Source organism: Agrobacterium bohemicum, from assembly GCF_002896715.1.
Classification (GTDB): Bacteria; Pseudomonadota; Alphaproteobacteria; order Rhizobiales; family Rhizobiaceae; genus Agrobacterium; species Agrobacterium bohemicum.
The window spans coordinates 115,344-173,014 of sequence record NZ_PGEL01000016.1 but is presented as its reverse complement, the minus strand read 5'-3'; the positions used below and the strand labels follow the sequence as shown (position 1 = coordinate 173,014).

Sequence of the window (57,671 nt, the reverse complement as noted above, 5' to 3'; positions counted from 1 at the left end):
GGTCGTCGTGACCAGAAAGCCCTTATCCGCGAGTTCGTCGTTGATCTCGGTAAANTAGGCGTCATCGCTGCCAACCGGCTTGCCGGTGGACGGATCGACGATGCCCTTGGGCTTCGGTGCGACCAGCGTCGTGTCGTTATGAACTACGCCCATTCCAGTGCCCCCTTCTTCCATTCGTAGATAAAGCCGATGGTGAGAACGCCGAGGAACACCATCATCGACCAGAAGCCGAACCAGCCTATTTCACCGAAGGACACAGCCCATGGGAAAAGGAACGCGACTTCGAGATCGAAGATGATGAACAGAATCGACACCAGATAGAAGCGAATGTCGAACTTCATGCGCGCGTCGTCGAACGCATTGAAGCCGCACTCGAAGGCGGACAGCTTTTCAGGGTCGGGATTCTTGTAGGCAACGGCAAAAGGCGCAATCAACAGCGCCAGACCGATGACAAGCGCGATACCAATGAAGATTGCGATCGGAATGTAGGAACTGAGGAGTTCAGTCATTGTCTCTTCCTTACTCGACCGAGCGTCGAGCATACCCCTTTGGAAACGAGAATCCGCAGGGTCGAAAATTATGTTGCAACGCCGCAGTGGTTATCCCAGCCAAGCGCGCTCTGCAAGAGATTAAGTGTCATTTCGATCCAAACGTGACTTGGAGCAGCCACTATTATATGCACACAACTTCGCAAACACCAGGATTCATCACACTAAGTCATTAAAAANTATAAGCAATCAGACCGGATCAGCCGCTACCAAATTGTCGCATATTTTCGCGCTTCAAAACGGCTTGAAGCCGACCAAAACGACTCGAAAAACATGACTCAAACACGCAAGAAATCAACCGGCTGAAACGATGCCAAAGAGGTGCTTGGCAGCCATAGTTTACTGCAGAGCGCGGCGACAAGTCGCGCAGAAAACACGACATATTGACTTGTGAAANCTAGACTTTGGGGATTTTTACGCAATGAGCGCGATTTGAAAGGAGAACATTTGCTTCTGCAATGAGAAGAAAATGGCGCGAGTGACGGGGCTCGAACCCGCGACCTCCGGCGTGACAGGCCGGCACTCTAACCAACTGAGCTACACCCGCGCATTATTTCGGATCATGCGATCCGTCGTTTTCGAGGAAGGAATGGCGCGAGTGACGGGGCTCGAACCCGCGACCTCCGGCGTGACAGGCCGGCACTCTAACCAACTGAGCTACACCCGCACATTCCTACTAAAGACTGGCCTAGACCCGCCTTACGAACTCGCCTCGGCTGTTCGTTGAGCGGCTAACTAAGACGTTCGTGTTGGGGTGTCAAGCAGCTTTCACGACAAAAGAATAAGCTTGAGCATTTTGGTTTCGCAAAGACGCAAGAAGCGCCGGTTTCCCGGCACTTTCTTATTTGGACTTTTTTCTGCTCGGTGAAGCTGGAATTTATCCACAGCGCTTGCGACGAAAAGAAAACACGAATTTACGCTAAATGTCAGAACGATAGAGCGAGAGATTTACAGAATCGGCTTCGCATTGGTCTGCAATCGAGCGGTGCGATCTCATAAAAGGGCACTCTGTCACAGCGAACCTGCCCTCCCCGGCTGTCGCCTGTGGAAAAGACCAATCGCCACAAATTAAAACCGCCAGCACTGACAAAAAACGAAAAAANCAAAAAAACTTCACAAAAGCTCTTGCGGTTTTTTNCCGATACCAATACATCACGGCCACCGACGCGGCGGACATGTTCCGCAGGACGCGAAGGGCGATTAGCTCAGTTGGTAGAGCGCCTCGTTTACACCGAGGATGTCGGCGGTTCGAGTCCGTCATCGCCCACCATTCCTACAAAATCCCATAAAACAGCACTGCACTCCCGGATGTGGCAATAAAAATTATTGCAGCTTGCTTTTATCCGTCACAAATAGCGAGGCAGTTCCTCTTCCACGATGACATCATCGCCCAGTTTAGCGATGGCTTCGAGGGTGCCTTTGATTCTGGCGTGACGGCCGGTGGCGGAGATGAGGGTTAGGCCAGGTATACGCGACAGGGTTTTCTGCCAGTCCTGCGGCTGGCGGGCATTGTGGCGGAATGTAGCGGTGTAGGTTTTTTCCGGTTCAGTCATGTGGTTCTCCCATACGCACTTCAGTATGACATGAACCGGCTCATTCGACTCGTTATAAATCGAATGAGCCGTTGCGTTCGTTGGGGTCGGCACCCCTCACACGGCGCGGCTGAGACCATCTCCCTGATAGGACTGCGCAAGGCCTATGGAGAGGGCCGCACCTTCCAGCTTTGCTCTTGCGTATTTGGCACGCGCAGATGTTCGTTGCAGACTTTNATAGATGGTATCACGCGACAACATCACGGCGAGAGCGCCGGTGGTAACCGGGGTTGCCATCGATGTACCCGACATATCGGCATAAGGAGCAGGCTCGCCCTCATCTGCCGGAATGGTGGAAATAACGGCCGATCCCGCCGCCGTGACCGCGACCTGTTTTCCAAAGTTAGAATAGGTCGGCAGGAAAAGCCCTCCGCTGCCGTAGCGGTCTGTCGATTGCGGTCGGGTGAAGTTGGCGAGATTGCTGACAGGATAGGTTCCGGGCCTGGTGACCGCCGAAACCGCGACAGACAGCGGATAGCTTGCCGGTGCCAGCACGGGTTGGCCGAAATTGTTGCCCGCAGCGCAGATACATAGCGAACCTCGGCTGTAGGCCGAGAGTACGGCATCATATTCGATTGCCGACGGGTCGCCGCCGAGACTGAGATTGATAAGATCCACCTCATGGGCATTGGCCATGGCATCGATTGCAGCTGCGATATCACCCTGGTTGGCACCTCGGCCCGGCGCAAACACACGCGCGGTGAAAACATCCGCACCAGGTGCGAGCCCGGCGAAATCCCTGCCATCGACTGGCGGGCGGGCTGCGATGAGGCCTGACACGTGCGTACCGTGCCACAGAATGTCGGCTGTCGCCTGTGGGCCGGACTGAAAGCCGCCATCGACAAAGGCACCGGCAGCAACGACATGGCTGAGATAAGGGTGCGGCCCCAATCCCGAATCAATAACGCCGACACGAATGCCCGCCCCNGCAAGCGGATCAAACACGCTGATACCGGCAAGCTGATGCCACCAGCCTAAAGGTCCTGATGTCGGAAGACTGTCGAGATCGATACCCCCGCCCGATGAGGGGTGAACAAGCATGCCCGACCAAGCGCTTCCATGTGGTGAAATCTGCGCCGTGACGGGATACCATTGAGCCTGGTCGAACGGCAGGGTGGCAACACCCCGTGCATCGGTCGTCGCACTCGCGCTACTACCAGCCGGTTGGCCCGGCTGCGGCGACAGCGGGATGAGGCTGAGTTCCACCAGAGTGTTGGCGAGCGGCGATCCAGCCGAGGTTATCGTGAGGGTAAAGACTGGCTGGCTCGTCGTCGCCGTACTGGCTGCATTCATCGCGGTGCAGATGGTTTCAGCCGGAGGACTGCCCCAAGGCGCCAGCCGCAGAGACGCCGGCCAACGCAAGGCCTCCCGCTCTACAATCGTGTCAGGAGAAAGATCGCGCGTTTTCGCCAGCAACTCCTCTTCATCCGCGTGAATGACGAGGACACGCCGAACGTCATCTCGCTCCATTCCATTGTCGCTGACGATATCCATCGCGCCACCCAGGGAGCGCAGTAAGCGCTCACTGAAATTGCCCTTTGCGGAGCGTCGCGCGCGGCCATCACGATAAGGGGCCATGCGATGCGAAATGATGAAGCGGCTTGAAGGCTGGCCTGGGCCACCAGAGTTCTCATCAGGATTTGCGGTTGTATCTGAGGTCATGGCTCTTTTCCTTGACGCAGTTGAGTGACTTAAAAGCCCGGATTTACGGCCAATTCAACAGATTGCTCATGCACGTAATCCGAATATGAATTTACTTTTAACCCGTTATGCATGTATTTTTNAATTGCACAACTTTAAAAAGTACAATAGGAATTTTCTCGTCAAAGGCGAGTTAGCCTTAGCTCAAGCAATTACCGGTGGTTGCTCGTAACTGGCCGTACTCTCCAGACAAGTCACAAAGCTCCCTTCAACTATGAATTCGGGAATTGATCGATGACCATCACTTCATTCTGGGGTTGCCAACCAGCCCCCCNGCAAAACACTGTAGGCCCAACGGCCTATTGGCATTGCCAGCCAACAAGCATGCTGGGTTGCCAGACAGCCGTGCAATATTGCCAGCCACCATCTGGCGCAGATCAGCAGCAAGGCACACCCGTAGGTCCAACGGCGTACTGGCATTGCGCCACACTCACTGTCATGCCGCCAGAGACGGCTGACCAGCAGCAGCAACAGAATGTGACGCTGACGCCAATTTGCCAGATCACCAACATCACCCCGGTTTGCTCGACAGGCATTCCAATTGTCTGCAATGGTGCGGCAGCAGCACCGCAGGGNCAGGCTCCTCAGCAGCAGCAGAACCTGACGCTGACGCCAGTTTGCCAGATCACAAACATCACGCCGATTTGCTCTACGGGCATTCCAATTGTCTGCAATGGTGCGGCAGCAGCACCGCAGGCGCAGGCACATCAGCAGCAGCAGAACCTGACGCTGACGCCAGTTTGCCAGATCACAAACATCACGCCGATTTGCTCGACGGGCATTCCAATCGTCTGCAACGGCGCGGCAGCGGCTCCGCAGGCGCAGGCTCCTCAGCAGCAGCAGAACCTGACGCTGACGCCAGTTTGCCAGATCACCAACATCACGCCGATTTGCTCGACAGGCATTCCAATCGTCTGCAATGGTGCGGCAGCAGCACCGCAGGCGCAGGCACATCAGCAGCAGCAGAACCTGACGCTGACGCCAGTTTGCCAGATCACAAACATCACGCCGATTTGCTCKACGGGCATTCCAATCGTCTGCAACGGCGCGGCAGCGGCTCCGCAGGCGCAGGCTCCTCAGCAGCAGCAGAACCTGACGCTGACGCCAGTTTGCCAGATCACCAACATCACGCCGATTTGCTCGACAGGCATTCCAATCGTCTGCAATGGTGCGGCAGCAGCACCGCAGGCGCAGGCACATCAGCAGCAGCAGAACCTGACGCTGACGCCAGTTTGCCAGATCACCAACATCACGCCGATTTGCTCGACAGGCATTCCAATCGTCTGCAATGGTGCGGCAGCAGCACCGCAGGCGCAGGCACATCAGCAGCAGCAGAACCTGACGCTGACGCCAGTTTGCCAGATCACAAACATCACGCCGATTTGCTCTACGGGCATTCCAATTGTCTGCAACGGCGCGGCGGCGGCCCCACAGGCAACAGTGACGCCTCCGACCTCAATCGGATGCGGAACTTTGGCGACCATCTGCAACCCGACCCATATGCATTGCACAGGTCCGCAGCCGAATAACAATCAGCAACAGCAGAACCTGACGCTGACGCCGATTTGCCAAATCACCAACATCACCCCGGTCTGCTCCACGGGCATTCCAATCGTCTGCAATGGCGCGGCAGCGGCCCCACAGGCAACGGTGACGCCTCCGACGTCCATCGGATGCGGAACGTTCGCGACTGTCTGCAACCCGACCCATATGCATTGCACTGGGCAGTAACGGGAACGCTTAGACTTCGTCACATTTCAAAGTGATGCAAGTTCTGCTCATCGGCCGCGTGCGGCCGGTGGGCTCGTTTTGAGCCGGGATTACGGTTCGATGCCCGCATGATTTCAAGCAACGCATTTATCCGGCCTTGGGGGACACAATGTATCTGACCAGCGGCACACTCGTGCCATATCTGATTGACCGAAGCGTATTGTCCGCAGCAGACCTTCTCGCCGATGACATCACGATCTTGGAAGCCGGGCGGCGTAACCGGAATTTCAAGGTTTTCCGCAAAGACGGTTCCGGCGTCTTCGTCAAACAAATCCCCCTCATGGCCGTTGAAACCACCCAGTCGGTGCAGCGAGAGGCGACCCTTTACGCGCTGGCTGAAAAAGACGCAGCGGCAGCGGGCCTCAAGACGCTGATGCCAAGGCTTCGTCACTATGATGGAAACCGGCATCTTCTGGCAGTCGAACTGGTACCGCATTCTCAAAGTCTCACATTTTACCAGATGCAGGCCGCCAGCATCCGTGGCGCTGTGGAAGACATAGCGGCACAGTTGGGAACACTTCTGGCCACCTGCCACGCCCAGTCGCCCGACATCCTCAAAGAGCCATCGAGACAGGGTACGTTTCCGGCACAGCCGCCCTGGATTCTCAATTTTTCCGAATTCGGCGAAGCGATGATTCCGAATATGAGCGGCGGTGCGCGCGGTGTTCTGGCAACTTTACGTCAAGAACCGGAATTGAAGGCGCATCTGATGTGTCTTCAGGCCGAATGGAGACGCACATGCCTGATCCACGGCGATCTGAAGTGGGAAAATTTCCTCGTTTCGCAAAAACCAAATGGCGATGGCCGCGCCACCGTTCAGCTGATCGACTGGGAACTGGCCGACTTAGGGGACGCAGCCTGGGATGTAGCCTGCGTTCTGGCAAGTTTCATCCAACCGGTCATCGTCGGGCGCTACTCCGCGCAAGGCCAGGCGATGGGGCCTGCAACCGCTGATGAGACCGCGCGAGCGCAGGCATGCTGTAAAGCCTTCTGGCGAGCCTACACAGCAGCCTTTTCCATGACGCGGGAACAACAGGCGCTTGCAAAGGAGCGCTGCGCAAGATTTGCAGCCGCCCGCCTCGTTCTCACCGCCTACGAGATCGCCCAATCGACGCCAGAAATCTCTGCATCGGCCCTTCTCGCCATCCGCGCGGCGGCAAGCATCTTCAACGATCCACGCAGCGCTATAGACCAGTTGTTTGCCCTTGACGAGATTGGAGCGTGACCATGAACGCAACTCAACACATGCTGCCCGCGCAAACCAGCCACGATACCCTGCCCGCCCCTTTGCAATCATCACTCTTGGGCATTCTCGATGCCGTAAAGATTATTGGCTTGTCTCAATTTCAGATCGGCAACCGGCCAGTCGCGACGCTGCCGCCTATCGCAGCCACTGCAACCGCACGTCCCGTAACTGCGCTCTTGTCGGAAGCTCTGTGGCCAGCGCTTTATGATGCCGCTTATGCCCGTCCTTTCCACCTCGACCCGCCCGGCCCGCTTCCGGCACCTGTAGACCTCGATCTTCTGTCGCAGCTACGCACCCTCTTTCCCGAGGGCTCCCGATGGTCAACGCAATGGCAGGTGTACAAAACCGATTCCAACGGTTCGGTGCATGTTCGCAAGGGGGAGTGTTGCCGCCACGTGTTTCCGGGCGCCTTTACACTGGCATATCAAGGGCCAGTGCAGGCAAACTCCATGGTCTCGGTTCTCCTGCCGCTGGCGTCATCACAACTGCAGTCAGGCTTCTACCATATCACCGGCCACGCACCGCATTCGGACCATGACGACGCCGCCTTGGCACGTCTCTACCTGAACACACGGGCAGCAACCGTGGCACCTCTGATGGCGCAGATTGCCGGGCTTCTCAACAATTATGCGATGCCGTTTCGGGCCAAAACGCTTCTGGAACCTGCCGCCTATGACCGCACGGATAGCACAGTCTTTTATCTCGCACGTCGGCATCTACCCTTNGCGCTGTCGTTGCTACGGGATTTCTTCAACGATGCGGCACCGGACCTCGAACCAGACGTGCCACTCTTCTCGAAGTCACTTGTCGGCGGCATCGGGGGTGCAGACGACCCCGGTTTCGGGATGAGTTTCGGCCAGGTGCGGGCGATGCTGATGGCAGACGCAATCGTCAGCGCTTGGGCTGCAGGCACCCAGAACGCACAGACAAGGCTTGAGCATCTAAAGCACCGCTTTTGCGAATCGGGCCTTTCGCTTTCCACGCCGCATCTCAGCGCTGGCAATAATGACATCTATGCCGTGTTGGCGTGAAAGGATTTTCCAAGATGAATTCGATGACATTCCCCTCGGCACACATCACGCAGAACAAGAGCCGTTTTCTTGAGGCGGCCACCCGCATCGGCGCACAATTGTGCCGCGATGCGCTGTGGGACGATGGCCGCTGCACGTGGATGGGCTGGGCAATGACGGTGGCGGACGGCAACGCGACGGCGGCTTACCGCACAGCTTCCGTCTCGCTCTACGATGGCGTCGCCGGTATTGCGCTTTTNCTGGGACGGCTTGCAGTGCATGCGCCCTCGCCCCGCCTTATCGCCACGATCGACGGCGCAGTGCGACAGGTGCAGGCCCGGTTGCCTGATCTCGACAGCCCTCCGCAGAGAGGTTTTTACACAGGCAGCCTTGGTGCGGCCTATATGCTGTGTGAAATCGGCGGCGCGCTGGATCGGCCGCAATGGGTGGAGCAAGGGTTGGCGTTGGCCGAACATCACGCTGGCCAAGCCTTCCCCGATGAAGCGACCGACGTGATTGCAGGATGTGCCAGTGCTATCCCCGCGCTCATCCATCTCGGCAAGCGCTACGCGCGGCCAGAACTGACGAATGCAGCGATACACCATGCCGAAAAATTGCTCGTGGCCGGTGTGCTTGATACCAACGGCCTTTCGTGGCCATCTCTCATGCCCAAGCATCGCAATCTCCTGGGCTACGCACATGGTGTCTCAGGCATGGCGACGGCACTTCTGGAAGCTCACGCCGTCAGTGGCAACGAAGCGCTTTTGCACGGCGCAGAGGAAGCGTTGCGTTACGAGCGAAGCTGGTTCGACGCCTCACAGGAGGGATGGCCGGATTTTCGCATCGACACCATAACATCAGGTGCCGCGGCACTTCCGCCGACCTGCAACTGCACATGGTGCAATGGCTCGGCGGGTATCGGCCTTTCACGACTGCGCCTGATGGAGCTTCTGCCAGCCGATGAAATAGCGCGGGACGAAGTCAACATCGCGCTTCAGGATGCATCCCGCCTGCTAACGACGCCCGCGGCACCGCAGACCATGGACCTTTGCTTGTGCCACGGCCTTGCTGGCACGGCAGATTTCGTTTTATCCGCTGGTGTGCAATTGAACCGTGAAGATGTCGCGGTACATGCCGATCAGGTCGGTCACTACATCATGGACACCTATCTCGACACTGAGCTTCCGCTTCCCTGCGGTGTTCATCAGCGGGGTGAAGCGCCCGGCTTGCTCCTGGGAACAGCGGGCATCGGTTACTTCTTTCTGCGACTGATGGAGCGGGAGACGTTGCCATCGATCCTGCTGTTAAAAACATGATGGCGCCGCTCAACCAGAGTAACGCTTTCTTAACGCTAGTCCCTATTTTGCGCCCTGATGCGCTACTTCGGGACAAAACACCCACTCGGAACCCATGAATTCACCCGTTAGATTCAATATTTCTCAATAAATTATCGCGCATAATCATCACGTCGGCTTCATGATGAAGTCGCGTTTTAATGGGATGAACCATGACTGCGAACTCGATCGTCACGCTGGCGCTGATCGCGCTGCCAATCTACTTCTTTTTNCGCTGGGTACAGTACGACTCGGAGAAGCAGGACAAGCAGAAGTAGACACGTACTCCGATCCCACCCCGCCTCAAACTGTTACATCATTCATCCGCCGGATGACCGAAGGTGGTGAACCCACCGCCTTGGTAGATGTGGGCTGGATCCTTTGGATCCTCTTTGCCCGCCTGAGCAAGTATCTCGNCGCGCCACTTCGCCGAGCTATCCTGTGGTTGCCAACCCAGGAAGGCCGTATTGCCATTGTCCCACCAGCGCTCCGGATTGTCGGATGCGCCATAAACAACGGCGTGGCCAAGACGCGGGGCTTCGAACCCGCGCACGCACAGAGAGACGAAATCACCTGCGCTTAACCACGTCGCCAGCATGCGTGTGGTCTGCGGTTTTTGCGTCAGTGAGCCTATCCGCACCGACAATGTCTCCTGGCCGAATTTATCGAAATAGAAGCTCGCCATATTTTCACCGAAGCATTTCGAAACGCCGTAGAGAGAATCCGGCCGGACCGGCGATGTGCTGTCGATTTTTTCGTCTCGGCGATAAAATCCGATCGTATGATTGGAGCTGGCGAAANTGATGCGCGGCTGGCCATTGTGACGCGCCGCCTCATAAAGATTGTAGACACCTTCGATATTGCCCTTGAGAATAAGTTCGAAAGGCCTCTCCACGGAGATACCACCCAAGTGGATGATACCATCGACACCAGCCACAGCCTCGTCCACTTCAGCGCGGTTCGACAGGTCGCACTTTACGAATGTTTCGTGTGAGGCCAAATCCGCCATATCCACCATATCGGATAGTACGACGTTTTCAGCGACATCCTTCAGCAAGGGACGAATAGCCTTGCCAACGCCACCGGCAGCGCCCGTCAACAACAAGGTTTTCAGCATGTGTCCTCCATCGCCACCCCGACGCGTAAAGGACGCGTGCTGCGTGGTCATACATAAAATCATCTGTTATCTTATCTCTACGTTAGGATGACGGTGGATTTCAAGGACATACCGTGACGTTAAGCAATTCGCTGCGACTGCGATTCAGAGCTCACTCGATGAGCTACGCGCTGCGCTTCCCTCCAGAATTCATCTCTAAATTGAGCCAACTTGTATTATAAGTTCTTGACGAAGATAATATCTCGAATATTATCGCCACAACGAACAATTGGAGATACAAAATTTATGGCTATGGACCCCCAGGAACTCAAGGTTGCACTTGGTGCGGGCCTTCTTTCTTTCCCCGTCACCCCCTTCAGCACCGATGGCGAATTTAACGAAAAGCCATATCTGGATCACGTCAACTGGCTGTCAGGCTTCGACGCAAGTGTCTTGTTTGCAGCTGGTGGCACGGGCGAATTTTTCTCTTTGGCGCCTGAGGAAGTCGCGACGGTGGTCAAGGCCGCGAAGTCTGCTGCTGGCTCTGTTCCGATTGTGTCCGGTTGCGGTTACGGCACCAAGATTGCTGTGCAGATTGCCCAAAGTGCTGAAAAAGCGGGTGCGGATGGTATTCTTCTTCTGCCGCATTACCTTATGGATGCGTCCCAGGCTGGTCTTTACGCCCATATCAAAGCGGTCTGCGATTCCATATCTATTGGTGTGATGGTCTACAACCGTGACAATTCCATTCTCACGGCTGAAACGCTGCAGAAGCTGTGCGACAATTGCCCCAACCTTGTCGGCTTCAAGGATGGCTCAGGCGACATCGGTCTGGTGCGGAAAATCACCGCAACGGTTGGCGAGCGCCTGACCTACCTCGGCGGCATGCCGACAGCTGAACTGTTTGCCGATGCCTATCTGGGTGCTGGCGTGACCACCTATTCGTCTGCCGTGTTCAACTTTGTGCCGGCGCTTGCTCAGGAGTTTTACAAGGCGCTACGCGCAGGCGACAGAGCAACGACGGACCGTATTCTGATCGACTTCTTCTATCCGTTCATGGATATTCGTAACCGCCAGAAGGGTTATGCCGTTTCCGCCATCAAGGCCGGGGTGCGTCTAGTCGGGTTCGATGCTGGCCCGGTTCGTGCGCCTCTTACCGACATCACAGAAGAGGAAGTGGGCATGCTGGACGCGTTGATTGGACCTTACAAGCCATGAAAATAGAAGCGGTCCGCACTCATCTGCTCGACTACAAGCTGGCTCATGCCTTTGAAAGCGCGTCCATGCGCTTCGACAGGCGTATCCATTGCCTTGTGGAGATCATATGCGACGACGGAACCGTGGGTTGGGGCGAATGCCTCGGCCCGGCAAAGCCGAACGCGGCCGTGGTGGCAGCCTATACGCCTCACCTCCTGGGTAAAGACCCGCTCGATATCGAGATCATCTGGCATCAGCTCTACAACGTCCTCAGAGATCAGGGCCAGCGCGGACTGACGATGACAGCGCTCAGCGGTATCGACATCGCGCTTTGGGATATCAAGGGCAAGCGTTTCGGCACGTCGATATCTCGGCTGCTGGGCGGTCGCTTCCGCGAAAGCGTCAAAGCCTACGCAACCGGCTCCTTTCGCAAGGACGGTGTGGACGCGGTCTCCGACGTCGCGGCAGAAGTTGCCGGTTATGCTGGCCAAGGCTTCCATGCCGTGAAGATCAAGATCGGTTTCGATGTGGCGGAAGACATCGCTGTCATAAAAGCCGCACGCGAAGCGGTCGGCCCGGACGTGCGGATCATGATCGACGCCAACCACGGCTATGATGCGCTGGAAGCGGTAGAAGTGGGCAACACGCTGGCACCACTCGGCATCGACTGGTTCGAAGAGCCTGTGGTGCCGGAGCAATTGGAGGCCTATCAGGCTGTTCGCGCCGGTCAGCCCATTCCCGTTGCCGGCGGCGAAACCTGGCACGGGCGTTACGGCATGCGCGCCCCGCTGGAAAGCCGTGCTGTGGACATTCTCCAGCCCGATCTTGCAGGCAGCGGCGGCTTTNCCGAAACCAAACGCATCACCGACCTCGCAACGCTCTATGGCGTTCGCGTCGTTCCGCATGTCTGGGGAACCGGCGTGGCCATTGCCGCCGCCTTGCAATTCATGGCCTACCTGCCGCCAGACCCAGCCCGGCGCGCTCCGCGTCCGCCGATACTGGAGTTCGACCGCACGGAAAACCCGTATCGCCAAGCCGTGCTGACCAGCCCGCTGGATCATGTCGATGGCGTGGTTCAAATACCGGATGGACCGGGGCTCGGCATTGAGATCAATCGGGACGCGCTGGAGCAATATGCTTTGAAGGACGTCTAGTCTTCGATTAAAGAGCTCGTGATGAAAAANGCCGGGCGTCAGTGATGACGCCCGGCTTTTGTTAGATGGCAGCTCCACGCTCCGTCACCCCGAAGTTCACTCGGCATGACGGAGAGAGAGCATAATCAGTTCGTACCCTTCAGATCGACCGGGAAGAACAGAGTCTCACCAGACGAGTCGTCAACACCGTCATTGTCGGTCACAGCAAAGGCCTTGCCGGACTTGTCGAAGGCAAAACCTTCAAGCTTGTCGACAACGTAACCGTTTGTCTGGGCCTTCAAGTCTGGCAGGAAATCGTGAACTTCGGTCTTCTTGACCAGCGGCAGCTCGCCACCGATTTTGCCTGGCTTCAGGTCCTCAATCGCGACGCTGTAAAGCTTCTTGATCTTTGCCTTGTCGCCAATCAGGTTGTCACGCTCTACAATGTAGACATTGTCGCCGTGGGCGGTGATTTCTGAAAGACCGACCCAACCATCCTTGGTCTTGTCCAGCGGGTAGTGCACGGCGCCCCACTCCTTGGACTTCAGATTGTAGGATACCAGCTTGACCATGCCTTTTTCGTTCTTGCCCCATTCGCGCTGAACGGCCATCCACAGCGTGGCGTCATCGCCCTTGCCGATCATGGTGACGCCTTCGAAGCCAAAGCGGGTTTCGCCTTCCAGCAGCTCTTTCGGAAGAGCGATTTCGGTCTTGATCTCGCCCTTGGCATTGACGTTGTAGAGCGCATGCGGGACTAGCTTTTCGCTGTTGCCCTCCGACGCGACCCAGAAGCCACCCTTACCATCCAGCGTAATGCCTTCCATATCCAGCTTCTGCGCTGGCTGACCATCACGCTTCACGCGCAGGACGCTTGTGATGAGTGCAGGCTTCTGGTTGGCGTCGATGGTGTAGATCGAAGGCTGGTTGCCATAGACCGAGTCGGAGATGGCATAGAGAATGCCTTCTTTTNCCGGATCTCCAACGAGGCCGGACAGTGCGCCCCAACCGATGGGTGCACCGTCGACAGTCGCGGACGTCAGCTGCGGGTAAGCCGCCTTCCCTTCCGAACGTTCATAGATCATGACGTGCGAGCGCGCTGCACCGTCTGCTACGAGATCAGCTTCGTTTGCCGTGACGAGGAGGTTGCGCGATGGAATGGCGACTGCTCCTTCAGGGGAAATGCCCGAAGGAAGAATCTGCATCAACTGCGGCTCGCCGCCTGTGTCCTTGTAAACACCCACAACAGAGGCGCGCTCGGCCAGAACAAAGACATACTTATCGCTGCCGAATGTCGCTACTTCCAGACCTTCAGGCTCGATGCCCTTGGCCTTGGAGCGTTTTTCAGGATAGTGGCCGATGGCCGCAACAGCATGCTCGAAGGATGAGCCTGCCTCGTAGACAAGCTTGCCGGTTTTGTCGAAAATTGTGAAGCCGCGTGAGCCGCCTTCCCAGTCGCCTTCGTTGGCGATGACAATGCGGTCATTGTCCAGCCATTTCACGGCATCCGGCTCGCGTTTGCGGGCATCCTGCTTATCGGTGAATTTNAGCTGACCATCTGTTTTGGTATCGATGCCCGTCAAATCAACCGTACCGGCGGAAAAATGGTTCGTTACCTTCCCGCTTTTACCATTGATGATGACGATATGGTTGTTTTCCTGAAGCGTCAGGGCAATCTCACCGTTGGCATTGATGGAAACGAATTCCGGCTCAGGATCTTCCGGCGCAATTTCGGCAAGCCCGGTCACGTCGATCTTCTTCAGCGTCGAGCAATCCGGTGCACCATCCTTCAGGCCGATGGTGACGAGGAAACCTGCTGGCATCTGTGGAATCGCACCGCCATTAACCTCTTCATCCCGCTCGTTTNCGATGGCAATTGCCATGAAGCTCTTGTCCGGCGAAACCGCAACGGAGTCCGGCTGTCCGCCCAATTCACAACTTGCCTCGATCTTTTTCGTGGCAATGTCCACAGTGACCAGCTTGCCGGACGGTTTCACGAAGCTTTCAGACGTGTTGACGCCCGCCAAAACTTTTCCTCCGGATACCGCAACCGAGGTTGGCTCGCCGTCCATCATCAATGCACCCAGCGCTTTCGGTGCCTTGGCATCGCTAATGTCGATGAAGCCGATGCCGCCGAGTGGGCTATCCGAATAAATCAGCGTGTTGCCGTCTTCACTGGCCGCGATAATCTCCGCAGACGTCACCGTCTTCTCTTCCTTGTCGGAAGGAAGGTTCAGGGCCACGGGAAAAGAAGCGATACGATTGAAGACCTGCTCTGCGGCGGCAGGAAAGGCTACGGAGGCGCAAAGCGCCGCAGTCAGCGCAGCACTCGAAAAACGAAATGTCATGGTGTCCCCTTCAGTGCATTGGAAAANTGCATATGAGGGCTTTTGCGACATGGACGTGACAGGCAAATGACAATGAGAACATGCTGATAAACAAAAAGCCCGGCTTGAAGCCGGGCCCTTTGCATTTCTTCGGCGTTATTTCGCAAAACTGCGCAAACAGCCGAATGTTTCCTCGTAGACCTCAAGACCGTTCGCCCGCCGCGGACAAACAGCCTTTTGAAACTTAGGAGTTAACAGCTTCCTTCAGGCCCTTGCCTGCGGAGAACTTTGGCACGTTGCGAGCCGGAATATCGACTTCTGCACCCGTGGAGGGGTTACGACCCTTGGAAGCTTCGCGACGGCTAACGGTAAAGCTGCCGAAGCCAGCGAGACGAATATCGCCACCGCTCTTCAGTTCGTTCTGTACAGTTTCGAAAACTGCGTCGACCGCAGATGCGGCATCAGCCTTCGTAAGACCAGCCTTTTCGGCAACTGCAGAAACGAGCTCATTCTTGTTCATGTTTCCACCCCTTTCAATGGTTTGAAACGACTCAAATTGGATCGGCGCAGAATACTTATCTATTCGCGCACCGCCACCCAAAAGCGCCGGAATGACCTGAAAAACAAGGGGTCTAGAGTTCTTTTCACAAAAAAGGCTGGCATTTCTGCCAGCCTTTCAACGATTTNGTGCTAATTTAGCATCACGATCAACGGTCGTTTATCAATGCGCGATTGTCTGACCGGTATCATCGACGCCTTCAACGGTTGCAATAACCGGCGTCTCAATGCTCCCATCCCATTCGATCGGCTCCGGCATACGCACCAGCGCATGTTTGAGAACTTCACCCATACGGGAGACCGGGATGATTTCCATACCGTTCTTTACGTTGTCAGGAATCTCGGCCAAGTCCTTGGCGTTCTCTTCCGGGATCAGCACCTTCTTGATGCCGCCGCGAAGAGCCGCCAACAGCTTTTCCTTCAGACCGCCGATGGGCAGAACGCGTCCGCGAAGGGTAATTTCGCCTGTCATCGCGACATTCTTATCCACCGGAATACCGGTCATGATCGAAACGATGGCGGTTGCCATGGCCACACCTGCGGAGGGACCATCCTTCGGAGTTGCACCTTCGGGAACGTGAACGTGGATGTCCGACTTGTCGAAACGAGGCGGTTCGATCCCGAAATCCACGGCGCGCGAGCGAACGTAAGACGCCGCTGCCGAAATGGATTCCTTCATCACTTCCTTCAGGTTACCGGTCACGGTCATACGACCCTTGCCCGGCATCATGACACCTTCGATTGTCAGCAATTCGCCGCCAACTTCCGTCCATGCCAGACCGGTGACGACACCAACCTGATCTTCGCCCTCGGCTTCGCCGTGACGATACCTTGGAACGCCCAGGTAATCGTTGATGTTTGCAGCGGTAACAGCAACGGACGTCGACTTACCCTTGATGATTTCGGTCACGGCCTTGCGAGCGAGTTTCATCAACTCACGCTCAAAGCTACGAACACCGGCTTCACGGGTATATTGCTGGCTGATGGCCATCAGGGCATCGTCGCTGACGGAAAACTCTTCCGGGCGCAACGCGTGTTCCTTAATTGCCTTGGGCAGCAGGTGACGCTTGGCAATTTCGCGCTTTTCGTCTTCCGTGTAACCCGCGATGCGGATCACTTCCATACGGTCCATTAACGGGCCTGGAATGTTCAGCGTGTTGGCGGTGGTGACGAACATCACGTCCGACAGGTCATATTCCACTTCGAGATAGTGGTCCATGAATGTGGAGTTCTGTTCCGGATCCAATACCTCCAGCAGAGCAGATGACGGATCGCCACGGAAATCCTGGCCCATCTTGTCGATTTCATCAAGCAGGAAGAGCGGATTGGACTTCTTGGCCTTCTTCATCGACTGAACGATCTTGCCCGGCATGGAACCGATGTAGGTCCGGCGATGGCCGCGGATTTCCGCCTCATCGCGGACGCCGCCGAGCGCCATACGCACGTATTCACGTCCCGTTGCCTTGGCGATAGACTTCGCAAGCGAGGTCTTGCCAACGCCTGGAGGACCAACGAGGCAAAGGATCGGGCCGCGAATTTTCGACGCACGGGCCTGCACAGCCAGATATTCGACAATGCGTTCCTTGACTTTGTCGAGGCCGAAATGATCCAGCTCAAGAACGGCCTCAGCGGCGTTCAGGTCTGTCTTGATCTTGGATTTCTTGCCCCATGGCAGACCAACCAGCCAATCCAGATAGTTGCGCACCACTGTCGCTTCCGCAGACATAGGGCTCATCTGGCGCAGCTTCTTCATCTCCGCGTCGGCCTTTTCCTTGGCTTCCTTGGAGAGCTTGGTCTTTGCGATGCGCTCTTCCAGTTCGGCCATCTCGTCACGGCCATCTTCGCCGTCGCCGAGTTCCTTCTGGATCGCCTTCATCTGCTCGTTGAGGTAATATTCGCGCTGGGTCTTTTCCATCTGTCGCTTGACGCGCGAGCGGATACGCTTTTCCACCTGCAGAACGGAAATCTCGCCTTCCATGAAGCCGAGAGCCTTCTCGAGACGCTGCTTCACGCTCACCGTTTCGAGCATTTCCTGCTTTTCGGTGATCTTGATGGACAGGTGCGATGCAACCGTATCGGCGAGCTTGGAATAATCATCGATTTGTCCAGCAGCGCCAACGACTTCCGGGGAAATCTTCTTGTTGAGCTTCACATAGCTTTCGAACTCAGAAACCACTGAGCGAGACAAAGCCTCGTTCTCGACCGGATCTTCTTCGGGCTCATCCAGCAACACGGCTGTGGCTTCGTAGAAATCTTCGCGATCTGTATATTCTTCGATCTTGGCGCGGCCTTTGCCTTCAACCAAAACCTTGACCGTCCCATCGGGAAGCTTCAGGAGCTGCAGAACGTTGGCAACGGTACCGACCTTGTGGATGGCGGATGTGTCTGGATCATCATCGCTGGCGTTGATCTGTGTGACCAGCATGATCTGCCTGTCAGAGCCCATGACTTCTTCCAGCGCACGGATGGACTTCTCCCGCCCGACGAACAGCGGAACGATCATGTGCGGGAAAACGACAATGTCGCGCAGAGGGAGTACGGGATATGTACCGCCAGATGCAGCAGACGTAATGTTCGTCATATCATTTCCTTTCAATGGCCTCTCTTGGGAGAGACACTTGCCGGACTATCTGTGGGAGTTTCCGGCATATTCTTTGTCGTGACTGAAAGTGGAGTTCGCCACCGTCATTTTCAAGTCACAAGAGCAGATACCCTTCCGTCCTGGACGGGATAAAACTTCAAATACGCTACACGCAACAATACGCTTTATATTTTCCGTTTTTTNCGCCCGCCACACCGAATCGGAAAAAGCAGCAACATTCAAAAAAACGTCATATCGCGCTGCAAATCACTTCTAAAACTTTATCAGGAAAGCGCAATCCGCACCAAACGCAAAATCAGATCACAACGCCATAATGCGACCTTTCCCGTGCATAACACGCAAAAAGGCCCACTTGCGGTGGGCCTTTGCATTTCAACAACGTGCGTGTGAAGCCTATGCCGAAACGTTGGCTTTTTCTTCCTGACGATCCGCATAGATGTACAGCGGACGCGCAGCACCGCTCACCACTTCGTCGGAGATGACCACTTCGCGAACGCCATCCAAAGTTGGCAGTTCGAACATCGTGTCNAGCAGGATTTTTNCCATGATCGAACGCAGTCCGCGTGCACCGGTCTTGCGAGTGATCGCTCTGCGCGCGATTTCACGCAGCGCATCGCCCTGGAATGTCAGTTCGACATCTTCCATTTCGAACAGGCGCTGGTACTGCTTGATCAGAGCATTCTTCGGCTCCGAAAGAATCTGGATCAGCGCATCTTCATCCAAATCTTCGAGCGTTGCCAGAACTGGCAGACGACCGATGAACTCCGGGATGAGGCCGAACTTGACGAGATCTTCCGGCTCCAGCTCACGCAGCACTTCGCCCACACGACGATCGTCTTCCGCCTTCACCGTTGCGCCAAAACCAATGGAGGTCTTTTCGCCGCGGGCAGAAATGATCTTGTCGAGACCGGCGAACGCACCGCCGCAGATGAACAGGATGTTGGTCGTATCCACCTGCAGGAATTCCTGTTGCGGATGCTTGCGGCCACCCTGTGGAGGAACGGATGCAACCGTGCCTTCCATGATCTTCAGAAGCGCCTGCTGAACGCCCTCGCCCGACACGTCACGCGTGATGGACGGGTTGTCCGACTTGCGGGAAATCTTGTCCACTTCGTCGATATAGACGATGCCGCGCTGGGCGCGTTCAACGTTATAATCGGCAGACTGGAGCAGCTTGAGGATGATGTTTTCGACATCCTCGCCCACGTAACCGGCTTCGGTCAGCGTTGTTGCATCGGCCATGGTGAAAGGAACGTCGATGATACGGGCCAGCGTCTGGGCAAGATAGGTCTTGCCGCAGCCAGTTGGTCCAACCAGCATGATGTTCGACTTCGCCAATTCGATTTCGTTGTTCTTCGACGCATGCGCAAGGCGCTTGTAATGGTTGTGAACAGCCACGGACAGGATTTTCTTTGCCTGCTTCTGGCCGATAACATACTCGTCAAGAATCTTGATGATATCCTGCGGGGTAGGAACACCCTCGCGAGACTTCACCATCGAGGTCTTGTTCTCCTCGCGGATGATGTCCATGCACAATTCGACGCATTCATCGCAGATGAACACTGTCGGTCCGGCAATGAGTTTCCGGACTTCGTGCTGGCTCTTGCCGCAGAATGAACAATAGAGTGTATTCTTAGAGTCGCCGCCGTTGCTGCCGCTGACTTTGCTCATATCACTTTCCTTCCAGCACGCCGCTGGTCCGCCAGGCGGATCGCGGTCAACTTACCGTCTGCCAACACGTCCGCTTCCCATAAGCTTTCGTATCGGCTTCGTTCCCGGGGCACTAACCGCATCAGATTCTGAACCTGAAACGGCGGCAACGAATTCCCCTTCAGCCACCAAAGCGACTATCGCTTCGGTTTTATTCGTCATTCGCCCNGTCATCAACCCAAAGCGGATTTTTCGAGGCGACTCAAAGCTACGTCATAAAAATTCAACACAGCCTTAATATCTACTATTAGCGCTTTATTTNGTGGTTTAAACCCCCGATTTNCACTTCGAGGGGTCAAACAACTGTCATAGTCGAAACGCTTAGCTGGCGATTGCGCCTTCCATTTCCTGACGCGACGTCAGGATTTTGTCGACGACGCCCCAGTTCTTTGCCTCGTCCGCGTCCATAAAGTGGTCACGGTCCAGCGTGTTTNCAACTTCGTCAAGAGTACGACCTGTGTGCTTCACGTAGACTTCATTGAGGCGGCGCTTCATCTTGATGATATCGCGCGCATGACGCTCGATGTCCGATGCCTGGCCCTGGAAGCNGCCGGACGGCTGGTGAACCATGATGCGTGCATTTGGCGTGCAGAAACGCATGCCCTTTTCGCCAGCGGCGAGAAGCAGCGAGCCCATGGACGCAGCCTGACCAACGCACAGCGTGGAAACGGCCGGACGGATAAACTGCATCGTGTCATAGATCGCCATGCCGGCGGTTACGACGCCACCTGGTGAGTTGATGTAGAGCGCGATTTCCTTTTTCGGATTTTCCGATTCCAGAAACAGCAGCTGTGCGCAAACCAGCGACGCCATGTGATCTTCTACCGGGCCGGTCAGGAAGATGATGCGTTCCTTCAGAAGGCGTGAGTAAATGTCATAGGACCGTTCGCCGCGATTGGTCTGCTCCACAACCATCGGCACCAGAGCCATGGCGGTATCAACTGGATTTGTCATGTCCGTCCTTTGTCAACTCTTACCCGGACGCATCAGCACCCGGAATCAATTCAATTCGTCTACTCACTACATAGAGTGTGATGACACCGTTCTTCAAGGCTCGACGGCGTATATCCTTAATGACGTCCCGGCAAATTTCCTAGGCCGCCATACTAGGCCGCTCGAAATGACGCCACACGAATTGATACGTTCGCTTCCGTCATCAACGGCGAAACGGGATGTTGGTCAACTAATTCTTAAAATCAGCCAAAATATACACGACGAAACCTTTCGTAAGGTAAAGTAGAAACGACTTCTTAGGGATTGAATGTCGATAATGTTGCCCGACCGATTTGCTTCTCCATGACGCCATAGGTTTTATTCACGCGGAAATCATGAGCGCCGAACGATGAGCGCATGTGTGAACGCATCACGCGGCGACAGACGGGGATACTGCATTGCTAGACGCTAAANCAGGCATGCTTATCTGGTCCATGCAAACATTGACCATCGCCGCCGTTCTGGCGGTTCTGTGGCTGCATAATCCGTCGAAAAANTATCATCTATGCTTCGCTTCCGGTTTCGCGCTCGTGGGCGTCGGAGCCATTCTCGTGTTGCTGCGCGGAGAAATACCCAACGTCCTGTCAATCCAAGTCGGCAATGCCATTGCGCTGTCCGCATTCGGTTTCTGGCTTGCTGGTCTTTTAAAACTCGAAGACCGCAAGATCGACGGCTGGATCGCTATTCCCGCACTCATCTGGATTGCCTTCATGTTCGTCCCGCCGGTTCGAGACAGCATGGAAGCCCGGATCATTCTCTATCACATCTGTGCCGCGGTCGGTTATTTCATGCTAGCCGGCGTTCTGGTGATGTCGAACGAATACATATCGAAAACACGAAAAGTGCTTATCGGCGGACTGATCGTCCAGGCTTTCATGGGGGCGATAACCGCGTCGCTGGTAATTCCCTACAATCTGGCAACCGGACAAGTCGTGCCGCTGACGGCACCTGTTGCGATAGCTGGCTCCTTCGGCTTCATCGTGCTTCTGACGATCAGCGTAAAAATGTTCATGGAAGACACCGAACGCCGCCTGCACCACCTCGCCATGACCGATCATCTAACGGGAACCTTGAACCGTCGCGGAATGGCCAATGCATTCGACATGTTAAAGGCCAAACTCAGCGGCACCTCGCAACATATCGCCGTGATATTGTTCGATATCGACCACTTCAAAATCATCAATGACAAGTACGGCCACCAGTGTGGAGACGATGTACTGGTTCAGTTCTGCGCCCAAACCGGTCAAATCGTTGAAGGGCAAGGTGTGTTGATCCGCATGGGCGGCGAGGAATTCGCATGCCTGATCGAGACGGATGATCCATCGAAGGCTGCAATTCTTGCAGAAGCGATCCGCATCCGTTTCAGCCGTCTCGCACTTTTTNCGGATACAGAACGGTTCTTCGCAACCGTCAGCGCTGGTGTTTTTTGCCAACAAGCCACCGATGCCGATCTTGATGCGATGCTGACGATGTCCGACCGCGCCTTGTATGGTGCCAAGAAAGAAGGCCGCAACCGGACAGTCATCCGTGAGGGGTCTATCAACATCGTGATACCCGCAGACGACCGAGACGAAGACCCCTGCGACAACAATGCCGATCGTCAGGTAGCAGCGCTTACGCGCATTACCCATATCGCCAATCGATAAAACCACGACTTGACCTCGATGTGCTTGCGATCCCATCATGGCATCTGCGCAAGCGTTGGAGGTTTCGTCATGCATGTCAGGTTTTTCACCAGACTTCTGTTATCCGCGACAGTGTTTGCAGGGTCAGTTCAGGCCCAGCAGGCATCAGACACGATAGCCCNGGAAAAGGCGACAGGCACGACCACCGCTGCCCGTGTAGAGACGAAAAACTACATGGTCGCCTCCGCTAACCCGCTGGCTGCCGAGGCTGGCCGGAAGGTGATCGCCGATGGCGGCAATGCCATCGATGCCATGGTTGCGGTGCAGACCGTTCTGGGGCTGGTCGAGCCTCAAAGCTCCGGCCTTGGTGGTGGCAGCTTCCTCGTTTATTACAATGCCGCCGCAAACAAGATCACCACATTCGACGGGCGCGAAACCGCGCCAATGGAAGCAACACCGAAGCTGTTCCTCGATGAAAGCGGCCAGCCGCTGAAGTTTCTGGACGCCGTGATTGGCGGGCGCTCCGTCGGCACGCCAGGAACGGTACGATTGCTTTCCGATGTGCACAAGAAATACGGGAGCAAACCCTGGGCCGATCTCTTCAGCCCTGCTGAAAAGCTTGCGAAAGAAGGCTTTCAAGTCTCACCCCGCCTTGCATACTTGATTGCATCGGACGGAGACAGGCTGAAGAAATATGAAGGAGCGCGTGGGTATTTCTACGATGCTGACGGCGCACCGCTGAAGGCTGGCGCAGTTCTCAAGAACCCCGCTTATGCGCAAACGCTGAACACGATTGCGACGAAGGGCGCGGATGCGTTTTATACCGGGCCGATTGCCGAGGCGATTGTCAAAACCGTTCGAGAAGCAAGTAGAAATCCCGGCGTCCTGTCTCTCGCCGATCTGGCCAACTATCGCACGAAAGAACGCGAACCGGTCTGCGCCAAATACCGCGCACTCGATATTTGCGGCATGGGACCGCCCTCCTCCGGTGCTGTCGCCGTGGGTCAGATACTCGGCGTTGTCGAAAACTTCGACATCAAGGCACTGGGGCCTGACAATGTAGAGAGCTGGCGCCTGATCGGTGATGCGCAACGTCTGGCCTTTGCGGACCGCGAACGCTATCTGGCAGACCCGGATTTCATGCCCCTGCCAATAAAGGGTCTGCTGACGAAGGAGTATCTCGCCACCCGCGCATACCTGTTGGATGGAGACAAGGCGTTACCCGCAGATGCCGTCAAGGCGGGCGAGCCGACATGGGATCACGCCCTGATGTTCGGTCGTGGCCCGGCGCTGGAAATGCCATCCACCAGCCATTTCGTCATCGTGGACAAGCAAGGCAATGTCCTCTCCATGACGACCACCATCGAAGGCGGCTTCGGTTCGCGCCTGATGACCAACGGCTTTTTGCTGAACAACGAGCTGACCGATTTCTCCTTCAAGACCCATGACGGCGGGCTGCCGGTGGCCAACCGCGTGGAACCCGGCAAGCGTCCACGCTCATCCATGGCCCCGACAATCGTGATGAAGGATGGAAAGCCGCTGATGGCTATCGGCTCTCCCGGTGGCAGCCAGATCATCGGCTATGTCGCACAGGCGCTGATTGCCTATATCGACTGGGGCATGCCGGTCGAAAAANTCGTGGCGCAACCGCACCTCATCAACCGTTTCGGCACCTACGACATCGAAGCCGGGACGGATGCGGAAANGTTCGCAGAGCCGCTGAAAGCAATGGGTTACGAGGTGAAGCCGGGCGAGATGAACTCCGGTCTGCACGCCATCGAAATCACCGCCAACGGCCTCGTCGGCAGTGCCGATCCGCGCCGCGAAGGTGTCGCCGTCGGCGAATAGAATCGCTTCCGTGAAGGGTAGGTTTGCGCTAGAGATCGGGCATGAAAAACGTGCCTGATTTCCTTTATATCGATGCCGATAAACGCTCAGTTTCGCTCGACGCCCGCAATCCCGCTTTCTACAGCGACCCCAACGCCGTCTACGCGGCGTTGCATGCGCACTGTCCCACCTTTTTCTGGGAAGAGCAGAAGCAATGGTTCTTTACCGGCTATGACCATGTGAATGCGCTGCTGCGTGATCGCCGCTTCGGTCGACAGATTCTTCATGTCGCGACCCGCGAGGAGCTAGGCCTGCCGCAGCCTTTGGAACACGTCCGTCATTTNGATGCGGCCGAGCGACATTCGCTGCTGGAGATAGAGCCGCCGGAACACACGCGGCTGCGGACGCTGGTAAACCGCGCCTTCGTCTCTCGCCATGTCGAGAAAATGAAACCGGAAATCGAAACACTGGCAAATGGACTAATCGACCGTTTCGAAAAAGACGACAAGACGGAGTTGCTGTCATCATTTGCCGATATCATTCCGGTGACGATGATTGCGCGGATGATCGGCATTCCCGACGAAATGGGCCCGCAACTGCTGAAATGGTCACATGCCTATGTCGGCATGTATATGTTTAAGCGCACCCGCGACGATGAACTGGCAGCCGACATCGCCGCGAAGGAATTTGCGGATTACGTCCGCAGCGTGATTGTAGAGCGGCGCGCGGAGCCGAAAGATGACCTGCTCAGCCACATGATCCACACGGAGCATAAAGGCCAGTACCTCACCAACGACGAATTGATTTCGACCACCATCGTTCTGCTCAATGCCGGGCACGAGGCCACGGTTCACCAGATCGGCAATTCCGTCCGCGTCATCCTCGAAAGCGGGACTGACCCTGCCCCGCTGTTTCAGGACGAAAAATCGACCGAGCGCACGGTGGAAGAAACGCTTCGCATCGGTGCGCCGGTTCACATCTTTCAACGCTGGGCGCTGGAGCCGGTTGAGATTGATGGCATCGAATTCAAACGCGGCGACAAAGTCAGCCTCATCCTCGCCGCCGCCAATCTCGATCCGCAAAANTTCACCAATCCACTCACCTTCAAACCGGATCGCGCGGAAGCCCCAAACCTGTCCTTCGGCGCCGGCATCCACTTCTGCATCGGCGCACCACTGGCAAGGCTTGAACTCAACATCGTGCTGCCGCTGCTATTCAAACGCCTGCCCGGCCTACGCATAGCGCAACAGCCAAAGGTGAAGGATGTCTATCATTTCCACGGGTTGGAGCGGCTGGATTTGGTCTGGTGAAGCGCATCTTGCGCTGACTACAGCCTCACCACATAATCCTTGCGCGTCATCTCCACAACTTCCCAAGTGCCTTTAAAACCGGGGCGAATGATGTGGCGGTCTCCAGCCTTGAGATGGATGGGGTTGCTACCGTCTTCAGTCAGGATCGAGTGGCCTTCGAGGATGTTGAAGTATTCCCATTCGTCATATTCGACGCGCCATTTGCCGGGAGTGGACTGCCAGATTCCTGCGTAGATGCCGCCGGTAGCTTCCTCGATGTTCCATGTGGTGAATTCCGGATTGCCTGAAATCAGCCGGTCGGGTGCTGGTGCACCGTCTTCCGGCTGTACCGCGGCGAGGTCTCCGTCTGGCTTGAAGTTGAGAATGTTCGTCATGAGCGACTTTCCTGATGTGATATGTTCGTCGCGCTGTCTACCGGATCACTCCAGGAGAAACGCCCTGAAATCATTGACATTCGTTCCTGTCGGGCCGGGTACGAAGAGGTCGCCTGCAAGATCGAACGCCGACCATGCGTCGTGGCCTGCCAGAAATGCGCGGGCATCGCCGCCTGCGGCGCGAATGCGGGTGATGCTGTCACCATCGCAGAACGCGCCTGCGTTATTTTCCGAACCGTCGATGCCATCCGTATCTGCCGCAAGCGCAGTGACGCCAGCGATTCCCTGTAGATCGAGCGCAGCAGACAGCAAAAATTCGGCGTTACGCCCACCTTTGCCATAACGACTGTTGCCGATCGTCACTGTGGTTTCTCCGCCGGAAAGCAGCAATAGCGGCTTGTCGAACATGCCATTCCCGACAAATTCCCGCGCGAGCGCNGCATGCATGCGACCGATATCCTTCGCTTCACCCTCAATGGTGTCGGACAGGATGAGAGGGTGAATGCCCCGCTGCCGAGCAAGTTCTGCCGCGGCGTTCAGCGACACCCGTGACGACGCGATGACGTGCACCTCGTTTCCGGTGAAAGCAACGTCTGCCGGGTTCGGCGCCGCCGCCTGCCGGATGCTGTCGACGATCTTTNCCGGCAAATCCATTCGGTAAGCGAGGATAGTGTGCAAAGCTTCCTCAGCATCGCTTCCATCCGGCACAGTCGGGCCAGATGCAACGAATGCGGGGTTGTCGCCGGGGACATCTGATACCACCAGCGTGACGACACGGGCGGGATGCGCGAGTGCCGCGAGTCTGCCGCCCTTGATGCGGGAAAAATGCTTGCGCACCACATTCATCGCGGAAATAGGCGCACCGGATGCCAGTAACGCTTCATTGAGCGCGATCTCGTCGGCCAGCATGAAACCATCCGGCGGTGCGGGCAAGAGTGCCGAACCGCCACCGGAGATCAGCGCTATCACCAGATCATCCGAGGTCAGCCCTTGAACATGCTGCATCAGCGCCTGCGCCGCGTTGAGCCCGGCCTCGTCGGGTACGGGATGGGCAGATTGCAACACTTTGGTGCGGTGGCAGTCTGCGACCGGGCCGTGCCGCGCCACGACGAGACCGTCGAACGGGTACTGCCATGCGCGTTCGAATGCTTGCGCCATCTGGCTAGCCGCCTTGCCCGCGCCGATGACGATGGTGCGCCCTTTCGGTCGCTCTGGCAGGTGTCTCAGGATAGCCTCATAGGGATCAGCCGCCTTGACTGCCGCGAAAANCAGCTCCTCCAGCAAAGCGCGTGGATTGGCAATCACCTTAGTCCTCCATCATGCAATCGTCTCGGCACTTCTTTGCCACCATGACCCGCGACATCCAGCGGGGCAAGGCCACCCAAATGAACTTCTGTACTGGCTATGCGTTGCCCTAGACAAGATTGGAAANCGGGGGATGCCATGTCCAATACCGAAAATCTCGGGCCGGAATATCACAATGATAAAAACAAGGATCGATTGAAGGGCAAAAGGGTCGTGTGGTCGCGCCGCAAATCCAGCCCTTGGACGTTCACAATGCTGATCATCGTCGTCCTGATCATCGCCGCCGGTGCCGTTGCAGTAACGTATCTGGTTACCTCACATCCTGGCAAGCCGCAGGAAANCCCGACGATAGACACGCCAGTGCAGCAATAATCAGATCAAATCAATCCGACAATTGCGCACCAAACTGGGCTTCATACAGCCGACTGTAAGGTCCCTTTTTGGCTAACAGCGCCTGATGATCGCCCGTTTCAACGATACCGCTCACATCAACCACGACGATACGAGACGCATCGCGGATAGTCGCCAGTCTGTGTGCGATGACAAGCGTCGTGCGACCTTTGGCCAATTCCGCGAGCGACTGCTGGATAGCTCTTTCCGTTTCGGTATCAAGCGCAGAGGTTGCCTCATCGAGAATGAGAATCGGTGGATTTTTCAGGAACATGCGGGCAATGGCCATGCGCTGCTTCTGACCGCCTGAAAGCTTCACGCCCCGCTCGCCAATGACTGTGTCCATGCCTTCAGGCATGTCTTTGATCACCGCGTCCAGTCTGGCGCGACGGGCAGCCTCCCATATGTCCGCCTCATCAGCACCGAGACGGCCATATTCGATATTTTCACGAATGGTGCCGCCAAACAGAAAAACGTCCTGCTGGACGATGCCGATCTGGCTGCGCAGCGATGCCAATGTCATCTGCCTGATATCGATACCATCGATACTGATCGCGCCGCCCGTCACCTCGTAAAAACGCGGCAGCAGCGAGCAGAGCGTTGTTTTCCCCGCACCGGATGGACCAACAAAAGCGACCGTTTCACCCGCCTTGATGGTGAGGTCGATATTGCGGAGAACCTGCTTTCCGTCGCTATAGCCGAAACTGACCGACTGGTAGGCGATTTCGCCGCGCAGGGCCGGTGCCTCGACAGCATCGGGGGCATCGGCGATATCAGGATCGGTATCGATCAGTTCGGTAAAGCGCCGAAAACCGGCAATGCCCTTGGGGTAGGTTTCGATGACCGAATTGATCTTCTCCACTGGGCGGAAAAAGACGTTGACCAGCAAGAGGAAGCCAATAAACCCGCCACTTGTCAGGTCACCTTTCAGCACGAACCATGCGCCGCAGATCATGATGATCATCTGCGTAAGACGCATACTCATGTAACTCAACGATGTGCTGGCAGCCATGATCTTGTAGGCGGCGAGCTTCGTCTGGCGATAATTTTGGTTGTCCTTATCAAACAACGTTCGCTCGTGGTCTTCATTTGCAAACGCCTGCACAACGCGCATACCGCCGACATTCTCCTCGATACGGGCGTTGAATGCGCCCACACGTCCGTAGAGCGCGCGAAAATTATTGGTCATCCGTCCGCCATAACGGCTGGTCACCCACGCGGTGACAGGCACGACGGCGGCTGTGATCAGCGCCAGTGGCACATTCACCGATAGCATCAGCAAAAACGCGCCGATGAAGGTCATCACGGCAATGAACAGGTCTTCGGGTCCATGGTGTGCCACTTCGCCTATTTCTTCGAGATCCTTGGTGAGACGTCCTACCAGATGGCCCGTTTTCTGATTATCGAAGAACCGAAAGGAAAGCTTTTGCAGATGGTCGAACGCATGCCTGCGCATATCCGTTTCGATATTAATGCCCAGCATATGTCCCCAATAGGTGACCGTCGCCATCAGTCCCGTGTTCAGGACGTAAATCACCAAAAGGCCAATGGATGCCGCCATGATGAGCGGCCAGTCGCCCGCCGGCATCAGCACATCCACGAACACCTTCACCGCCATGGGAAAACCGAGTTCCAGAAGGCCTGACAACACCGCGCAGGAGAAATCAAGAATGAACAGTCCCCTGTAGGGACGATAGTAGGAGAAGAAACGGCGAAGCATGTTTTTGTCCATAACGGCGTGAAGCCGCCGTAAATTTGCAAATCAGCCTCCAAGTCTCATATTTGTTTTGAGAGGCCAAGGCACATTGCGTTATTTTTAGGAAAATATCCCGATAACACCAGCGAACACTATAAAAACGAAATGGTGATGTAATATGTTGCAAACTGTCCACTAAATGATGACAGACTACAATCCGTCCAGGGAATGCGAAAGAGACGCTGTTTTGACGAAAATCGACAATCATAGAAAAGGCACAGAGCCGAGATGGCTCGGGCCGGCCTCCCATTCCCGCACCGCGCTCGTGCCTTCGATTTCCGCAGCGCGCTGGCTTCTGTTTCTCATTGTCGCCGCAGGTATCTATTTTTTCTACGGCTTTCTGGTGCCGGTTCTGGCTGCACTCGTTATCGGTTTCGCCAGCTGGCCAATCTATCGTGAACTTCTAAGGCGCGTCGGCGGCAACACGACCGTTGGCGCCACCATCGCGCTGCTTCTCATCATCGCATTCCTGATCGTACCCATCTTCATCGCCGCCTCCTACACCGCAAGCGAAGTTCGGGAGTGGTTCGGCTGGGCCGTAGAGGTCAACAAAACCGGCGCTCCCGTGCCAGCCTGGATTGCCGCCCTACCCGGCGTAGGAGCGTGGATGAGCGAACAATGGGTCCGCTATATCGGCACCCNKGGGGCAATCGGTGAAGTCATACAGCTCGTCAGCGGCGCCAATATCGGCAACATCTACCGCGCCATCGTGGCGGCCGGAAACGGCGCCTTTCATCTTATTCTGACCCTTCTCTTCATGCTGATCGCGCTGTTTTTCGTGTATCGCAATGGTGTCAGCTTCGCGCGCCAGATCGATCTGGTCGGAGAACGCATTCTGCCAACCCGCTGGGAACGCATTTCCCGCGTCGTTCCGGCAACGATCAGCTCCACGGTCACAGGCATGACGCTGATTGCCATCGGGGAAGGCATCATTCTGGGCATCGCCTACTGGATCGCCGGCGTCCCCTCACCCGTCACGCTGGGTGTATTGACCGGGGTTATGGCACTCATTCCCGGCGGTGCGCCGCTATCCTTCACACTTGTCTCGGTCTATCTCATGGCCAGCGGTTCCCTTACCGCAGGCATTGCTCTCTTGGCGTGGGGCTCGATAGAGCTTTTCATCGTGGACAAGACCATCCGACCGCGCCTCGTGGGCGGGCCCATCAAGCTGCCGTTCCTGCCCACGTTCTTCGGACTGGTCGGCGGCGTGAAAACCATGGGCTTCCTCGGCCTGTTCATTGGGCCGGTTCTCATGGCGCTGCTGGTTGCGGTGTGGCGGGAATGGGTGCGCGAAGTTGAGATCTCCGCGATTGAAGCCGAAATGATCGAAACCTCGGTGGCGATCGATGAACCTCCACCGTTAAGAAAAACTGCGACCTAGAGCTTCAACTCCATGAACATGCTGAGCGGATCTGGCTTGTAAGGCGGGAATGGTTCGATATCCTCAAATCCAGCCTTATGATAAAGGCCGATTGCTTCCGGTTGACTGATGCCTGTCTCGAGACGAATGGCTTTGACGCCGCGTTGCCGCCCGAGTTCAACCAGCGCCTCCAGCATCAGCTTGCCGATTTTCAAGCCACGCGCCTGCGGATCTACGAACATACGTTTGATTTCCGCCGTCCCGTCACCCGCCTCGACAAGTGCGCAGCAACCAACGATCTCACCATCATTTCTCGCCGCGAAAAACGAGACATTCGGCTGTTCAAGCGTGTGGATATCAACCAGATGATTGCTCTCCGCAGGATAGAGCGACGCAGCGTAAGCATCTGACATTTCCAGCAGCCGACCGATCTCCGGTTGGCGCGGTGTTTCAAGCGTAATGGTGACTGACATGCTGTTCCCGTTTATTTTTGCGAATGCGAAACGCAAGGTCGCAATAAGACTGTAATTCCGCTAGATCATTGCCGTTTGTAAGACATCTCTCCGGCCAGAGGCAACAGAGCGACAATGAGAACAGCGCTTGTTTTAATGACCATTCTCGGCTGCGACGATAGCGCGACCGATTGCCAGCATATAGCCACGCTACAGCAGCGCTGGACCAGCATCGAGCTGTGCGATGCCGAATCGGAAAAACAGCTTGGGAATTTTGCCAACGCATCCTATCCGGTCGTCGTCGCGGTATGCCAGACGCCGGAGACACCGAAGGACGGGACGGCAACTGCCAAGGCTGATACGACTACGCCTGATACGTCAGACGTTGCGCCCGCACTCGCACCCCAGGAAGAGCAAAGCCTGACGCAGCGTGCCATCGGTCGCGTTCGCAAAATCCTGCCTTCCACGGAAGGCGTCAAGGAAGTGCTGGGCAAGCCCGTGCGCATGGTGGAAGACAGCTACTCGTGGATTGCCCGGCGTTTTACCAAGTAAGGCTCAAGCCGCTTCCGCCACCAGATCATTGGCAAGAGAACGGGCGCGCTGTCGCTGCTGGGTGATCTGCAGCTTCTCGACCATATGCAGAAGCTCACGCATTGTCGCATCGCCATCGACATGTGCAAACTTGGCCAGCAATCCTGACGACAGTTCTGCAACGGGGTTGGCATAGGGGCCATCGGAAGCATTGCGCCACAATTGCGTCGCCTCCATGAATATATCGAGTACTGCGCCGAATAGACCTGTGGATTGAAACAGTGCCTTCAGTGCGTGGTGTCGCCCGGTCGCAAGAATGGAGCGGACCTGCTGCTCTCCTAGCCCTGACAGATTGGAGATGGCCTGCGCAAAGAAATCCAGCTTGCCGGAGCAAAGCGTGTTCATCAAGAACGCTGGCGTCAGATCGCCGCCAACCCGCAAATGCTCAACAAGCACAGGCATGGATTCGCCTGTGACGTCACCGGCAATCAGCACCGTTGCGGTCTCGGACGCGTCACGAATTATGTCCCGCGCACGGTGGGGTGTCATGGCATAGCAGACCAGATTTGATGCCGCCAATGCCGCACCAACATGCCCGACGATGGCGTATCGGACGTCCGCAGGCAAATCGTCGCGTTGGAGCAGCAGATCTCTGATCTCTGCGTCCTGCGCATGGCGATCGGCTATACGGCGTAATGTGAATGGCGTGATGTAGGCGCTGCGATTTTCAAGCAGAACCGAAATTTCGAGAATTTCACCGATCTCGGCAAGGGCAGCGCAGGCGCCAGTCTCAAGAAACGGCCGCGCTGCAATCATTGCCCGCGTAATAGGTGTGCCATTGCCGATGAGATCCACCAGATCAGTGTCCCGCAACACCGGCGAGTTGATGATGACGAGGCAGGCAATTTCGGGCTGGTCCTGCGCCAGAGAAANGATGATATGTCGTGGCGCGTCTTCTGAATAGGCAAGGGAACCGGCAAGAGCGAGCCGCACCTTCGGCGAGGGATCATCCAGCAGATAGGTCATCGCGTCATACGCGCTGTCGTGACGATCCTGAGGCAAGGAAGATTGCAGGTAGGCTTTGGCAAGCGTAGCGGCCGCCTTCGACCTGTCGGTCGACCCGGCTTTTTCAGACCAACGAAAAAATGCTTTTACGATCACCCTGCGCCCCACAACAGACAATGCCGGCGGTTTCAGCGGGACCGATTCGCGCACGAATCTCGACCCTGCCAACCGAAGCCGACACTAGGAGCAAAAGGTTTACGTTTGGTTCACCATACAAATTAACCTGATGGACATAAGCGAGATCAACGTGTTCCCGGTCGCACGAGTTGGAAANCGTCGGCGCCGCCATCGCAATAATCCATATAGCCCATGCGGGCCACCGGGCGTGCGCGACCCATGTCTATCCGGCCATTGTCGATCACGGTTTCATCGATATGGATGCCCACGACCTGTCCGAAAACGACCCACGTGTTGGCCTCGGTGCCTTCGACATCGACCGGACGAAGGATTTGCGTCACCCTGCACTCCAGCGCGGCAAAGGCTTCGGCAACATATGGCGCATCAACCACCTTACCCGGCTTTGGCGTGAGCCCGGCGATCTCGAATTCATTCACTCCGTAGTCCACGGCAGCAGACGATGCGTTCATCTGATCTACGAGGTGGCGGCTGACGAGATTCGCGGTAAAGACACCGCTTTCCTCGACATTACGCACGCTGTGCTTATGGCCGCTGGAGGAGAACATGATCAACTTCGGCGTATCTGATACCGCGTTGAAGAACGAATATGGCGCTAGGTTGAGAGAGCCATCACGGCCCTTCGATCCGATCCAGCCAATGGGGCGCGGCGAAACGATGGCCTTGAACGGGTCGTGAGACAGGCCGTGACGATTNGTATCGGTGGTGTAGAACATCAGTCACCACCCACCCATGTTACGACATCGGCAAGTTCGGGACGCGGACGCTCGATGGGCGGGAATGTCGTGGAACCGATGTGGATAAAGCCGGCAATCTTTTCACCAGACTTTACGCCAAGTTCCGGCCAGATGTCTTCATCGAAAGATACCCACTCCGACAGCCAGTTGGCCGCATATCCATGGGCATTGGCAGCCATCAACATATTGAGGCAGACAGCGCCCGCTGACATGATCTGCTCCCACTCGGGAATTTTGGCATGAGGTGCTGCTGTGCTGACCACTGCAATGACAACTGGCGCGCGGGTAAAGCGTGTGCGCTCCACCTCCTGCTGGTCCGCACCAAGGTCTGGTGTTTTCTGAAGCGACAGCTTCAAAGCCACCTCCCCCAACCGCTTGCGCTCATCGCCGCGGTAAACGATGAAGCGCCACGGTGAGAGCTTTCCATGGTCTGGCACACGCACGGTCAGGCGCAGGATATCTTCAAGTTCTGCCCGGTCCGGCCCCGGTTCTGCCAGTTGCAACGCCGGGGTGGAACGGCGAACCTTCAGGTAGTCTAGGAGGGTAATATTATCTTTCATCTCAGAACCGTTCCATTCTCGTACATATGAAATTATGGGCCTTGAAATCGCCACCGCGTTGGGCTTGAAGTGGTGCCAGAAAAACAAGAAGTCAATCCGGTTGAGTAAAATGACGTCCATCAAAATTGCGGCAGGCCTTTTCGCGGCGCTCGTATCGGCCGTGCTTCCGCATGACGTCGCGTTTGCGCAAGATGCCTTCAAGGATTTCAAACAACTGGGTGGCACCCNGAAGATGCCGAAGCTGAATGCCTTCACCGCACCTTCCGCACCTGACACCGAGAAAACAACATCGCGCGATATCGTCATGGAAGCAAAGCTGACCAATGACGGTCAGCCTATGATGGAGGGACTTGCCTGGCGCGTGTTCAGCCCAATGCCCGGCCCGGATGGAAAGCTGCCGTTGCTGGCAAGCTCCGATGGCGGCTCGGCCGAGTTCCACCTGTCTCCCGGCGACTATTTCGTCAACGTGTCCTTCGGTCGCGCAGGCGTGACCAAGAAGCTCAACATTCCCGTCAGCGGCAAGATCGAAAAGCAGGTGCTGATCCTTGATGCTGGCGGCTTCGTCCTGAATGCCGTGGCCGGAACCGACAAGCGTATTTCCCCCAACCAGCTCAAATTTTCGGTCTATTCCTCAGATACCCAGGAAGACGGCGAGCGCCGCCTGGTGATGTCAGATGTCAAGCCCAACACGGTCATTCGTCTTAATGCGGGGACTTACCATGTCGTATCCGAATATGGCGGCATCAACGCCGTCGTGCGCGCTGATATTCAGGTTGAAGCGGGCAAACTGACGGAAGCAACGCTCCAGCACCATGCCGCACAGGTAACGCTTAAACTCGTATCCGAACACGGCGGCGAAGCCATTGCTGACACAGCATGGTCGGTTTTGACCGGCTCCGGCGACATCGTCAACGAAAGCGTCAGCGCCTTCTCCACCATGGTGCTTGCCGACGGCGAATACACCGCCATCGCTCGCAACAAAGACAAGGTCTACCAACGCACGTTCAAAGTGGCCGCCGGTAGCGATTCAGACGTGGAAGTGCTGATGAAGGACCAGGCCCCGGAAGAGACGACAGGCGATTTTGAGTAAGCTTTAGGCGGTCTCAGTCTCCGCCCTCCACCGCCGTCATCCTCGGTCTTGTACCGAGGATCTAACCACATAACCCCAAATTTAACGGCGGCAGATCCTCGGGACAAGCCCGAGGATGACGACGGAGAGTGGGTATTTGGCTCAGCTTACGCGGCTTTCGCCTTAGCAGCTTTCGCCGTACGCTTGCGCTTCACGTCCGGTGGTGTCGCTTCATCCACGAGGTTCGCAATCGCTTCGTCCAGCGCGTAGGATGTCTGGGCCTGCGAGCCCAAGCGGCGGATGTTGACGGTGCGTTCTTCGGCTTCCTTTTTGCCGCAGACGATGATGACAGGGACCTTTGTGACCGAGTGTTCGCGGACCTTGTAGTTGATCTTCTCGTTGCGGAAATCGGTTTCGACGGACAGCCCGGCATCTCGAAGGGCTTCCGCGACTTCACGACCGTAATCGTCAGCATCGGAGGTGATCGTGGCGACGACGACCTGCTGCGGTGCAAACCACAGCGGCATGTGACCGGCGAAGTTCTCGATGAGAATACCGAGGAAACGCTCCATCGAGCCGCAGATGGCGCGGTGGATCATCACTGGCTGGCGCTTTTCAGAGGCTTGGTCGATATAGAAGGCACCGAAGCGTTCCGGCAGGTTGAAGTCCACCTGCGTGGTGCCGCACTGCCATTCGCGACCGATGGCGTCTTTCAGCGTGTACTCGAACTTAGGACCGTAGAACGCGCCCTCGCCCGGCAGAATGTCGGTCTTGATGCGGCCTTCGGACTTTTCTTCGATAGATTTCAGAACGTCGGTCATGACGCTTTCGGCGCGATCCCAGACCTCGTCGGAACCGACGCGCTTTTCAGGGCGCGTGGACAGCTTGACGACGATTTCCTCGAAGCCGAAGTCCTTGTAGACCGACAGAATAAGATCGTTGATGCGCAGGCACTCCGCCGCCATCTGCTCTTCCGTGCAGAAGACGTGCGCGTCGTCCTGCGTGAAGCCGCGAACGCGCATCAGACCGTGCAGCGCGCCGGAGGCTTCATAGCGATGGACGTTGCCGAATTCTGCAAGGCGGACAGGTAGTTCGCGGTAAGACTTCAACCCATGCTTGAAGATTTGAACGTGGCCGGGGCAGTTCATCGGCTTCAAAGCGAAGACGCGGTTATCCGCTTCCTCGTCCTTCGGATGGGTGAAGGCGTAGGCCGATTTCACGGCGAACATATTTTCCTGGTACCAACCCCAGTGACCCGATGTTTCCCAAAGGGACGCATCCAGCACCTGCGGCGCGTTGACTTCCTGATAGGTGCCTTCGAGGTTGCGGCGCATATAGCTCGTCAAAGTCTGGAACATGCGCCAGCCCTTGCCGTGCCAGAAAACCACGCCTGGGCCTTCTTCCTGGAAATGGAACAGGTCCATTTCGCGACCCAGCTTACGGTGATCGCGCTTTTCAGCTTCGGCCAAAATGTGGAGGTACTGATCCAGCTCTTCCTGCGTGGCCCATGCGGTGCCGTAGATGCGTGTCAGCATCGGGTTGTTGCTATCGCCGCGCCAATAGGCACCGGCAACCTTCATCAACTTGAAAGCCGTGCCGATCTGTCCCGTATTGGCCATGTGCGGGCCACGGCAAAGGTCGAACCAGTCGCCCTGATAGTAAATTTTCAGGTCCTGACCTTCGGGAATGGCATCGATCAACTCGATCTTGTAGTTCTCGCCCTTGGCGGAAAAGACTTCCTTGGCCTTTTCACGAGACCAGATTTCGCGTGTAAACGGCTTGGAGCGACCGATGATTTCCTTCATCTTCTTTTCGATCTTCGGCAGATCTTCCGGCGTGAAGGGCTCGTTCTTGGCGAAGTCGTAGTAGAAGCCGTTTTCGATGACGGGGCCGATCGTCACCTGCGTGCCGGGCCACAGTTCCTGCACGGCCTCTGCCATCACATGGGCTGCGTCGTGGCGGATCAGTTCAAGCGCTCTGCTGTCATCACGGGTGACGATCTCGATCTTGCCATCGACTATGCTGTCGGAAAGGTCGCGCACAGTGCCATCCAGCGCAATCGCGACGGCCTTCTTTGCAAGCGACTTGGAAATGGATTCGGCAACATCGCGTCCCGTCGTGCNGACCGGGTACTGGCGAACGGAGCCATCGGGAAATGTAAGGGAAACGGCTTCAGACATTATAATTCTCCTGTCCAGTCCCGCCAACGAATGCGGGTGGTTTCATGTGCAGCGACAAGCCGTTCATGACCTGTCGAGGCGGCTTTTTAAACGTGTTCGTTTGATGGGTAAAGACGCTTCGCTCAACTTGGCGATGAACGGCGGAAATACCGCCAGGGCAAATACCACTTCTGCCGGGAAGCCAGACTCTCCACCACCGGATCAAGCCCGCTGGTACCGCCCGGGCCGCAGCGCGCAACGCGAAACAGTGTCATCCAGCCACCTGCCCAAAAGCCATGGCGGGCAAAGGCCTCATAACCATATTCGGAGCAGGTTGGGATGTGGCGGCAGGAATTACCGATGAAGCCGGAAAACACAAGCTGGTAAAAGCGGATGAAGCCCATTCCAAGCAGACGACCCGGCGTTTTCCTGAAAGGCCCGGACCAATTGCGGGAGTGCCTGCGCGTGTTCCCGCAGTCTGATTTTTCGCACACGTCTCAGGCCGACACGCGCTGACCTGCCTCGATCTGGTCGAGACAGTCGCAGATCGCGTCAAAGGTCAGCATCGTGGAAGCGTGACGGGCTTTGTAATCCTTAACGGGCCTCAAGATGCGCATATCCTCGAAACGTCCAACCGGGCCTTCGCCGCCTGACGTCAGCATCGACAACATATCCGTGCGCGCCTGCTGGATTTCGGCACTGCTGGCGCCAATGACGTGACTGGCCATGATGGATGATGAAGCCTGCCCCAAGGCGCAAGCCCGCACTTCATGGGAAAAATTCGTCACCACGCCATCTGTCAGCTTGATGTAAACCTTGACCTTCGAGCCGCACAGTTTCGAGTGCTTCTGCGCACTGGCATCAGCATCCGGCATATCCCCCGTCAGCGGAATATTGCCCGCGAATTCCAGGATGCGATTGTTGTAAATATCGTCCATCTGATCGCCCATCCGCGCAGGATTGATTTTTCAAACACTGCGTCACCTCTTGTAAGGCTGTTCTGCGCGGTGTCATCATTATATGTTATGGGACACCGACGTCATCAAGGTGCGGTGATATTAATCATCCAACACCGAAAAAACGACGACAGACTTGCCAAATTGCCTGAAAACAACCAGATAGCAGGCGCGGGCTTATGTGATTAGACCGTAACCTACGTTCAGGTGTGGCCTTGAACCGCGCCGGGAGACCAAGAGATGGATGCAATCGTGAAGAATTTTCCCGGTGCTGGCACACAAAACGGCACAGCCGGTGTGCGTCCCACCCAGGCTGAAGCCGAGGATGCCGTGCGCGTTCTGTTACGCTGGGCAGGTGATAATCCCAACCGCGAAGGTCTGCTCGACACACCGAAGCGCGTCGCGAAATCCTACCGCGAACTCTTCAGCGGATATGACCTTGACGCCACTGACGTGCTTGGCACGACCTTCGAGGAAGTCGGCGGTTACGACGACATCATTCTGGTGCGGGATATCCCGTTCCATTCGCATTGCGAACACCACATGGTTCCCATCGTCGGCAAGGCGCATGTCGCGTACCTGCCAGCGGGCCGCGTGCTGGGCCTGTCCAAGATTGCACGTGTCGTTGAAATCTATGGTCGCCGCTTGCAGACGCAGGAAACCATGACGGCGCAGATTGCGACCGCGATCGAAACGACATTGAAGCCACGCGGCGTAGCTGTGCTGATCGATGCCGAACATATGTGCATGTCCATGCGCGGTGTTCGCAAGCAGGGTTCAACGACACTGACGACCAGTTTCACCGGCACGTTCAAAACAGAACCTGCCCAGCAGGCACGGTTCATGACCATGGTCTACAGCCGCTGATTCCAGCACCATGTCTAAAGAGCGATGGCGGAAANCCGCCTCGCCTCCAATGCTCCAAGTCTACTCATGAATCTGAATGCTCGAAAGCTATTTAAGCTTTCGGAACATTGCTGCAATGGAGGTTTCCATGTCGTCCACATTTCCCCCCGCCCCTGCGGATAAGGAAACACTCGAATCGGCTGGTTCGTTCTCGCCCAAGTTCGATGCACATGGCCTCGTCACCGCAGTGGTCACGGATGTGAAGGACGGCGAATTGTTGATGGTGGCGCATATGAATGCGCAAGCTCTGTCGTTGACACTCGAAACCGGCATTGCACATTATTACAGCCGCTCTCGCGACAAGATTTGGAAAAAGGGCGAGACGTCAGGCAATCTCCAGACAGTGCAGGAAATCCGCACGGATTGCGATCAGGACGCTGTTTGGCTGAAAGTCTCCGTGGCTGGCCACGATGCGACTTGCCACACGGGCCGACGCTCCTGCTTTNATCGCACCGTCACTCTGGACGGCGACAGGGCGGTGACGACGATTACGGACGATATCAGGCACTTCGACCCAGCAAAAACCTATGGTTTGCCCGGAAATCTCCCCACAAANGACTGATCTTTTTCGTCCTGTCCCCTTTTGCTACGAATATTATAGGATTTGCGCGTTAGAATGGCGCTTCGTGCATCTGCTTGGGAGTGGACAGAGATGTTGGGTTGGGGACTGAATCGGGAAAATCCGGCGGCAACGGCGAGTTTGGAAAAGATCGAGCAGCAAGCACCTGCCCCGGTACCTCGAATTCCTGCCAACCGTATCGCACTTGCACTCGGTGGTGGTGCGGCACGCGGATGGGCCCATATCGGCGTTTNGCGGGCACTCGATGAGGCTGGCGTCAAANTCGGCATGATCGCAGGTACTTCCATCGGCGCTTTGGTCGGTGGATGCTATCTCGCAGGCAAACTGGACGAACTCGAGGAATTTGCACGGTCTCTCACGATGCGCCGTATCGCGGGCCTGCTGGACCTGACGATTGGCGGCGGCGGCTTGTTTGGTGGCATGCGGCTCACCAAACGCATGCAGGAACACCTCGTCGGCCTCAACATCGAAGATCTCGAACACCCTTTCATCGCAGTCGCGACAGAGCTTAAAAACGGCCATGAAGTATGGGTGCATCAGGGCGATCTGATCACGGCCCTTCGCGCTTCCTACGCACTACCCGGCATTTTCGAGCCGGTTCGCTGCAATGGCAGAACCCTGATAGATGGCGCCCTGGTCAACCCGGTTCCCGTTTCCGTCTGCCGTGCCTACGAACAGACATTGGTGGTGGCGGTGAACCTCAACTACGATATTTTTGGCCGTTCTGCCGTTGTCAAACACAGCGCGGGTGCTTGCAACCAGGAAACCACGGTCAAGGCACCAACCGATCCGTCATCGCGCATTGGGTTGCCCGGCGTCATGGTGCAGGCCTTCAACATTATTCAGGACAGAATTTCGCGTGCCAAGCTGGCGGGCGACCCGCCGGACCTGACGTTGCATCCGCGCATCAACCATATTGGGCTGTCAGAGTTTCACCGCGCCGCCGAATCGATAGAGCGCGGATACGAGGAAACGCGCTCCAGAATACCGGAGCTACAGCGCATGCAGCAGGTTTTTCAGACCTGACGTGAGGTCGCCTATCCGGCAATATACGCCTTGATATGCTCCGCTTCGGCCTCGATTTCGCTGATGCGTGCCTTAACGACGTCACCGATAGAGATGATGCCAACCAACCGGCCATCCGCCTCCACCGGCAAATGCCGAAAACGACCGCCGGTCATGAGTTCCATGAGATCATCAGTGCTTGATCCCTCATGACAGCGGGTGACGTTCTGCGTCATGACATCCGAAACCTTGGTTTGCAAAGCTGCGGACGCATGGGCGGCGATGGCCTTGACCATGTCGCGTTCTGTGAAGATGCCAAGAATGGCACCGGCTTCATCGGTGACGACGACAGCACCGATACGATGCTCATGCAGGGTGATCGCGGCGTCTCCGAGCGACAAATCCGGCCTGACCGTCACGACCTCACGTCCTTTGAGGTCGAGCAGTTCTTTCACAAATATCGCCATATTTCCTCCTGTCCGGCTGATCTCCACACCACGCGGAAGGTCTCCTCCACCACGCAGATGGTTCATTTACACGCTGATGGTGCGCCACGAGATTATGGAAAGCAATGAATTTCCGTGGGCTGAAAAGCTTCAATCGATTAAGACGACCGCAAATTCTCAGCCGCGAATGACGATTTNGCGATCAAACAGGCCGAAGAACAGGAAACCGAGCAGGAAACCAAAAATATGGGCGTCCCAGGCAACCTCGCCACCGACATCCCCCATAAGCGGAATGCCGAAAGCAATGAGCAGATTGCCGAACAACCACATCAGAGTGAAGATGAGGACGGTGCGATTGGACAGGGATTGAAGAATACTTTGCCTCGGCAGCAGGTGTCCGATGGCCGGATGGTAGCCCCCGCCATGCGCTGGAAACACGAAACGGCACGCCGCTCCCATCAGCGCCGACACCACACCGGATGCACCGATCAGCACGGTGGCATCCCCCCAATGGAGGAATGCGTGCCCGAAGGCCGCAACAGCGGCAGACACACACCAGAGCAAAGTGAAACGCAATGTGCCGATCCGGCGCAGAACAGGTGCGCCAAACGCCATCAGCCATAACCCGTTGAAANGGATATGCTCTATGCCCCNATGTAAAAATGAATAGGTGACAGGCGTCCAGAGCCATTCCATTCCCTGCTGCGACAAGGGCGTGGCATAGCGCAAAGGGATGAAGCCGAAGGTGAAGATAAACCAGCCATAGCCTTCATCGGACAGCACGTAAGTCGAGATGACATGGACCGCGACTAACAGGCAGATAACGGCCACGAGCGCGCCAGGCAGGTTGAAAACCGGCGTTTTCCGACGGACCTCCGGCGGCGCTGCATCATTCGCCTGTGGTATCTCACCCTGGTTGTCCGTCATTGGCCGATTTTCCTTACCGTCGCGTTCCGCATGTTCTCTTGCGAGCAATATAGTAACGCTACCGGAAAAAGAAGCTCCGACGAAACGTCACAGCTGCAACCAATGAAGCCTCCAGGAATTGTGATGACCGAGCGCGTGGCATGAAAATCGCAAGGACATCTTCAGCACCGCAAATGAACGCGGCATCTGTTTCGAATTGGAACAGGTGCCCTGCGGGACGGAGACCATGTCATGAAGACGAATGCAAGCCGGGAGATTTACTCCTATTGGAACGACATAAGAGGTGATCGACCCGCACCTTTGCGCGGTGAGATCGATCCTTCGCAAATTCGTCAAGCACTGCCCGACCTTTTCGTGCTGACCGATCTTGGCGATGACGCACCGATCTTTCGCCTGACCGGTACGCGCCTTTACAATCTTTTCTCCCGCGAATTGCGTAACACGCCCTTTTCAGAGATGTGGCAACCAGATGCGGCCCTTGAAGCATGTCGCATTGCCAATGGCGTGCTCCAACACGAACGACCTGTTATTTTCGACCTCTACGCAGAAAGCGTGAGCGGCCACACGAGCCAGGAGTTCGAAATGCTGCTCTTGCCGCTGGAGGCCGAGGAGCATTTCCCTTCACGCCTGCTTGGGGCTCTCGTATCCGACCCGCCGCTCGCGGATTTCGGCCAACCCTTCCAACCGCTCGAACTGATCCGAAGCAGGCTGCTGGAAACGCCGACGTCTTACGGGCTGTTCAACCAAACGGAATCTTGCGCTTCACTCCACCGATCCGTTTTTNGTTGAGAATAAATGCGAGTATTCGTCGCTGACCAAAGAACGGTCTGTTAACTTGACCATTGTACATGAGAGAGATCATTCCTCTTCATGTGCCACTCATGTTCTCATCTCGGTCAACCACTGTCGCTTACGCTGCTCGTGTCTCTTCGGAGCCGAACTCTGTCGAGGTCGTTTCCGTTGGCCTGTCGGGCCGGTTGATGGTGCCTTCTCAGGAAGAATATGATTGCACCGCAAATGAAATGACCGCCGAGACGGCTCGCATCACATGTTTCGTTCGCCCCAGAANTGGTGATCGCATCATTGCCTATCTCCAGCATATCGGGCGTATCGAAGGCATCGTCAAAGCGCTGACGGCCGATGGCTTCACCATTGCCATCATGGCGACCGAACGCAAGCGTGAGAAACTGGCCGCGCAATTGGCGTGGGTCGCCAAACGTCAGGCTCTCGGCCTGCCGGAAGATCGCCGCCATGACCGACTGACACCGCGCAACCCGATTGCCGATCTCATGCTGAGCGATGGCAATATGACCCAATGCCGCATCATCGACCTTTCGCTTTCAGGCGCCGCTGTCGAGATCGATGTCCGCCCGGCGATGGGCACGAATGTGCGCCTTGGCAACATGGCTGGCCGCATCGTTCGCCATTTCATGGAAGGTGTCGCCATCGAATTCGATTCCGTCCAGTCACGCGATGCGCTGATCGAGTTTCTCTGACACTCCAAAATTTTCGCTCAATATAGCCGGCAGCGCCAAGCGTTAGCCGGTTTTTTTNGTGCCTTCAACTGGCCTCAGACCAAGGCTCATGCACAGTTCTTTCCTGAATCAGCATACGAAAACCCGCAAACAACCTGTGCCATTGTGGGAAAATGAAAATATTTTCGGAAANTAGCAGAAAAAATAGCTTCGAAACGGCACAAATAAGGCAATCAAAGGTGGAAAANTACATCCGTTGATTGATTTTGACGCATAGAAATCACATATAGGGGCGACGAAGTATAGTCAAAGAATAGTTTAAACGTGCCACCACCCCTCAAATTGGCATAGAGCCATTAACCAGTATGCTCCATAAACACAACTTTTACAATAACTTAGAGGAAATTAAGATTGAAATTTCTAATCGAAACGATAAAATTCTAATCAAATTTTCCTCAAATACAGATCAAAACTAGTTTAAATAAAGCGCTGTTTTTCCTAAATTTAACATCGAATTTGAGCGCCGTTATTTGCGCGCGGTCAAAATATCGCTGGCATTCTTCTCCTCACAACGGGGAGACAAGAAATGAAAAAANTCAGCCGTTTCGGATTTTTGATCGCAACATTGATCGCCGGTGCATTTGCGGGACAAGCAGAAGCATCGCCAGCCGCAGCAATGCGCATCATGGGCAAGGCCAACCCGCCGATTGGTCACTATGAATTCTGCCAGACATATCAGAGCGAGTGCCAGCCGACTTCTGCCGACAGAGGCCCGCTGAGACTGACGGAAGAAANCTGGAAGATGATCCTGGACGTGAACTACACGGTCAACACCACGATCACACCAATGACAGATATGGAAATTTACGGCGTTGAAGAACGCTGGGCCTACCCGACGACAGTCGGCGATTGCGAGGATTACGTTCTGCTGAAGCGCAAAATGCTGATGAACAAGGGCATCTCACCATCCGACCTGCTGATCACTGTCGTTCTTCAGCCGAATGGCTCGGGCCACGCGGTTCTCACAGTCCGGACAGACCGTGGCGACTTCATTCTCGATAACCTGCGCAACAAGGTCATGGACTGGTCCGAGACGGAATATACCTACCTGAAACGTCAGGACGCCGCCAATCCGGGCCGCTGGGTCAAGATACAGGATGGTCGCGCTGTGAACGCAGTGGCCGGTATCAATCAATAAGTGAGATTGGATAAGTAGCCCATTCTCAACGCATGCTTATGGCCGGTCAGTTCACCCCGTTGGACCAAACCGCGCCTGGAGCCGGTTCCGTTGCCCCGGACCGGCTCTTTTTTNCTTTTTTTACGAATGTCGTTTTCGCAAAATCGCTGTACACTTTTACGCGACGCGCTTTAGAGCAAGCCCAGTTCAGCCAGTTCGCGACGCAGATCGGACGGCAGATCGTCGGACATCCCAGATCCGCCAAGATCGCGCGGGGCTTCCTCCGTCTTCAGGTAGCGCCAGCCCTGAAAGGGACGTTTGGGCGCAGGCGAGGTTTCGATTACCTCCGGCCCAAGCACCAGGTCGCAACGGCTGATACCGTCTTCCCCCTTGAACGAGCGAACATCAAGAAGCGTTTGACGCGCCTGCACCTGGCCCTTGATGACCCAATAGAGCGAGCCGCCATCCAGCAACTCTTCTGCGCGTTTTGGAAACATGCGAGTGGTGTGGACGCTATGCGGTTCCAGACCCGCTGCAATCGCCGTGAGGGCGCGTCGGGAAACCCACTCCCGCAAATCCTCGATGGAGTCAGCGCCAACGCAAAGCTTGATAAGATTTAGAGACATGCGGCCTATCAAGGCGGTTTCGGCTCTTGCGTCAAGCATTGATAAGTTGTGATATTCAGCATTCCACCACATTAACGGCAAGGCCGCCTGTGGAGGTTTCCTTGTATTTCTCACTCATGTCGTTGCCGGTCTGGCGCATAGTTTCGATGCAGGCATCCAAGGGCACGAAATGCTCGCCGTTCCCTTTCAGCGCAAGCGATGCAGCCGTTACAGCCTTGACCGCGCCAAGCGCGTTGCGCTCGATGCACGGCACCTGAACCAGACCCGCAATGGGATCGCACGTCATGCCGAGGTGGTGTTCGAGCGCAATTTCAGCGGCATTCTCGATTTGAGCGGGAGAACCGCCCATGACCGCCGCCAAACCCGCAGCCGCCATGGCCGCTGCCGACCCAACCTCCCCCTGACAGCCGACCTCTGCGCCGGAAATAGAAGCATTATGCTTGATGATGCCGCCGATGGCCGCAGCCGTCAGTAAGAAGTCTCTGACGTCGTCAACTGTCGCATCGTCATGAAAATGGCGGAAGTAGCGAACAGTCGCCGGCACCACGCCTGCTGCCCCATTGGTGGGGGCCGTCACCACGCGACCGCCGGAGGCATTCTCTTCATTGACCGCCATGGCGTAGACGCTGAGCCAATCATTCGCCAGAAGCGGATTGAGCCGGTTGCTGCGCCATTCGGCATTCAGCTTGTCATGGATGGAGCGTGCACGACGTTTGACATTGAGACCGCCGGGCATGATGCCTTCGCCTTTGAGACCGCGCTCAATGCAGCCGTTCATCGCTTCCCATATCTGGTCAAGCCGCTCGTCCAGTTCCTGACGGGTGATGACCGTCTCTTCATTGGCGCGTTTCATTTGGGCGATCGTGCGGCCTGAACGTTCAGCCATCTCAAGCATCTGATTGGCATTGGCAAAGGGATAGGGAACCTTCGGTCCGTTATCGACGGTTTTACCGCGCTGGCGCATCGCCTCAAGCTCGGTGTCCGTTACCACGAAACCGCCACCGACCGAATAATAGATGCGTGTGAGCAGCATCCGGCCCTGCTTGTCAAAGGCCGAAAAAGTCATGCCATTGGCATGGCCAGGCAGCGGGTTCTTCTTGTCGAAGATCAGATCTTCAGCAGGTCGAAAAACATAAGGTGGATGACCTGGCGGCGAAACCCGGCCGGTTGTTTCGACATCGGCAACGATGCGATCCATCGCATCAGGATCGACCAGATCGGGCCGCTCCCCGTTCAGCCCCAGCACCACCGCGCGACCAGAGCCGTGCCCAATGCCGGTAANGGCAAGAGAGCCGTGCAGACTGACATTGATGGATGCCACGACGGCGCCTGATGGCCTCGGCCAATCGTCCGACAGAATTGTCTCGAGAAACCGGTTGGCAGCCGACATCGGTCCCATCGTATGCGAACTGGAAGGACCAATACCGATCTTGAACACATCGAAAACCGAAAGAAACATATCTGCCTGCCCTATGTATAGACGTATTGGACCAGTCTAGCCGAACCGGAAAAANCCGCCATGTCAAAATAGGCATGGACTACATCGACTGCGACATGCGGGCGTTACAAACGAAAACAGCACGGTTTCTGGGAAAAACCGTGCTGCAATATCTGAAANTTCAAAGAGAGATTTTTACGGGCTACCAAAAACGTAGGTCAATGCGAGAAAAGCGGCAAANCCTGCAAGTGCGCGAAATGTTACGGCCCAGCAGGATTTCTGTGCGGTTTCGTCCATGATTACTCCAGCGTGTTACTCTCGGGCCGTTCATGCGTCGGCCAGTGGGTGACCATTTATTAAAAACTTGTGACAAACGCAATTGCAAAAAACGGCTAAAGCAAGGCGTATTTGCCCACCTGCCATTCACTCACTGCATAGGTATAATAAAAAACAACGACTTACATGCCCATTTCGAAACAGGGCAGCCCTCACATGCGTCTCATTTNGGACCAAAGTGTAAAGACGGGATGAATTTGTTCATCATGAAGCAGCCAGGTGTGTATAAACCACCGCAAGGGCAGCGTTTTGGACGGATAGATTGTCAGTCATATTGAACACACTCAGCAACTGGATTATCCGGCATCGTGCATATTGGACGAACGTAAACTCCCATAAACGGTGACACATCATGCAGGCCACGCCTTCATCTTTTCCTGACCGCGAAACGGTCGCGTCGAAAATTGCCACCATGACTGAAGAAGATCAGGCTTGGCTGAAGCTGCTGTTGGAAAATGCGCTGCAGGAAGAAAATCTGCTGCAAGGCCTGCACCTGTTTCTGGACCAGCAATCGCAGGCGCGGTTCCTCAACGCCCTCAAGCTTGAAAAATGTGGCGAATGGTTCGGCAATAATGCACCTGCCCGCGTCCAGATCCGCCTTCACGAAGTCTCTAAAAGTAGCCAGCACGCAGCTTTCGCCGCGTTTCGGGCGGGACTGACGAAATCAGGTGGATTGGAAAAGGCCTACCCGAAGGCACCGATCTAACGTCGACTTAATCAGGCACCCTATCGACCACAGCGATGATCGGCCCCATGGGGTGCCACCAGTCCCGCCGCTTGGCGGCGGGTATATCGACGCTGGAAATGCTGCCATCGAGATAAAGCGCGTTTTGTGTATGCAGCCGATCGCGGAACAGCGTAGCGAAATCGTAGAAACGAACGGCATTTTCCGAAATTGCGAAATGCACGATACCATCGCCCGAAACGCCAACGCCGTTGCGGGTGTTCAAACTATCGCTTTCCGGCAGAAATCTCGGATGAAGCTTTCCATCAATGACCAGCATCGGGCCGGACTGCGTGGCAAANTCCGGCTTCATGTTGGCATTGAGATAGGCGCTGGTTTCCAGCACGCCCGCTTTTTNGCCCTCCATGAAGAAGACGCCATTGGGCTGCATATGGAAATTGCCCNAGCCGCCACCGGTGCTGATGGCATTGGTCTCGACACCGTTTTCGATATGAAGACCGACGGGAGACAAATCCCGGTGGTACATGCCGCCATTCATGGCAAAGGTCACGAAGCTGTGCTGCCTCCAGAGCGCAGAAGACAGAGCTTCGAACGAACCGTATGGCTTCCCGCTAACGTGATTCCACTGATAAAGCCGGATATTGCTCTTCGCCGGATCGAAGCTGCAAACCGTGTAGCGCCCGCCCATATGCTCCATAGCCTGACAGAAATCTGGCAGTCCCGCTGCACTCGCGCTTGTCGAGACTAAAAACGGTAGCAGGTATCTAATCAGCTTGCGCATCGTGCCTCGTGGCGAATCGATCTATTTTTCAAAAATGTAAATCGCTGGAGGAAGACGAGAATAAGGCCTTAGAGGACCGGATCACTGGTTTCAGAAAAATGGCTCTAAAAATGTGGCGACCATAAAAANGCCGACGAGTATATCGCCGGCTTTTNGCAAATTTTGAAAACGTTTAGTTTCAGCGCTTAACGGCGCGCTGCACGATCGACGCTTCGTCCGGCATCCTGTGTGCCATTCACAGTGCCTGCCACATCCTTGCCAACGCCGCGGATCGTGTTACCGCAAGAGCTCAGGGAAACTAGGGCGATAAGAACAGCGGCGGTGGCTGCGAAGAAACGTGTGGACATATTGAAACTCCCCTTAATGCCCGCGCACTCAGCGCAAGCGATCATCTAAATAGCGCGCAGAAAACGCAGAAGATTAAAACCGGTTCCGCATCGCACCAAAAAANTAATATGGCGCGATTACAAAGCCTGCGCGACATCCCTGAAGGCATTGCGAATGCTGTCTGCCACGGCCTGAACCGGACGAGTTGGCTTGTCCGCCAAAATAAGCCGAATGTCGAAACAACCAAGCTCCGGCAAGCCGTCCTTTTCACTCAAAATGACCATGCCGTTCTGCACATAGGATCGCGGCAGCGGAGCAATGGCGAGATCAGCCTCGATCGCCGCTTTTTGCGCCATTGTATGCCCACTGAGATACGCCACACGAAAACGACGATTTTGTTTTTCCAGCGAATTGATCGCTTCGGAGCGCCAGATGCAGCCATCTTCCCAGATGGAGATCGGCAAGGGATCCCGCAAATGCGCGGTGCCGCATTTCGCACCCGCCCAGACAAGTCGTTCCCGCATCAGCACTTCGCCAGTGTCGCGCAGCGGCAAGGACGCACAGTTGACGAGCGCCAGATCAAGCCGCCCTTCATCCATGCGCTTGTAGAGCTGCGAACTGTTATCGATGGTGACATCAACCATGATGGCGGGAAAAACCTCGGCAAATCGCTTGAGGATACCGGGCAGCAAACCACGTTCACCAATATCCTCCGGTGCTCCGAGACGTACGACACCGGAAAGTTCCGGCATAACGAACCGCGCTACCGCTTCATTGGAGAGCGCGATCATTCGCCGCGCATAGGTAAGCAGGGTCTCGCCATGCGCCGTCAGTGTCACAGAGCGCGCATCACGCAGGAAGAGCGTCGTCTTCAACTGCTCCTCAAGCTTCTTGATCTGCATGGAAACTGCCGATGGCGTTCGAAACACCACCTCGGCAGCGGTGGAGAAGTTGCCGGTCTCGGCAATCGCGACAAAGGTTCGCAGGATGTCGTTGTCCAACAAAGGCAGCGGCTGGCGGAAAGAAACTGTCATGAGACATGCCTTCAATTTTTCTGATCAATAGATCGATATCATTTCGTTTGATTGAATGTCAACGATCTCTCATTATTTCCAGACAGACACCGAATGAGTGCGCATGAAACATCACCGATTTCGATTGAATGCATTAAATTCATTTATTTGATTGATGATCAATCCGAGCGCATATCCATTTTGTCTGAAACAAAACGTGGAACATGAAGGAGTTCGAAATGACCACGATAACCCAGTTCAGCCAAAGGCCGCTTCGGTCACGGCTTCATCTCCTGCAATGGCCATCCTGGCTCGCAAGACTTGGCAATGATGCACTTTTGTCATGGCGTAAGAGACAGTCTCTGCGCGCCCTTGAAGCCTTACCCACGGACACATTGAAGGATATTGGATGGCCATCAAGCGACAACAAGCGCATGCGTATCGAAAAGAACTGATCGCTGCATCCTATAGGAAGTATGGCTCGCGAGATCTGATCTTGGCGAGCCATTTTTTNGCACTGCGGAACAAATACCCTGCCACCACATTTCCCCCTGCCCCAATCAAGCACGAGGATATCCATGGCCCAGTTCGGTTCCAGCATTTTACCCGGCGACTTCACCCGTCTCGGTGCGAATTTCGACGATGACGGCGTTAATTTNGCAATTTTCAGTGCCCATGCGGAACGGGTCGAACTGTGCCTCTTTGACGATAGCGGAAAGAACGAGATTGAGCGTATAACGTTGCCGGAGTTCACCAATGAAATCTGGCATGGCTATATTCCCGGCCTGAAACCCGGTGCGCTCTATGGATATCGCGTTCACGGCCCCTACGACCCGGAGAACGGTCACCGCTTCAATCCCAACAAATTGCTGGTCGACCCCTACGCACGCGAACTTGTTGGAGACATTGAATGGGGAACCGAACAGTTCGGCTACAAGCTGGACGCCGAAGACAAAGACCTCTCCTTCGATGAGAGCGACAGCGCCGCCAAGATGCCGAAGTGCCGTGTTATCGATCCCAACGACTATGATTGGGGCAACGACAAAAAGCCTGACGTTTCGTGGTCCAAGACGATTTTCTACGAGACTCACGTCAAGGGCTTCACCAAGCTGCACCCATCCGTGCCAGAGAGTTTGCGTGGCACCTATGAGGGTCTCGGCCACAAGGACATCGTGGATTACATCAAGAGCCTCGGCGTAACCTCCGTCGAACTTCTGCCGATCCATTCTTTCCCAGACGATTCGCACCTGCTGGAAAANGGCCTGAAGAACTTCTGGGGTTATAACTCGCTCGGCTTCTTCTCTCCCGCATCACGCTATTATGGTCCCAAGGGCATGGCTGGCTTCCGCGATATGGTGCGGGCCTTCCATGATGGCGGTATCGAGGTCATTCTCGACGTGGTCTATAACCACACCGCTGAAGGCAACGAGCTTGGACCAACCCTTTCGTTCAAGGGTATCGACAACTTCTCCTATTACCGCACCATGCCGGACAAGCCGCGTTATTACATAAACGACACCGGCACCGGTAATACGGTCAACACCTCCCACCCGCGTGTCCTTCAACTGGTGACGGACTCTCTACGGTACTGGGCCGAGGATATGCATATTGATGGCTTCCGCTTCGATCTCGGCACTATTCTTGGCCGTGAGCCGGAAGGCTTCGATCAGCGTAGCGGCTTTTTCGATGCTGTCGGTCAGGACCCTGTTCTTTCCAAGTTGAAACTGGTTGGCGAGCNATGGGACATCGGACCCGGCGGTTATCAGGTCGGCGGCTTTCCTCCCGGTTGGGCGGAATGGAACGACAAGTACCGCGATACGGTGCGCGAATACTGGAAGGACGAGGACGGCACTGCCGGTGATTTCGCCGCTCGTGTGTTGGGTTCCGGCGATGTTTACGATCTCCGCGGCCGCCGACCATGGTCGAGCGTGAACTTTATTACCGCGCATGACGGCTTCACCCTGAACGACCTCGTCTCCTACAATGAGAAGCATAACGATGCGAACGGCGAGGACAACAAGGACGGCCACGGTGACAACCGTAGTTTCAACTATGGTGTCGAAGGCCCGACCGACGACGACAATATCAACGCCGTACGCGATCGTCAGAAGCGCAATTTCCTTGCTACTCTATTGCTTTCACATGGCACGCCGATGCTGCTGGCAGGCGATGAGTTCGGCCGCAGCCAGATGGGCAACAACAACGGCTATTGCCAGGACAGCGATCTGAGTTGGGTTCATTGGGAAAACTTGCCCGACAGCGCGGAAACGTTGCGAGCCTTCACCACCAGGCTGATCGAGTTGCGTCAGGCGCATTCGATCCTCAGACGTGAGAACTGGCGTGACGGCACACACGCAACATGGCTCAACCCAGGCGGCGGCGAACAGACTAAGGAACAGTGGGAGGATCTTGGCAGCACGTCGCTCGGCCTGCGCCTGACGCGTGACAAACAGGATGACGCAGAGGAGTGGCAAGACGTCTTGATCCTGTTCAATCCATATGACGGTGCCGTCGAGTTCAAACTGCCTGACGCCGACCATGGCTGGATGACGGAACTGACGACCGCAGACCCGCAGGCAACCACCAACAATATTGCCAACGGGGAAATCTACACCGCCGAAGGCCGCAGCCTCGTCTTGCTGCGCGCCGCTTGAGACAGCATCAAAACAAAAAACGCCGGAGGAAACTCCGGCGTTTTTNGCGTTTCAAGGCTGGCTGAACTGCATTCCCGCTACGAGGATGCTGCGCTTTTTCCTTGTTTTTGCTTTGCTGGAAATGGCAGCGCGAAGAGCAAAGAAGATATCGTCGAAGTGGTAGGGTTTGCTGAAGAAGCGGACGTCATCCGGCAAATCCAGCGCGTCTGGCGCATGTCCCCCGGAAGTGACGATGACTGGAATATGCTCCTGACATGTTTCGAGCATGCGGATCAGATCTAGGCCAGACAACCCGCCTGGCATATCGATGTCGGTTATAACGGCGGAAATATGTGGCACCTTGCCGATGATGGCGACCGCCTCCAACACGTTCGACGCTTCCAGAACGGTATAACCCGCTTCTTCCAGAGCATCCGTCAGCGCAAATCTGATGATCGGTTCGTCTTCTACGACCAGTACGGTCAGGCCAGCTTCATGCATACGCAATACTCCGCTTAAAGGCACCGGACAGGAAACGCATCCCGCTTGCACGAACCGCGTTTCCGAAACGAATGAAGGAGCGGCGATATCAAGATGTCCGCCTCTTCCGTTACGTCAACAGAACGCGCAATCGGCAATATCGCTCAGAGGCTGCGCTTAAAAATTGAAAACAATATTAATAAAATGCAAAACATCAGTTTTAGCTCATAGATGCGACCTTGTTTAGCCGCAACTGAATTGACGTATATCAAAAGCAGCGCACGCTCACGTTTCTTTGACAGCAGAACATCAACGTCGTATCTTGCTCCGAAACCGTCGTAAATGAGATATACAGCGGAACATTTCCAAGCAAGGAATTGTGTTTCCGCAATGGAGCATGGTCGCCGTGAGCAAAACTCCTCCTAAGAAGCGTCTCGTTGTTTTTTTNATGGTTCCGCAGTTCACTATGCTGCCCTTCGCGGCTGCGGTAGAAACGCTTCGAATTGCTAACCGAATGCTGGGCTATCCCGCTTACGAATGGCGGCTCGCATCCGTCGATGGCCAGAAGGTCGCCTCTTCCAACGGCATCGCACTGGACGCCAGTACGTCTCTCGCGGATGAGCGAAAATATGTCAGCGGTGAGAACCGACCCAGCATGGTGCTGATCTGTTCCGGTATCGACATCGAGCAATACAGCAACAAGTCGGTCAATGCCTGGCTGCGTGAGGCCAACAATCGCGGCATTGCCGTCGGCAGCCTCTGTACGGGCGCACATGTGCTGGCCCAGGCAGGCCTGCTGAATGGCAAGCGCTGTGCGATCCATTGGGAAAACCTGCCGGGCTTTTCCGAAGCCTTCCCGCAGGTCGAAGTCTATGCCGACCTCTACGAGGTCGATGGCAACATCTACACCTGCGCCGGAGGCACCGCCTCCCTGGACATGATGCTCAATCTGATTGGCCAGGATTTCGGTGAAAACCTCGTCAACCGTGTGTGCGAACAGCAACTGACGGACCGGGTGCGTAACCCGCAGGACCGACAGCGCCTGCCGCTGCGCGCCCGTCTTGGCGTGCAGAACGACAAGGTTCTCTCAATCATCGAACTGATGGAAAGCAATCTATCCGAACCGCTGTCCCTGCTCGACATCGCAGATGACGCGGACCTTTCACGCCGACAGGTGGAGCGGCTTTTCCGTCAGGAGATGGGGCGCTCTCCTGCCCGTTACTATCTGGAAATCCGGCTGGACCGGGCGCGTCATTTGCTGGTGCAATCCGCCATGCCCGTGGTGGAAGTGGCCGTTGCATGCGGTTTCGTTTCAGCTTCGCACTTCTCGAAGTGTTATCGCGAAATCTACAATCGCACTCCGCAACAGGAACGTGCGGAGCGCAAACTGGTGATGAGCGCATCACGCATGGCCGCTGCCGTCCCCAGCCAGGGAAAGCCCGTCCATTAAGGTTGAAAAGGACGAACCGCCGCAGCCAGATCTTCGGCGGTCATTCCAGGCCCAAGTTCCCGCGCGATTTNCCCATGCAGCCATACAGCGGCAGCGGCCGCTTCAAAGGCTGGAACGTGCTGCGCCAGAAAACCACCCGCAATGCCTGCCAGCACATCCCCTGAACCGGCAGTGGCGAGGTACGACGGAGCATTGGCGTTCACCGCCGCGCGTCCATCAGGCGCAGCTATCACCGTATCTGCACCCTTATAAACGATGACGGCGTTGCTGAGCGCCGCAGCGGCCTGCGCTTTTTCGACTTTGCTGAGGTTCGAATCTGCCGCGATTTCTGGAAACAAACGACCAAATTCGCCCTCATGTGGCGTGAGAATGCGTGGAGCATCGCTGGCAAACAGATCGAAAAGCTGCTGCGGCCGATCCCTAAATGCGGTGATACCATCGGCATCCAGTACGAGAGCTTTGTCTTTCAAAAGTGAAACGAAACCACGCGCCTTTTCGACATCACCGAAGCCCGGACCGAGAACATATGTGCCGTGCCGCTTATCATCTCGCCAAGCTAACAACTGCTCTTCGCTGTCCATGGCCGATACCATGACGGCCGTGAGCGTTGTTGAAAGGACTGGTATTGCCTCATGCGGCGCTGCGATCGTAACGATACCTGCACCGGCGCGAAAACCTGCAATCGCCGCCATCCGCGCCGCGCCTGTTGCATGAGAGGGGCCGGAAAACACCGTCAGGTGTCCCCGCTTGAACTTGTGGGTGTCTTCGTCGCGTTTGGAGAAGGCATCCATCCATTGGGCAGGATGATTTTCAACGATCAACCCGCAATACTCTCTCAGAATTCGATGCGGAATGCCGATATCGAAAACTTCGACTGAGCCGCAGAGCGTGCGGCCCGGCATCAAAACATGACCCGGCTTGCGCGCCATGAATGTCACGGTAACCTGTGAATGAAATGCGCGCCCGAGCGGAACACCGCGCCGTCCGCAAAGCCCGGACGGCAGATCGATGGCGATAACGGGAATGCCGGCGGTCTCGACTCTGTCGATCACGGCGTCCACACCATCAGGGACATCGCGAGACAGGCCCGCGCCGAAAATGGCGTCGATCACCACGTCGCCAGCTTGTGGACGGTAGTGATCAAGCGGCTCCGAGGATATCTCCAACGCGTCGAAAGCCTGCTTTGCGACGCCTTTCAGCTTTGCCACATCGCCAAACACGTAAACGGCAACATCGGCACTGCTCTCCAACAAAGCCCGCGCCGCCACGAACCCGTCACCGCCATTTTTGCCGATGCCACAAAGGGCAACATAACGGATGGCCTGTGGATAATGTTTGAGCGCGGATGCGGCAACCGCCTGTCCCGCTCGCTCCATCAGCGACGCGATGGAAATGCCGCTTTTTTCTGCAGCAGTGTCGATGCGATTCATCGCGATAGGGTCAATCAAAGCGTGTCTGGTGGTGAATGTCATGAAGGCAATTCAGCGCAAAATCTTACAAAAGGCAATCGACGCAAAATTAGGCATAACGAAGTGCATAAAATAAGGTCAAATGAGCAAAAANTAGCCACTCATATCCGTGACCATGCGCCATGAGAGCAGGTTGGAGATTTGGCAAANTCGTGAAAAANTCATCGTGCCTGTTCATCAGAACGCTATTTNAGTTCACGAAAACAGGGGAAGACGTGCCAAAATTAGCTTCGCACAACCATTTTTCGAAGTTTTTTTATTCAAAGCGGCTTCCGATCTGGCACGATACGTGCATTCTTGTGACAGAGCGGAACTGACCGCTTTAACGGAATAAGCGGAGAGATATTTTCTCATGAAAANGATCGAAGCGATCATTAAGCCTTTCAAGCTCGACGAAGTGAAGGAAGCCCTTCAGGAAGTCGGACTTCAGGGAATAACGGTTACGGAAGCTAAGGGCTTTGGTCGTCAAAAAGGCCATACGGAACTCTATCGCGGCGCAGAATATGTCGTAGACTTTCTGCCGAAGGTAAAAGTCGAAGTCGTGCTCGCGGATGAAAATGCGGATGCCGTGATTGAGGCCATTCGCAACGCGGCCCAGACAGGCCGTATCGGCGACGGAAAGATTTTTGTTTCCAACGTCGAAGAAGTCATTCGTATCCGTACGGGTGAAACAGGCGTCGACGCCATATAAAAAGACTGAACCCGGGAAAGCCGGGGCTTCACCTTGTTATCAAAACACTCAAGGAAAAGTTTCAAATGACGACCGCAAACGATATTCTGAAGCAGATCAAGGACAACGACGTCAAGTTCGTAGACCTGCGCTTTACCGACCCCAAGGGCAAGCTGCAGCATGTCACGATGGACATTGCCTGCGTGGATGAAGACATGTTCGCCGATGGCGTCATGTTCGATGGCTCCTCCATCGGCGGCTGGAAGGCCATCAACGAGTCAGACATGGTGCTGATGCCAGACACGGCAACCGTTCACATGGACCCGTTTTTCGCCCAGTCCACAATGGTCATTCTCTGTGACATTCTCGACCCTGTCTCGGGCGAAGCCTACAATCGCGACCCACGCGGCACCGCCAAGAAGGCCGAAGCCTATCTCAAGGCATCCGGTATCGGCGATACGATCTTCGTCGGCCCCGAGCCTGAATTTTTCGTCTTCGATGACGTGAAGTACAAGGCCGATCCATACAACACCGGCTTCAAGCTGGATTCGTCCGAGCTGCCGTCCAACGACGACACCGACTATGAAACCGGCAACCTTGGCCACCGTCCCCGCGTCAAGGGCGGCTATTTCCCAGTTCCGCCAGTCGACAGCCTCCAGGACATGCGCTCCGAAATGCTGACCGTGCTCGGCGAAATGGGCGTTGTCGTTGAAAAGCATCACCACGAAGTCGCAGCCGCACAGCATGAGCTAGGTGTGAAGTTCGACACGCTGGTGCGCAACGCCGACAAGATGCAGATCTACAAATATGTCGTGCATCAGG

Annotated in this window: 52 protein-coding genes and 3 tRNA genes (2 of these 55 cut by a window edge); 24 read left to right on the top strand and 31 right to left on the bottom strand. The window is 55.8% G+C overall.

From position 1 onward, the window contains the following. The 4 genes from CUC55_RS02625 to CUC55_RS02610 all read right to left on the bottom strand — a co-directional run. A protein-coding gene (locus CUC55_RS02625) for a NuoB/complex I 20 kDa subunit family protein (protein WP_103086886.1) crosses the window boundary here: on the bottom strand, positions 1–153 show its 5' portion. 432 nt of this gene lie to the left of the window's left edge; only the first 153 of its 585 coding nucleotides appear in the window; it begins with the start codon at positions 151–153; its stop codon lies beyond the left edge, outside the window. Further along, a complete protein-coding gene (locus CUC55_RS02620) occupies positions 144–509 on the bottom strand; it encodes an NADH-quinone oxidoreductase subunit A (protein WP_042619792.1) in 366 nt (121 codons plus the stop codon). Before CUC55_RS02620 ends, CUC55_RS02625 begins: the two co-directional genes overlap by 10 nt. Before the next feature lie 509 nt (positions 510–1,018). After that, a tRNA-Asp gene (locus tag CUC55_RS02615) sits at positions 1,019–1,095 on the bottom strand. A gap of 43 nt (positions 1,096–1,138) precedes the next feature. Beyond that, positions 1,139–1,215 (bottom strand) — tRNA-Asp (locus CUC55_RS02610). 527 nt (positions 1,216–1,742) lie between these two features. Here CUC55_RS02610 and CUC55_RS02605 point away from each other — a divergent pair. Then, a tRNA-Val gene (locus tag CUC55_RS02605) sits at positions 1,743–1,818 on the top strand. Between the two features lie 76 nt (positions 1,819–1,894). On the opposite strand, the gene CUC55_RS02600 is transcribed toward CUC55_RS02605, so the two are convergent. Beyond that, positions 1,895–2,101: a hypothetical protein gene (locus tag CUC55_RS02600; RefSeq protein WP_067652754.1), complete on the bottom strand. Its 207-nt coding sequence runs from the start codon at positions 2,099–2,101 to the stop codon at positions 1,895–1,897. Positions 2,102–2,197: 96 nt separating this feature from the next. Continuing rightward, positions 2,198–3,181: a S8 family serine peptidase gene (locus CUC55_RS23500; protein ID WP_425352721.1), complete on the bottom strand. Its 984-nt coding sequence runs from the start codon at positions 3,179–3,181 to the stop codon at positions 2,198–2,200. A 2,539-nt stretch (positions 3,182–5,720) separates the two neighbouring features. Here CUC55_RS23500 and CUC55_RS02585 point away from each other — a divergent pair. The 3 genes from CUC55_RS02585 (at position 5,721) to CUC55_RS02575 (ending at position 9,183) form a co-directional block, all read left to right on the top strand. Then, complete coding sequence (locus CUC55_RS02585) at positions 5,721–6,836, top strand: phosphotransferase family protein (protein ID WP_067652748.1); 1,116 nt, start codon at positions 5,721–5,723, stop codon at positions 6,834–6,836. 2 nt (positions 6,837–6,838) lie between these two features. Beyond that, positions 6,839–7,888, top strand: a complete 1,050-nt coding sequence (locus CUC55_RS02580; RefSeq protein ID WP_103086884.1) for a T3SS effector HopA1 family protein — start codon at positions 6,839–6,841, stop codon at positions 7,886–7,888. A 14-nt stretch (positions 7,889–7,902) separates the two neighbouring features. Further along, complete coding sequence (locus tag CUC55_RS02575; protein WP_103086883.1) at positions 7,903–9,183, top strand: lanthionine synthetase LanC family protein; 1,281 nt, start codon at positions 7,903–7,905, stop codon at positions 9,181–9,183. Positions 9,184–9,517: 334 nt separating this feature from the next. Here the strand turns inward: CUC55_RS02575 and CUC55_RS02570 are convergent, their stop codons facing one another. After that, a complete protein-coding gene (locus tag CUC55_RS02570) occupies positions 9,518–10,369 on the bottom strand; it encodes an NAD-dependent epimerase/dehydratase family protein (RefSeq protein WP_425352712.1) in 852 nt (283 codons plus the stop codon). 240 nt (positions 10,370–10,609) lie between these two features. Here CUC55_RS02570 and kdgD point away from each other — a divergent pair, with 240 nt between their 5' ends. Together kdgD and CUC55_RS02560 are read left to right on the top strand one after the other, a co-directional pair. After that, positions 10,610–11,515: a 5-dehydro-4-deoxyglucarate dehydratase gene (gene kdgD, locus CUC55_RS02565; RefSeq protein ID WP_067652836.1), complete on the top strand. Its 906-nt coding sequence runs from the start codon at positions 10,610–10,612 to the stop codon at positions 11,513–11,515. After that, entirely contained in the window at positions 11,512–12,648 is a 1,137-nt protein-coding gene (locus tag CUC55_RS02560) for a mandelate racemase/muconate lactonizing enzyme family protein (protein WP_103086881.1), read from the top strand. The genes kdgD and CUC55_RS02560 overlap by 4 nt, the downstream gene beginning before the upstream one ends. A 125-nt stretch (positions 12,649–12,773) precedes the next feature. Here CUC55_RS02560 and CUC55_RS02555 read toward each other — a convergent pair whose 3' ends face one another. The 5 genes from CUC55_RS02555 to CUC55_RS02535 all read right to left on the bottom strand — a co-directional run bounded on the left by CUC55_RS02555 (position 12,774) and on the right by CUC55_RS02535 (position 20,775). Further along, positions 12,774–14,972 (bottom strand): esterase-like activity of phytase family protein, encoded by a 2,199-nt coding sequence (locus CUC55_RS02555; RefSeq protein ID WP_103086880.1) that lies wholly within the window; start codon positions 14,970–14,972, stop codon positions 12,774–12,776. A gap of 223 nt (positions 14,973–15,195) precedes the next feature. Then, positions 15,196–15,489, bottom strand: coding sequence for a DNA-binding protein HupB (gene hupB / locus CUC55_RS02550; RefSeq protein WP_448726493.1), 294 nt, complete (start codon positions 15,487–15,489; stop codon positions 15,196–15,198). Positions 15,490–15,672: 183 nt separating this feature from the next. Then, positions 15,673–18,090 carry an endopeptidase La gene (lon, locus tag CUC55_RS02545; RefSeq protein ID WP_067652733.1) on the bottom strand — a complete coding sequence of 806 codons (2,418 nt, stop codon included), beginning with the start codon at positions 18,088–18,090 and terminating at the stop codon, positions 15,673–15,675. Positions 18,091–18,504: 414 nt separating this feature from the next. Then, positions 18,505–19,782: an ATP-dependent Clp protease ATP-binding subunit ClpX gene (gene clpX / locus CUC55_RS02540; protein ID WP_103086879.1), complete on the bottom strand. Its 1,278-nt coding sequence runs from the start codon at positions 19,780–19,782 to the stop codon at positions 18,505–18,507. A 360-nt stretch (positions 19,783–20,142) separates the two neighbouring features. Further along, positions 20,143–20,775 (bottom strand): ATP-dependent Clp protease proteolytic subunit, encoded by a 633-nt coding sequence (locus CUC55_RS02535; RefSeq protein WP_103086878.1) that lies wholly within the window; start codon positions 20,773–20,775, stop codon positions 20,143–20,145. 458 nt (positions 20,776–21,233) lie between these two features. Between CUC55_RS02535 and CUC55_RS02530 the strand changes: the two genes are divergently transcribed. From CUC55_RS02530 to CUC55_RS02520, 3 genes are all read left to right on the top strand, one after another. Then, entirely contained in the window at positions 21,234–22,460 is a 1,227-nt protein-coding gene (locus CUC55_RS02530; RefSeq protein WP_425352720.1) for a GGDEF domain-containing protein, read from the top strand. A gap of 69 nt (positions 22,461–22,529) precedes the next feature. Continuing rightward, entirely contained in the window at positions 22,530–24,287 is a 1,758-nt protein-coding gene (ggt, locus tag CUC55_RS02525) for a gamma-glutamyltransferase (RefSeq protein WP_103086876.1), read from the top strand. A gap of 41 nt (positions 24,288–24,328) precedes the next feature. Beyond that, a complete protein-coding gene (locus CUC55_RS02520; RefSeq protein WP_103086875.1) occupies positions 24,329–25,576 on the top strand; it encodes a cytochrome P450 in 1,248 nt (415 codons plus the stop codon). 17 nt (positions 25,577–25,593) lie between these two features. On the opposite strand, the gene CUC55_RS02515 is transcribed toward CUC55_RS02520, so the two are convergent. From CUC55_RS02515 to CUC55_RS02500, 3 genes are all read right to left on the bottom strand, one after another. Beyond that, positions 25,594–25,950 (bottom strand): cupin domain-containing protein, encoded by a 357-nt coding sequence (locus tag CUC55_RS02515; RefSeq protein WP_067652721.1) that lies wholly within the window; start codon positions 25,948–25,950, stop codon positions 25,594–25,596. 45 nt (positions 25,951–25,995) lie between these two features. Further along, entirely contained in the window at positions 25,996–27,255 is a 1,260-nt protein-coding gene (locus tag CUC55_RS02510) for a glycerate kinase type-2 family protein (RefSeq protein ID WP_103086874.1), read from the bottom strand. Between the two features lie 382 nt (positions 27,256–27,637). After that, on the bottom strand, positions 27,638–29,365 hold the full coding sequence (locus CUC55_RS02500) for an ABC transporter ATP-binding protein (protein ID WP_067652834.1): 1,728 nt from the start codon (positions 29,363–29,365) through the stop codon (positions 27,638–27,640). 178 nt (positions 29,366–29,543) lie between these two features. Between CUC55_RS02500 and CUC55_RS02495 the strand changes: the two genes are divergently transcribed. Then, the gene (locus CUC55_RS02495; RefSeq protein WP_170063807.1) at positions 29,544–30,782 is read left to right on the top strand and encodes an AI-2E family transporter; all 1,239 of its coding nucleotides are present in this window, start codon (positions 29,544–29,546) and stop codon (positions 30,780–30,782) included. Here CUC55_RS02495 and CUC55_RS02490 read toward each other — a convergent pair. Then, entirely contained in the window at positions 30,779–31,234 is a 456-nt protein-coding gene (locus CUC55_RS02490) for a GNAT family N-acetyltransferase (protein ID WP_067652715.1), read from the bottom strand. The genes CUC55_RS02495 and CUC55_RS02490 overlap by 4 nt on opposite strands. Before the next feature lie 114 nt (positions 31,235–31,348). On the opposite strand from CUC55_RS02490, the gene CUC55_RS02485 reads away from it, so the two are divergent. After that, positions 31,349–31,765: a hypothetical protein gene (locus tag CUC55_RS02485; RefSeq protein ID WP_067652713.1), complete on the top strand. Its 417-nt coding sequence runs from the start codon at positions 31,349–31,351 to the stop codon at positions 31,763–31,765. Between the two features lie 3 nt (positions 31,766–31,768). Here the strand turns inward: CUC55_RS02485 and CUC55_RS02480 are convergent, their stop codons facing one another. From CUC55_RS02480 to CUC55_RS02470, 3 genes are all read right to left on the bottom strand, one after another. Continuing rightward, a complete protein-coding gene (locus CUC55_RS02480; RefSeq protein WP_103086905.1) occupies positions 31,769–32,905 on the bottom strand; it encodes a DUF2336 domain-containing protein in 1,137 nt (378 codons plus the stop codon). Positions 32,906–33,051: 146 nt separating this feature from the next. Then, positions 33,052–33,660, bottom strand: coding sequence for a flavin reductase family protein (locus CUC55_RS02475; RefSeq protein ID WP_103086872.1), 609 nt, complete (start codon positions 33,658–33,660; stop codon positions 33,052–33,054). Continuing rightward, positions 33,660–34,241 (bottom strand): nitroreductase family protein, encoded by a 582-nt coding sequence (locus CUC55_RS02470; protein ID WP_067652709.1) that lies wholly within the window; start codon positions 34,239–34,241, stop codon positions 33,660–33,662. The genes CUC55_RS02475 and CUC55_RS02470 overlap by 1 nt, the downstream gene beginning before the upstream one ends. 109 nt (positions 34,242–34,350) lie before the next feature. Here CUC55_RS02470 and CUC55_RS02465 point away from each other — a divergent pair, with 109 nt between their 5' ends. After that, positions 34,351–35,331 carry a hypothetical protein gene (locus CUC55_RS02465; RefSeq protein ID WP_103086904.1) on the top strand — a complete coding sequence of 327 codons (981 nt, stop codon included), beginning with the start codon at positions 34,351–34,353 and terminating at the stop codon, positions 35,329–35,331. Positions 35,332–35,477: 146 nt separating this feature from the next. Here CUC55_RS02465 and thrS read toward each other — a convergent pair whose 3' ends face one another. From thrS to CUC55_RS02450, 3 genes are all read right to left on the bottom strand, one after another. Next, complete coding sequence (gene thrS / locus CUC55_RS02460) at positions 35,478–37,490, bottom strand: threonine--tRNA ligase (protein WP_103086871.1); 2,013 nt, start codon at positions 37,488–37,490, stop codon at positions 35,478–35,480. Between the two features lie 122 nt (positions 37,491–37,612). Continuing rightward, the gene (yidD, locus tag CUC55_RS02455) at positions 37,613–37,963 is read right to left on the bottom strand and encodes a membrane protein insertion efficiency factor YidD (RefSeq protein ID WP_067652705.1); all 351 of its coding nucleotides are present in this window, start codon (positions 37,961–37,963) and stop codon (positions 37,613–37,615) included. Between the two features lie 3 nt (positions 37,964–37,966). Further along, positions 37,967–38,407 (bottom strand): iron-sulfur cluster assembly scaffold protein, encoded by a 441-nt coding sequence (locus tag CUC55_RS02450; protein WP_067652826.1) that lies wholly within the window; start codon positions 38,405–38,407, stop codon positions 37,967–37,969. 258 nt (positions 38,408–38,665) lie between these two features. On the opposite strand from CUC55_RS02450, the gene folE reads away from it, so the two are divergent. The 3 genes from folE (at position 38,666) to CUC55_RS02435 (ending at position 40,937) form a co-directional block, all read left to right on the top strand. Beyond that, the gene (folE, locus tag CUC55_RS02445; RefSeq protein ID WP_067652703.1) at positions 38,666–39,292 is read left to right on the top strand and encodes a GTP cyclohydrolase I FolE; all 627 of its coding nucleotides are present in this window, start codon (positions 38,666–38,668) and stop codon (positions 39,290–39,292) included. 127 nt (positions 39,293–39,419) lie between these two features. Further along, on the top strand, positions 39,420–39,893 hold the full coding sequence (hisI, locus tag CUC55_RS02440; protein WP_103086903.1) for a phosphoribosyl-AMP cyclohydrolase: 474 nt from the start codon (positions 39,420–39,422) through the stop codon (positions 39,891–39,893). Between the two features lie 90 nt (positions 39,894–39,983). Continuing rightward, positions 39,984–40,937: a patatin-like phospholipase family protein gene (locus CUC55_RS02435; RefSeq protein WP_103086870.1), complete on the top strand. Its 954-nt coding sequence runs from the start codon at positions 39,984–39,986 to the stop codon at positions 40,935–40,937. Between the two features lie 11 nt (positions 40,938–40,948). On the opposite strand, the gene CUC55_RS02430 is transcribed toward CUC55_RS02435, so the two are convergent. Beyond that, positions 40,949–41,383, bottom strand: a complete 435-nt coding sequence (locus CUC55_RS02430; protein WP_067652699.1) for a CBS domain-containing protein — start codon at positions 41,381–41,383, stop codon at positions 40,949–40,951. A 156-nt stretch (positions 41,384–41,539) separates the two neighbouring features. After that, complete coding sequence (locus CUC55_RS02425) at positions 41,540–42,289, bottom strand: rhomboid family intramembrane serine protease (RefSeq protein ID WP_103086869.1); 750 nt, start codon at positions 42,287–42,289, stop codon at positions 41,540–41,542. A gap of 231 nt (positions 42,290–42,520) precedes the next feature. On the opposite strand from CUC55_RS02425, the gene CUC55_RS02420 reads away from it, so the two are divergent. The 3 genes from CUC55_RS02420 to CUC55_RS02410 all read left to right on the top strand — a co-directional run bounded on the left by CUC55_RS02420 (position 42,521) and on the right by CUC55_RS02410 (position 44,962). Further along, the gene (locus tag CUC55_RS02420; RefSeq protein ID WP_103086868.1) at positions 42,521–43,078 is read left to right on the top strand and encodes a PAS domain-containing protein; all 558 of its coding nucleotides are present in this window, start codon (positions 42,521–42,523) and stop codon (positions 43,076–43,078) included. Positions 43,079–43,170: 92 nt separating this feature from the next. After that, positions 43,171–43,785 (top strand): PilZ domain-containing protein, encoded by a 615-nt coding sequence (locus CUC55_RS02415; RefSeq protein WP_103086867.1) that lies wholly within the window; start codon positions 43,171–43,173, stop codon positions 43,783–43,785. 565 nt (positions 43,786–44,350) lie between these two features. Further along, positions 44,351–44,962: a transglutaminase-like cysteine peptidase gene (locus CUC55_RS02410; protein ID WP_103086866.1), complete on the top strand. Its 612-nt coding sequence runs from the start codon at positions 44,351–44,353 to the stop codon at positions 44,960–44,962. Between the two features lie 170 nt (positions 44,963–45,132). On the opposite strand, the gene CUC55_RS02405 is transcribed toward CUC55_RS02410, so the two are convergent. Together CUC55_RS02405 and CUC55_RS02400 are read right to left on the bottom strand one after the other, a co-directional pair. Next, positions 45,133–45,567: a DUF1489 family protein gene (locus CUC55_RS02405; RefSeq protein ID WP_067652822.1), complete on the bottom strand. Its 435-nt coding sequence runs from the start codon at positions 45,565–45,567 to the stop codon at positions 45,133–45,135. A gap of 55 nt (positions 45,568–45,622) precedes the next feature. Then, the gene (locus CUC55_RS02400; protein ID WP_103086865.1) at positions 45,623–47,026 is read right to left on the bottom strand and encodes an L-serine ammonia-lyase; all 1,404 of its coding nucleotides are present in this window, start codon (positions 47,024–47,026) and stop codon (positions 45,623–45,625) included. A gap of 667 nt (positions 47,027–47,693) precedes the next feature. On the opposite strand from CUC55_RS02400, the gene CUC55_RS02395 reads away from it, so the two are divergent. After that, positions 47,694–48,047, top strand: a complete 354-nt coding sequence (locus tag CUC55_RS02395) for a hypothetical protein (RefSeq protein WP_067652682.1) — start codon at positions 47,694–47,696, stop codon at positions 48,045–48,047. Between the two features lie 7 nt (positions 48,048–48,054). On the opposite strand, the gene CUC55_RS02390 is transcribed toward CUC55_RS02395, so the two are convergent. From CUC55_RS02390 to CUC55_RS02380, 3 genes are all read right to left on the bottom strand, one after another. Further along, positions 48,055–48,807, bottom strand: a complete 753-nt coding sequence (locus CUC55_RS02390) for a phosphodiester glycosidase family protein (protein WP_103086864.1) — start codon at positions 48,805–48,807, stop codon at positions 48,055–48,057. Between the two features lie 185 nt (positions 48,808–48,992). After that, positions 48,993–49,154 carry an entericidin domain-containing protein gene (locus CUC55_RS02385; protein WP_067652676.1) on the bottom strand — a complete coding sequence of 54 codons (162 nt, stop codon included), beginning with the start codon at positions 49,152–49,154 and terminating at the stop codon, positions 48,993–48,995. 117 nt (positions 49,155–49,271) lie between these two features. Continuing rightward, positions 49,272–50,168: a LysR family transcriptional regulator gene (locus CUC55_RS02380; protein ID WP_067652674.1), complete on the bottom strand. Its 897-nt coding sequence runs from the start codon at positions 50,166–50,168 to the stop codon at positions 49,272–49,274. Between the two features lie 218 nt (positions 50,169–50,386). Between CUC55_RS02380 and CUC55_RS02375 the strand changes: the two genes are divergently transcribed. Then, the gene (locus CUC55_RS02375; RefSeq protein ID WP_157940896.1) at positions 50,387–50,602 is read left to right on the top strand and encodes a hypothetical protein; all 216 of its coding nucleotides are present in this window, start codon (positions 50,387–50,389) and stop codon (positions 50,600–50,602) included. A gap of 123 nt (positions 50,603–50,725) precedes the next feature. Next, positions 50,726–52,801, top strand: coding sequence for a glycogen debranching protein GlgX (glgX, locus tag CUC55_RS02370; protein WP_103086862.1), 2,076 nt, complete (start codon positions 50,726–50,728; stop codon positions 52,799–52,801). Positions 52,802–52,852: 51 nt separating this feature from the next. On the opposite strand, the gene CUC55_RS02365 is transcribed toward glgX, so the two are convergent. Continuing rightward, entirely contained in the window at positions 52,853–53,281 is a 429-nt protein-coding gene (locus CUC55_RS02365) for a response regulator (RefSeq protein WP_067652670.1), read from the bottom strand. A 376-nt stretch (positions 53,282–53,657) separates the two neighbouring features. Here CUC55_RS02365 and CUC55_RS02360 point away from each other — a divergent pair, with 376 nt between their 5' ends. Then, complete coding sequence (locus tag CUC55_RS02360; protein ID WP_425352711.1) at positions 53,658–54,710, top strand: GlxA family transcriptional regulator; 1,053 nt, start codon at positions 53,658–53,660, stop codon at positions 54,708–54,710. Here the strand turns inward: CUC55_RS02360 and CUC55_RS02355 are convergent. Next, positions 54,707–56,182: an NAD(P)H-hydrate dehydratase gene (locus CUC55_RS02355; RefSeq protein ID WP_103086861.1), complete on the bottom strand. Its 1,476-nt coding sequence runs from the start codon at positions 56,180–56,182 to the stop codon at positions 54,707–54,709. The genes CUC55_RS02360 and CUC55_RS02355 overlap by 4 nt on opposite strands. A 349-nt stretch (positions 56,183–56,531) precedes the next feature. On the opposite strand from CUC55_RS02355, the gene CUC55_RS02350 reads away from it, so the two are divergent. Together CUC55_RS02350 and glnA are read left to right on the top strand one after the other, a co-directional pair. Next, positions 56,532–56,870, top strand: coding sequence for a P-II family nitrogen regulator (locus tag CUC55_RS02350; protein ID WP_103086860.1), 339 nt, complete (start codon positions 56,532–56,534; stop codon positions 56,868–56,870). 65 nt (positions 56,871–56,935) lie between these two features. Next, on the top strand, positions 56,936–57,671 hold the 5' portion of the coding sequence (gene glnA / locus CUC55_RS02345; RefSeq protein ID WP_067652664.1) for a type I glutamate--ammonia ligase. Its footprint extends 674 nt past the window's final position; 736 of the gene's 1,410 nt are visible here — the first part of the coding sequence; its start codon is at positions 56,936–56,938; its stop codon lies off the right edge, out of view.

Excerpts from the sequence above, each read along its gene's own strand:
- CUC55_RS02620 (WP_042619792.1), bottom strand. The coding sequence starts at position 509 with ATGACTGAACTCCTCAGTTCCTACATTCCGATCGCAATCTTCATTGGT.
- CUC55_RS02600 (WP_067652754.1), bottom strand. The coding sequence starts at position 2,101 with ATGACTGAACCGGAAAAAACCTACACCGCTACATTCCGCCACAATGCC.
- CUC55_RS02585 (WP_067652748.1), top strand. The coding sequence starts at position 5,721 with ATGTATCTGACCAGCGGCACACTCGTGCCATATCTGATTGACCGAAGC.
- kdgD (WP_067652836.1), top strand. The coding sequence starts at position 10,610 with ATGGACCCCCAGGAACTCAAGGTTGCACTTGGTGCGGGCCTTCTTTCT.
- lon (WP_067652733.1), bottom strand. The coding sequence starts at position 18,090 with ATGACGAACATTACGTCTGCTGCATCTGGCGGTACATATCCCGTACTC.
- CUC55_RS02515 (WP_067652721.1), bottom strand. The coding sequence starts at position 25,950 with ATGACGAACATTCTCAACTTCAAGCCAGACGGAGACCTCGCCGCGGTA.
- CUC55_RS02500 (WP_067652834.1), bottom strand. The coding sequence starts at position 29,365 with ATGCTTCGCCGTTTCTTCTCCTACTATCGTCCCTACAGGGGACTGTTC.
- CUC55_RS02490 (WP_067652715.1), bottom strand. The coding sequence starts at position 31,234 with ATGTCAGTCACCATTACGCTTGAAACACCGCGCCAACCGGAGATCGGT.
- CUC55_RS02485 (WP_067652713.1), top strand. The coding sequence starts at position 31,349 with ATGAGAACAGCGCTTGTTTTAATGACCATTCTCGGCTGCGACGATAGC.
- CUC55_RS02470 (WP_067652709.1), bottom strand. The coding sequence starts at position 34,241 with ATGAAAGATAATATTACCCTCCTAGACTACCTGAAGGTTCGCCGTTCC.
- CUC55_RS02450 (WP_067652826.1), bottom strand. The coding sequence starts at position 38,407 with ATGGACGATATTTACAACAATCGCATCCTGGAATTCGCGGGCAATATT.
- folE (WP_067652703.1), top strand. The coding sequence starts at position 38,666 with ATGGATGCAATCGTGAAGAATTTTCCCGGTGCTGGCACACAAAACGGC.
- CUC55_RS02430 (WP_067652699.1), bottom strand. The coding sequence starts at position 41,383 with ATGGCGATATTTGTGAAAGAACTGCTCGACCTCAAAGGACGTGAGGTC.
- CUC55_RS02405 (WP_067652822.1), bottom strand. The coding sequence starts at position 45,567 with ATGTCTCTAAATCTTATCAAGCTTTGCGTTGGCGCTGACTCCATCGAG.
- CUC55_RS02395 (WP_067652682.1), top strand. The coding sequence starts at position 47,694 with ATGCAGGCCACGCCTTCATCTTTTCCTGACCGCGAAACGGTCGCGTCG.
- CUC55_RS02385 (WP_067652676.1), bottom strand. The coding sequence starts at position 49,154 with ATGTCCACACGTTTCTTCGCAGCCACCGCCGCTGTTCTTATCGCCCTA.
- CUC55_RS02380 (WP_067652674.1), bottom strand. The coding sequence starts at position 50,168 with ATGACAGTTTCTTTCCGCCAGCCGCTGCCTTTGTTGGACAACGACATC.
- CUC55_RS02375 (WP_157940896.1), top strand. The coding sequence starts at position 50,387 with ATGACCACGATAACCCAGTTCAGCCAAAGGCCGCTTCGGTCACGGCTT.
- CUC55_RS02365 (WP_067652670.1), bottom strand. The coding sequence starts at position 53,281 with ATGCATGAAGCTGGCCTGACCGTACTGGTCGTAGAAGACGAACCGATC.